Consider the following 51,658-nt stretch of genomic DNA (forward strand, 5'->3'; position numbering starts at 1 on the left):
CCCACCGGCGTAGAGCGGGGCTTGCCCCGCTGCCCTTCGCGTACCCGCTGCCCTTCGCGTACCCGCTGCCCTTCGCGGGCCACCACCCAGACACGTCCAGCGGGGCAAGCCCCGCTCTACGCGGCCGCCCGCCGGCTTTGTGCCGCCTCCCGCGGCGGCGGCGCGGGAATCCGTCAAGCCAGCACCCCGGGCCCCGGCGATCATGGCGCGCCTGGCGCCCCGCAAGACCGCCCGCGCCCGCCACGCCGCCCTGCGGCCGTCGCCGGGCGCCCCGGGCGTTCGATCCAGAGCCGACCCCCGCCCATGAACGCCTCGCCCGAACCGCATTCCCCCGTCCCGCCGCACGCCGCCATCCCGGTCGCGCCCGCCGCCGCGCCGCCATCGGCGCTGCGCGCGGCGATCACCGCCGCCTGGCTGCGCGACGAGGCCACCCACGTCCGCGAACTGCTGCTGCAGGCCCGCCAGGAACCGCTGGTCCAGGCCGAGATCGACGCACTGGCGGCCGACCTGGTCCGGCGCGTGCGCGCCCGCGCGCAGGACCAGGGCGCGATCGAGGCGTTCATGCGCCAGTACGACCTCGGCAGCGAGGAGGGCGTGCTGCTGATGTGCGTGGCCGAGGCGCTGCTGCGCATCCCCGACCAGGAGACCGCCGACAAGCTGATCCGCGACAAGTTCGGCGACGCCGACTGGGAAAAGCACCTGGGCCAGAGCGAGTCGGTGCTGGTCAACGCCTCGACCTGGGGACTGATGCTCACCGGCAAGCTGGTCAACCTCAACGACCTCACCCGCCACGACGTGCCCGGCGCGTTCAAGCGCCTGGTCGGCCGGGTCGGCGAACCCGTCGTGCGCCTGGCCGTTCGCCAGGCGATGCGGATCATGGGCCACCAGTTCGTCATGGGCCGCACCATCGCCGAGGCGCTGGCGCGCTCGAAGAAGGGCGACAACGCCGCCTACCGCTATTCGTTCGACATGCTCGGCGAAGGCGCGCTGACCATGAAGGACGCCCAGCGCTACCTGCAGGCCTACCGCGATGCGATCCACGCGATCGGCCGCAGCGGCAACTACGTGGGTGGCGACCCCGCTTCTAACAATGTCTTCGCCGCGCCGAGCATCTCGATCAAGCTGTCGGCGCTGTTCCCGCGCTACGAGCACGCCAACCGCGAGCGGGTGATGGCCGAGCTGGCGCCGGCGGTGCTGGAACTGGCGCGGCTGGCGAAGTCCTACGGCATCGGCTACACCGTCGACGCCGAGGAAAGCGACCGCCTGGAGCTGTCGCTGGACCTGATCGAGGCGACCTTCTCCGACCCCTCGCTGGAAGGCTGGGAAGGCTACGGCCTGGCGGTGCAGGCGTACCAGAAGCGCGCGCCGTTCGTGATCGACTTCCTCGCCGACCTGGCCCGCCGCGTCGGCCGCCGCATCCCGGTGCGCCTGGTCAAGGGCGCGTACTGGGACGCGGAGATCAAGCGCGCCCAGGTCGAAGGCCAGGCCGGCTATCCGGTGTTCACCCGCAAGCAGAACACCGACGTGTCCTACCTGGCGTGCGCCAGGCGCATGTTCGGCCATGCCGACGCGCTCTACCCGATGTTCGCCACGCACAATGCGCAGACCATCGCCGCGGTCCGCGCGATCGCCAACGGCCGCGACTACGAGCACCAGAAGCTGCACGGCATGGGCGACGACCTCTACGCCGAAGTCGTGCCGGCCGACCGCCTGGGCGTGCCGTGCCGGGTGTATGCGCCGGTCGGCAGCCACGAGGACCTGCTGCCGTACCTGGTGCGGCGCCTGCTCGAGAACGGCGCCAACTCCAGCTTCGTCAACCGCATCACCGACGAGGACGTGCCGGTGGCCGACCTCATCCAGGACCCGGTCACCACCGTGGCCGGCTTCGAATCGATTCCGCATCCGCGCATTCCGCTGCCGCGCGACCTCTACACCCAGCAAGGCTTCGACAGGGACAACTCCATGGGCGCCAACTTCGCCGACGACAACGAACTACAGGCCCTGGCCACGCGCCTCAACGAACACGCCGGCCCCTGGCGCGCCGCGCCGCTGGTGCCGGGCGCCACCCCTGCCGGCGAGGCCATCACCGTGACCAGCCCGGCCGATCGCCGCCAGGTCGTGGGCCAGTGGCAGCCGGCCGATGCGGCCACCGTGCAGCGCGCGCTGGCCAATGCCGTGGCCGCGCAGCCGGCTTGGGACCGCACCCCGGCCGCCAGCCGCGCGGCGATCCTCGAACACGCCGCCACCCTGCTCGAGCAGCGCATGCCGCAGTTCATGGCGCTGTGCGTGCGCGAGGCCGGCAAGACCCTGCCCGACTCGGTCGCCGAGGTCCGCGAGGCGGTCGACTTCCTGCGCTACTACGCCGCCCAGGCGCGCCGCCAGTTCGGCGCCCCCGAGCAGCTGCCGGGCCCGACCGGCGAATCGAACGCGCTGCAGCTGCAGGGCCGCGGCGTGTTCGTGTGCATCAGCCCGTGGAATTTCCCGCTGGCGATCTTCCTGGGCCAGGTCTGCGCCGCGCTGGCCGCCGGCAACAGCGTGATCGCCAAGCCGGCCGAGCAGACCTCGCTGGTCGGCCATGCGGCGGTGAAACTGCTGCACGAGGCCGGCGTACCGGCCGACGTAGTGCAGTTCGTGCCCGGCGACGGTGCCACCGTCGGTGCCGCACTGACCGCCGACGCGCGCGTGGCCGGCGTGGCCTTCACCGGCTCGACCGAGACCGCCCGTGCGATCAACCGCGCCCTGGCCGCGCGCGAGGACGCGGCCATCGCCGTGCTGATCGCCGAGACCGGCGGCCAGAACGCGCTGATCGCCGACTCCTCGGCGCTGCCCGAACAGCTGGTCAAGGACGCGATCGCCTCGGCGTTCACCTCGGCCGGCCAGCGCTGCTCGGCCGCGCGCGTGCTGTTCGTGCAGGACGACATCGCCGACAAGGTGATGACGATGCTTGCTGGAGCGATGGTCGAGCTGAAGGTCGGCGATCCCGGCCTGCTGGCCACCGACGTCGGCCCGGTGATCGACGCCGACGCGCTGGAACTGCTCGATGCCCATGCGCAGCGCATGGATCGCGAGGCCCGCCACATCGCCACCGTGGCCCTCGGCGAAGCGGCCGCGCATGGCACCTTCTTCGCCCCGCGCGCCTACGAGCTGCAGTCACTGTCGCAGCTGCAGCGCGAGGTGTTCGGCCCGGTGCTGCACGTGATCCGCTGGAAGGCCGACCAGCTCGACGCGGTGATCGCGCAGGTCAACGCCACCGGCTACGGCCTGACCCTGGGCGTGCATTCGCGCATCGACGAGACCGTCGAGCGGATCGTGTCGCGGGTGAAGGTCGGCAACGTCTACGTCAACCGCAACCAGATCGGCGCGGTGGTCGGGGTGCAGCCGTTCGGCGGCCAGGGCCTGTCCGGCACCGGCCCCAAGGCCGGCGGCCCGCACTACCTGCCGCGCTTCGCCACCGAGAAGACGGTGACGGTCAACACCACCGCCGCCGGCGGCAACGCCTCGCTGCTGACCCTGGGCGACTGAACCCGCTGCCGCCGCGCGGCGCCCCATCGGGCGCCCGCGCGCGCCGCCGACGGCCACCCCGACCATCGGGGCTTGCCGGCCGCCGCCGCCATCGGCGACCCTTGCCGCCGAGGTAGGAGAACCCGCAGGACGCGGGGGCAGCCGGCGCTCCGTGCCGGGACGGAGGCGGATGACCACCGATTTCTACAACCTGCTGCTGACCGACTGCGCGTTGGCGGCGATCCTGCTGGGCCTGTTCTGGTACGTATCGCGCGTGTCGCGCGGCGTGCGTGGCATCGCCTCCTGGGGGTTGGGTCACTTCTTCTATTCCGTGGGCGCGGCGATGCTCGATGGCGCCGCCACCGGGCTGGAGCGCGCCGGCTCGACCACGGCCACGGCGGTGGTGGCCGCGACCGGCGGCGTGCTGGCCTGCGGCGGCCTGGCGGTGATGACCGGCGCGGCGATCAAGTTCGGCCAGCAGCGGCCACTCACGCGTGCGGAATGGATGGTGGTGCCCGGCTTCGTGGCGATGTCGCTGGCCGCGTGGCTGGCCGGCGACGCGGTCGACGGACAGGGCGCGGCGATGAGCGTGGCCGAACTGGCGATGCTGGCGGTGGTGCTGTGGCAGCTGCGCGGGCTGGACGTGCCGCCGCTGCGGGTGCCCGCGCGCCTGGTGATGCTGGGTTGCGCGGTGCTGGCCTACCTCTACGGCCGCGACCTGCTGCAGGCCCTGACCGGCCGGTACGGGCCCAACGACGCCTGGGTCAACGTCGACCTGTCGACCTGGTACCTGATCAACTTCTGCATGCTGATGCTGGCCAGCTTCCGCGCCGCCGAGTCGCTGCGGCAGACCGCGATGCTCGATCCGCTGACCGGCACGCTCAACCGCCGCGGCCTGTTCGCGCGGCTGGACCCGGAGCTGGAGCAGTTGACCCGGGAGGCGCACCTGGCGGTGATCGCGCTGGACCTGGACCACTTCAAGCGGGTCAACGACCGCTACGGCCACGAGATCGGCGACCTCGTGCTGCAGAAGCTCAGCGACACCATCCGCGGCCAGACCCGCGAGCACGATGTGTTCGCCCGCACCGGGGGCGAGGAGTTCGTGATCGTGGTGACCGGCCCGGACGCGCCCAACGCCCAGCACCTGGCCGAACGGATCCGCCAGGCGCTGGCGACGATGCGGCTCGACGCGCCCGCGCCGCCGGTGCGGGTCACCGCGAGCCTGGGCGTGGCGGTTTCGAACCGTCCGATGCCGCTGTCGATGCTGATGCGGGGCGCCGACGAGGCGCTGTACACGGCCAAGCGGGTGGGTCGCGACTGCGTGGTGACGCACTCGCTCTGAAGCGCGCGGCTGGCGGAGTCGTATCGCCTTTTAGGCCTTCATACCTCGAAGCATCGAGCGTTGAAGCATTGAAGCGGTAAAGCGTTGAAGCGGGGGTGCCGGCTCCGGAAGGGGCCGTCGCCGCCCCGGGGGTTGGCCCATCCCTCGGGCGGACGTCCTGTCCGTACTCGGGTCGTGGCACATCCATGTGCCACTTGTGCCAACCCCCGGGGCGACGACGTCCCTGCAGGCGTTGGGGCCGTGGCGTGGATTGAGGCTGCGGAAGCCACAGCAAGACTCTGGGCTGCTGTACTCCGCGATCACGATCGCACCGGTCGCCGTTGCACGAGAACAACCACCACCCGAGTGCCGCCGCATCGGCATCGGCATCGGCGTTGCCATCCACCACGCGGAACAAAGCCACGACCATCCCGGTCACCGAGGACGTCGTCCTGTCGCATGGGGGTGCGAGCAGCCATGGATGGCTGCGGCCGCGAGGTGAGGCATGGATGCCGGTCCGAGCGGCGCACCCCCATGCGGCAGGACGGCGGCCCCTTCCGGAGCCGCGCACCCGGAGCTCCGCTCCCGCATTCTCGCTTTCGCCGTGCCGTGCCGTACCGTGGCCGTGCCGAAACCGCCGCCGGCTCCCTCGCTCAGCCGGCCACCAGCCGCACCCGGGCGAAGTTGCGCTTGCCCACCTGCAGCACGCCCTCGAAGCCCGGCGCGAACGACAGCTGCGCATCCTCGACCACCGCGCCTTCGACCTTCACCGCACGCTCCTTGAGCTTGCGGTTGGCTTCCGAGTTGGACGGCGTGATCCCGGCGGCGGTGAGCAGCGCGGCGATGCGGATGCCTTCGGCCGGCACCACCACGTCCTGCAGCGGCAGCGAGGACGTGTCGCCCTGTCCGGTGACCACCGCGTGCCAGCCGGCAATCGCCTGCTCGGCCGCGGCGGCGTCGTGGAAGCGCGTGGCCAGCTCGCGCGCCAGCCGCAGCTTGACCTCGCGCGGGTTGAGCGCGCCCGATTCGACCTCGGCCTTCAGCTTCGCCGCCTCGGCCACCGAGATGTCGAAGCTGAGCAGGTCGATCCAGCGCCAGGTGAGCTCGTCGCCGATCTTCATCGTCTTGGTCACGATGTCGATCGCCGGCTCGCTGATGCCGATGTAGTTGCCCAGCGACTTGCTCATCTTGTTGACGCCGTCCAGGCCTTCCAGCAGCGGCATGGTCAGCACGATCTGCGGCTTCTGCCCGTGGTGCTCCTGCAGGCCGCGGCCCATCAGCAGGTTGAACTTCTGGTCGGTGCCGCCGAGTTCGACGTCCGCCTCCAGCGCCACCGAGTCGTAGCCCTGCACCAGCGGGTAGAGGAACTCGTGGATGGCGATCGACTGCTGCGCCGCATAGCGCTTGGCGAAATCGTCGCGCTCGAGCATGCGCGCTACGGTGTGCTGGCCGGCCAGGCGGATCATGTCGGCCGCGCTCATCTTCCCGAACCACTCGCTGTTGAAGCGGACCTCGGTGCGCTCGCGGTCCAGCACCTTGAACACCTGCTCCTCGTAGGTGCGGGCATTGGCCAGCACGTCCTCGCGGGTGAGCGGCTTGCGGGTGGCGTTCTTGCCGGTCGGGTCGCCGATCATCCCGGTGAAGTCGCCGATCAGGAAGATCACCTGGTGCCCCAGGTCCTGGAACTGGCGCATCTTGTTGAGCAGCACCGTGTGGCCGATATGCAGGTCCGGCGCGGTCGGGTCGAAGCCGGCCTTGACCCGCAGCGGCCGGCCGCCGGCCTGCAGCGACGCCGCCAGACGGGCCTCCAGCTCCTCGCGCTTGAGCAGCTCGTCGGCACCACGGCCGATCAGGGCTAGGGAATCTTCCACGGACGGGGACTTGTTCTGGGGGGAAAACACGACCGGCTCCACAGTTCGGGCGACGACAAACTTGAACGAAATGTTACGTGCGGGTTAACCGGAAAGCCAGCGAAAAGTTCAGCTTCTTCAATGGTTTGACGCACTAGTTTCAGGTGTTTAAGGTACCGCCGGAATGGGCCGCACCCCGGGGTCCCGTGAAGGAAGTTAAGCGATGTCCCTGACCGATCACGGCCGCGTCCGCAAGCAGCAGTTCCACGACCGCCTCGGCATCCTTCACCACCGACACCTGCACCGCAAGTTGAAGGAGCGCTTTCCCGCCGCCTTCAACACCCGCTGGACCCGCCGGCATTGGCTGCACGCCAGCCTGTTCGCGACCCTCGGCGCACTGCTGGCCACGATCGTCCCCGGATTCTCCTCGCAGCTGCAGCCCGCGGCGCAGCTGCACGCGACCCTGCCGCTGCAGCTGCCGCCGCTCACCGTGCGTGCGCCCGGCGAGGGCGCCGGGCGGCTGTGGGACGTGGTCCAGGTCGAGCGTGGCCAGACCCTCGGCGGCGTGTTCGACCGGATGGGCGTGCCCGCGGCGACCATGCACCGCATCCTCGACAACCCGGCCAACCGCGAGGCGCTGGTGCGCCTGCGCCCCGGTGCCGAGCTGGCGTTCGAACTGGACGAGCACGGCGACCTGCGCGGGTTCCGCTTCGACCGCAGCCCGACCCAGCGCGTCGAGCTCGACCTGCGCGGCGAGAAGATCCACGAGAAGGTGCTCGAGCGCGCCACCACCACCCGCCTGGCGGTGACCAGCGCCGAGATCGACCACTCGCTGTACGCGGCCGGCCGCAAGGCCGGGCTGAGCCCCGCCGCCATCGCGGTCATGACCGACGACATCTTCAAGTACGACATCGACTTCAAGGACGTGCAGCCGGGCGACCGCTTCAGCGCGGTGGTCGAGGAGACCTGGCGCGAGGGCGAGCGGATCGGCACCGGCCGGATCCTCGCCGCGACCTTCTCCACCGACGGCAAGACCTATACCGGCTTCCGCTTCGAGCGCAACGGCAAGGCCGAGTACTTCACCGCAGACGGCCGGCCGCTGAAGAAGAGCTTCATCCGCATGCCGATCCCGTACGCGCGGCTGTCCTCCAAGTTCGGCGCGCGCCGGCACCCGGTGCTGGGCAAGATGCGCATGCACAAGGGCGTGGACTACGCCGCCGGCACCGGGACCCCGATCATGGCCGCCGGCGATGCGCGGGTGCAGTTCGTCGGCACCCAGCGCGGCTACGGCAACGTGGTGATCCTTGACCACGGCCGCGGCCACACCACGCTGTACGCGCACATGTCGCGCTTCGGCAAGGTGCGCAAGGGCCAGCAGGTCGCGCAGGGCACGGTGATCGGCTACGTCGGCTCCACCGGCCTGGCCACCGGCCCGCACCTGCACTACGAATTCCGCGTCAACGGCGTGCACCGCAACCCGCTGTCGGTGACCATGCCGCCGCCGGAGCCGCTCAAGGGCGCCGACCTGGCGGCGTTCAAGGCGGCGACCGCCCCGACCCTGGCGCGGATGGAATCGATGGAACAGCTGATGTTCGCCCACGCCGACCAGGCCAAGCCGAAGAAGAACAAGCGCGGCTGAGGCCGCCCTTGTAGGAGCCGATTCATCGGCGACCCGACGCCATCGTCACAGGTGACTCCCTCCTCATCCCGAAGCCCGGGTCGCCCATGAGGATGGGCTCCTACAAGATGCGGCGCCGCGGCCGTCTATTGCCAAATCACTGGTGCCTGCTCCCTCCATCGCCGCCGCGGCGCGTTCCGGCTACGCTTCGCGCATGTCGCACCTCTTCCTTGGCCTGATCTCCGGCACCAGCGCCGACGGCATCGACGCCGCGCTGGTCGAATTCCCCGATCGCACCGGCACGGCCGGCCTGCGGCTGCGCGCGGCGCGTACCCACACCTGGGCACCGGCGCTGCGCGAGCGCCTGGTCGCGCTCGGCCAGGGCGGCGAGCTGACCTCGCTGGACGAACTGGGGCGCCTCGACGTGCAGGTCGCTAGCGCGTTTGCCGATGCGGCGCTGGCCCTGCTCGACGAAGCCGGCGTGGCGGCCGCGCAGGTCGCGGCGATCGGTTCGCACGGGCAGACCCTGCGCCACCGCCCGCACGGCGACGCGCCGTTCACCATGCAGGTCGGCGACGGCAACGTGATCGCCGAGCGCACCGGAATCGCCACCGTGGCCGACTTCCGCCGCCGCGATGTCGCCGCCGGCGGCCACGGCGCACCGCTGGTACCGGCCTTCCACGCCGCGCTGCTGCATTCGGCCGACGAGGATCGGGCCGTGCTCAACCTCGGCGGGATTGGCAACTACACCCTGCTGCCGAGACAGGGCGACGTGCGCGGCTTCGACACCGGCCCGGCCAACGCGCTGCTCGACGCCTGGTGCCTGCGCCACACCGGCCAGCCATTCGATGCCGACGGCGCGTTCGCCGCCAGCGGCCAGGTCGACGGCGGACTGCTGGACCGGCTGCTCGACGAGGCCTGGTTCGCGCTGCCGCCGCCCAAGAGCACCGGCCGCGAGCAGTTCCACCTGGACTGGGTCGACCGGCGGCTGCTCGGCGGCGAGTCGCCGGCCGACGTGCAGGCAACCTTGCTGGAGCTAAGCGCGGTAACGGTCGCCCGCGCGCTGGATGTGCACCAGCCGGGGACCGCGCGGGTAATCGCCTGCGGCGGCGGCGTGCGCAATCCCCAGCTGCTGGCGCGCATCGCCGCGCACCTGCCGGGCGCGCGCATCGAGTCCACCGATGTCCACGGGCTGGATCCGGACTTCGTCGAGGCGATGGCGTTCGCCTGGCTGGCGCGCGAGACCCTCGCCGGGCGACCCGGCAACCTGGCCGCGGTGACCGGCGCACGCGGACCGCGCGTGCTCGGTGTGGTGCACCCGCCCTGACCCGACCGCCACGAGCTCCCTTGTCGAGGACCCGCATGAACCCCGTACACGCCCTTGCTCGCTATCCGCTGCGACTGTCCGCCTGCTTGCTGCTCGTGGCCGCACCGCTCCTGGCGCTGGCGCAGGCCGTGACCAGCGGCAGCGGTGCATCGCCGGTCCCACGGCCCGCATCACCGTTGCTGGTGATCCACGGCGGCGCGGGCGTGGTCCGCACGGGCCTCTCGGCGCAGGACGAGGCCGACGCGCGCAAGGCGCTGGCGGCCGCGCTGCTGGCCGGCCACGCGCGCTTGCAGGCGGGCGAGCCGGCACTCGACGCGGTGACCGCGGCCATCACCGTGCTGGAGGACGCGCCGCAGTTCAACGCCGCCCGCGGCGCGGTGTTCACCCACGACGGCCGCAACGAACTGGATGCCTCGATCATGGACGGCGCCAGCGGCCGCGCCGGCGCGATCGCCGGCGTGCACCGGGTGCGCAACCCGATCGTGCTGGCGCGTGCGGTGATGGAGCATTCGAAGCACGTGATGATGGTGGGCGACGGCGCCGAGGCGTTCGCGGCCGAACAGGGCGTCGAACTGGTCGACCCGTCGTACTTCCGCACCGAGAAGCGCTGGCAGCAGCTGCAGCACGCGCTGGCCGCGGAAGCCAAGGCGCAGGCGTCGAACACGCCGCTGGAACTGCCGGGCAAGGCCTACTTCGGCACGGTCGGCGCGCTGGCGCTGGATGCGCAAGGCAAGCTGGCCGCCGGCACCTCCACCGGCGGCATGACCAACAAGCGCTACGGCCGCGTCGGCGATTCGCCGATCATCGGCGCCGGCACCTGGGCCGACGGGCGCTGCGCGGTATCGGGTACCGGCTGGGGCGAGTTCTACATCCGCGCCGCCGCCGCGCACGAGATCTGCGCGCGCGTGCGCCTGGCCGGGCAGCCGCTGGCCCGCGCCGCCGACGGCGTGATCAACCGCGACGTTCCCGCGGCCGGCGGCGACGGCGGCGCGATCGCGCTGGGCGCCGACGGCAGCGTCGCGTTCCCGTTCAACACCGAGGGCATGTACCGCGGCTGGATCGGCGCCGACGGCGTGCCGCACGTGGCGGTGTTCCGCGACGAGGCGCTGCCCCTGCCGTAAGGCGGCGGCTACGTGACGGCATGGCGCTGCCCCGCTGCGCCTACGCATCGTGTTTTGCGACGTCAGGCTTCGAGCGCACGACGGCTGGCAAGAGCAGCGGAGCGAGCCCCGCTCTACGGGAGCAGGGACCGGTAACGCTCGAGGTCGTTGGTCGAGAAGCAGCAGAACACCACCTCGCGTACCCGCCGTGCCGGGAATGCGGCGACCGTGTGCACCGCCAGCGGCGCGGCCAGGTCGGCCGGATAGCCGTACACGCCGGTGCTGATCGAAGGAAACGCCACGCTCGTGCAGCCGGCTTCCTCGGCCAGCGCCAGGCTGTTGCGGTAGCAGCCGGCAAGCAGTTCCGGCTCGCCATCGCCGCCGCCGCGCCAGATCGGGCCGACGGCGTGGATCACATGACGCGCCGGCAGGCGGAAGCCGGGCGTGATCCGCGCCTGCCCGGCCGGGCATCCACCCAGCGTCCGGCAGGCTCGGAGCAGTTGCGGACCGGCGGCCCGATGGATCGCGCCGTCCACCCCGCCGCCGCCCAGCAGCGACGCGTTGGCCGCATTGACGATCGCATCCACCGCCAGGGTGGTGATGTCGGCCTGCAACGCGCGCAACCGCAAACCGGCCATGGCGGCTGCGTCAGAAGCCCTTGCCGGCCGGCACTTCCTTGAGCGCGGCGATGGCCTCGGCGAGGGCGTCGACCTCGCTCTCCTCGAAGCCGCCCCGGACTTCGTGCTCGGAGGCGAACAGCCCCTGCTCGAGCAGCCGCAGGATGGTCTCGTGCTGGGTCCAGCCGCGCGCCACCGAGACCCGGCGGATGCGGTCGGCGAGGATCGGATCGATGTCGCGCAGCAGCAGGTCGGTCATGCAGCCCCCTGTTCGGCCCCTTGCCCGCCAAGACTGCCACGAATCCAACGCGGGCTGGAGCCGGCGCCGGCCGCCCTGTTCATCCGGATGCCGGGGCTGGCGCGGCCTCGCGGATGCGCGGCCACAGCCACGCCAGCAGCAGCAGGGTCGGCACCACGGTCATGGCGCTGAGGGTGAAGAAGGTGGCGTAGGAGCTGGCCTCGACCAGGTAGCCGGACAGCCCGCCGGCGAACTTGCCGGGCAGGTTGGCCAGCGACACCATCAGCGCGAACTGGGTGGCGGTGAAGTTGCGGTCGGTCAGCGACGACATGAACGCCACCAGGGTGGTCCCGGCGAACCCCTGGGCGACGTTGTCGGCGGTGATCGCCGCGTAGAACGCCCAGATCTGCGATGGATACTGCGCCATCAGCAGGAAGGCGAGGTTCGACAGCGCCACGCCCAGCGCGGCCACCAGCAGCATCCGCCGGAAGCCGAACGCGGCCACGCACACCCCGCCCAGGAACGCGCCGCCGATGCCGGCCCAGATCCCGTACAGCTTCGACACCGTGGCGATGTCGGCCTTCGTATAGCCCGAATCCAGGTAGAACGGCCCGGCCATCACCCCGATCACCTGGTCGGGGAACTTGAACAGGCCCACGAACAGCAGCAGGGCGATGCCGAAGGTCACGCCATTGTTGCGGAAGAAGCTGGCGAACGGCTGCCAGAACGCGCCGATGAAATCGATCCGGCGCTGCACGCTCAGCTCCGGGGTAGCCGGCTCGCGGCTGAGCAGGGTCGCCAGCAGCGGCAACGCCATCAGCGCGGCCATGCCCAGGTACGCCACCTTCCAGCCGGCGAAGTCGGCCAGGTAGAGCGCACCGGCGCCGCCCAGGATCAGGCCGATGCGGTAGCCCAGGGTGTAGGTCGCCGCCAGCGCCGCCTGCGCGTCGGCGGGCGCGATCTCGATGCGGTAGGCATCGACCACCGAATCCTGGGTGGCGCCGGCGAAGGAGCAGAACAGCACCCAGCCCACCAGCGGGGCCACCCCCAGTTCCGGGCGGGTGAACGCCAGCGCCGCCAGGCCCAGGCCCACGCCCAGCTGCGCCCCGACCAGCCACGAACGGCGGCGGCCGAGGAATCCGAGCGGCCTGAACACGTAGCGGTCCAGCAACGGCGCCCACAGGAACTTGAACAGGTAGAAGAAGCTGGCCAGGCTGATCAGGCCGATGTCGTGCAGCTCCAGGCCCGAATCGCGCAGGCGCGTGGACAGCGTCATCGAGGCGATCGGCAGGAACGGCAACCCGCAGCCGAAACCCAGGACCGCCATCGTCAGCGCCGAGGGCGTTCCGAACGCACGGCGGATGCCGGCCCAGCCCTTGTACGCCGGCTTCGTCGGCGGCGCCGGGCTCGCCTGCGCCGGCTCCGGGACGCCCGCGCTCACTTGCCGCCGTCCGCGTAGTCGACGGTGAACGGCGCGTGGTCGGAGAAGCGCTCGTCGCGGTAGATCGAGCAGGCGCGCAGGCGATCACGCAGCGACGGGGTGACGAACTGGTAGTCGATCCGCCATCCGACGTTGTTGGCGCGCGCCGCGCCGCGGTTGCTCCACCAGGTGTAGTCCTGCCCTTCCGGATGCAGCACGCGGTAGGCGTCGACCCAGCCCCGGCCCTGCTTCGCATCGACCTCGTCGGCCTGGTCGGCGCACAAGCCGTTGAGCCAGTCGCGCTCCGGCGGCAGGCAGCCGGAATTCTTCTGGTTGGAGGTCCAGTTCCGGATGTCCAGGCGCGAGCGGACGATGTTCCAATCGCCGCACAGCACGTAATCGCGGCCGCTGGCCAGCCACTGGTCGAGGATCGGCTTGAGCCATTCCATGACCTGGAACTTGTAGCCCTGGCGCAGCTCGCCCGACGAGCCGGACGGGATGTAGAACGAGACCACGCTCAGGTTGCCGAAGCGGGCCTCGATGTAGCGGCCCTCCTCGTCGAAGTCCGGCCGGCCCAGCGCGGTGCGCACTTCGTCCGGCTCGCGCCTGGCGTAGATCGCCACGCCGCTGTAGCCCTTCTTGGTGCTCGCGTCGCGGTAGAAGCAGTGGTGGCCGTCGGGGCGGAAGCGCGGATCGGAGAGCTGGTCCTCCTGCGACTTGGTCTCCTGCAGGCAGACCACGTCGGCCTGCTGCGCCTGGAGCCAGTCGAAGAAGCCCTTGCTGGCGGCGGAACGGATGCCGTTGGCGTTGAAGCTGATGATGCGCATGCGGGAAACCGGGACAGGCCAGCGGCTAGCCTAGCGAATCGCGGCACCGCCGTGGCGGGCCCCGTCTCGTGACGCCACGCTTCTTGTAGGAGCCCAGCTTGCTGGCGACACGGGCGTCGGACTCATGAGGGCGTCACCTGTGCCGCTGCCGTCGCGTCGCGGGCGCTTTTCCACGGACGCACGTCCGGTCTCCCCGGCTCCTGCACAGGGCGGCCCCGCCCTACTTCGCCGGCTTCAGCAACTCCAGCACGGCCTGGCGCCGCTTCGGCGGCAACGCCCGGTAACGGACCAGCAGGGTCTTCTCGTCCACATTGCCGATATACAGCTCCGGCGCTTCCCGGACCGACTCCCGGCCCGCATGCGCCGTCGCCGGGCCGCAGATCAGCTCGTCCAGCGACGATCCCAGGGCGGTGCGAAGTGCAGGCAACAGCCTGAAGCCCGGCGTCTCCCGGTCGTTCTCCCAGGCCGACACCGAAGACTTGGTCACGCCCAGGGCGAAGCCCAGCTGCTCCTGGGTCATCCCGGCGGCGATGCGCGCGGCGCGCAGCCTGTCGCCAAAGCTCTTCATGTGTACGGCCCGCCGGATTGCCAGGCCATACAAAATATGGAGCTTCCCTACCGGTGTCGTCCGGCGCTGCTTGACTCTTGAAGTTTGGAATATCCATACTCCGGCCGGATTCGTACGGAATGCCTATACGCAGGGGAAGGCACTCATGGGGCGGATATCAACAGCCGTTGGAATGGCCGGCGCCTTGGCGCTATTGGCCATGACCGGTCCCGCCCGAGCGGAAATGTATGTCGTCGAGGTCCGGCGCATCGACCAGGACCTTTACAAGACAGATGAAGGTGTCTACATCCAGACCCGGTACTGCTACGTCTACGCCTACGGCGAGAGGGCAGTGCTCAGGTACGAACCGTACAGCTACGACAACAAGCTCATCTTCGAGAACGACGACACGTGCGAAGTCGTGAAGGTGTTCAAGTGAGGTGCGCGGGTGCCGCCTTCCCGGCGAGGTTCCTGTCCCTGCTGACGCTGGCAGCGTTCCAGGCCAGTGCCCAGGATCTTTCCCCACAGGAGATATTTCGACGGGTCGCTCCGAGCGTGGTGATTGTCGAGGTGTGGGAAGCGGATAAGCCGGACAAGACGATCCTTTCGGGCAGCGGAATAGTGATCCCCAGCAGCGAGAAAGACATCACCGCTGTGGTCACCAACTGTCATGTGGTGGACAAGGCGCCGTATGGCGCAGTCACTCTGACCGCTGGCGAAACCCGCGGATTGGGCTGGATCGCCGGGAAAGACTCTGCACGCGACCTGTGCATCATCCATGCACTGTTTTATGACGTAGACGCGAAGGGGGTCCCGCTGAAGAGAAGCGACGGGGAACCTGCATACAGGAAGCTCACTGCTGTCCAGATCGGATCGTCACAATGGCTGGAAGTCGGCGATCCAGTCTATGCCGTCGGTGCACCGCAAGGACTGGAAATGAGCCTCTCCAACGGACTCGTCTCCGGATTCCGCGAGTACAAGAGCAGCGAGTACATCCAGACCACCGCGCCGATCTCCAGCGGCTCCAGTGGCGGCGGGCTGTTCGACGCGCAGGGCCGGCTTGTGGGCATCACTACCCTGTACCACAAGGACGGCCAAGCCCTGAACTTCGCCGTTCCGGCTGAACTGATCACATCGGTGCCGAAGGCTCGCAATACGCCAACGACAGCGAATGATAGCAACACTGAGACATCCGCTGTCCGAGAAGCAGCCGACTCTGCAGCCGCCGCGGCCGCGGCCGCGGCGACAGCACAGGCAGCAGCCGAAGCTGTAGCTGCGGCAGTTGCAGAAGCAGAAGCAGAAGCAGATCCAGCGCCTTCGCATGGCAACAGACACGGCAGAACAACGGATAGATGGTGGACGTTCTACAGGAGTGGCAAGAGGGAAATCGCCTTCGACCTGGAAACGGTCAATAAGACCGGGACTTCCGTGACCGTCTGGGAACGAACCAAGTTCGTAACGCCTCAACGCTCCACCTCCGGAGAGACCTATGTCGAAGAGGTGGCCCGATCCACCTACTACTGTGGATCAAGGAAGCATTCATCCGACCAGTTCACCTGGCGCGATGCCAATGGTGAGGTTGTCTACAGCAGGACTCTGGAGATCTGGGAAATTGAGCGTCTGGACGTGATGCCAGAAACCGTCGGCGAGGCAATGTACGAGGCAGCATGCAACCCATGAGCCAGTGCATATATAACCGGCACCTGATGGATGCCCGCTACGTCCGCTGGCAAGGCATCGCCATGGCGCAGTTCACCATTGCGATCGCGCTCCTTTCCGCCTTGTCGGTTTCAATGCTCGGCGCGAGCCTCGTACTCATCCTGCACGAGAAATTCCCAAGCCCGGGGGCCCATGGACTTGCTCTGGGCCTGTCCATGTTGCTTCTGATGGCAGTCGTACTTTTATGCCTTTTCGCCACCGTAAGTCGGACACTCGACTTCCGCCTCACCGCACGCAAGGTCCGCGGGAAGCGTTGCCTTCTCATGTTCGGCATCAGCAGTGAGCAGTTCGGCAGGATCTCCTGGCTCTGCTTCTGGACCGCCATTCTCCTGTTTCTCGGCGGAGGGCTGCTGTTCGCCACCTCCTGCGGCCTTCTGCTCCTTCCGAAGCTCCTGTGCGGGACATGAACCCATCCGGATCGCACGAATCCAAATCTGCCCTCTCCGGCCCGACCACGGGCTATCCAAGGATACCCACATGAAGCTGCTCAAGTCCGCCATCATCTACAGCCTTGCCGTCATCCTTTGTGCGTGCGCCTCCTCCAGCGTCCTGGTCGGTACTGCACGCGAGCCCATCGACGAGGACCAGGTCCGGGTCCTGATCGAACCACCTGCCAAGTACGAGACCGTCGCATTGCTGGAAGCATCGGACCTTGGAGCCAACGGCTTCTCGGCCCAGAGCCGTATGAACAAAGTGATCGGTCGACTCAAGGCGGAAGCGGCCGAACTTGGTGCCAACGCGATCCTGTTGCAGGGCTTCGACAGCCAGGTAATCGGCGCAATGGGCAGCGGCTACGCCAACACCCAGCTGAGCGGGAACTCCGCGTACACAACGGGAACAGGCTACACGGGCGTGCAGACCAGCAAGGTCGGCAAGGCCATCGCAATCCACATCCCCGCCGAGTAGGGCGTGATGACCGGCCCACGTTGCTACCGGTCCGCGGCTGGTTGAGCCAACCTTGACCAAGCTTCGCACCCATTACGACAACCTCAAGGTCTCGCGCGACGCGCCGGACTTCGTCATTCGTGCGGCCTACAAGACGCTTACCCAGAAGTACCACCCGGACAAGAATCCCAGTGCCGACGCGGCTCGGATCATGCAGTTGATCAACCGTTCCTATGCCGTTCTTTCCGACCCGGAGCTTCGCACCGAACACGATGCCTGGATTCGGGCGCAGGAGGCCAATGCGGGCCATCGACCCGAGCCGGCTCCGGCCAGTGCGCAAGAGGATCGTGAACGTACTGAGACTCCACACCGGACCCATAGCCCCGGCAAGCGCCCAGTCGTCTTCCCCGTGGGAGGGTCCGCACCGGCCAGCTCCTTGTCCGTGAACGTGCTGAAGGTTGTCTCGGACCGCAGCCGCGGTCGTTGCGGTGATCAGGCGCATCTCGCCCTTGGCCCCACCGTCTCGGGCACTTTTGCCAGAGCAAGCATCTCCATCGTCTGGCTGCTCATTCTTTATGGGTTGGCTATGGATTCGCGCTGGACAGTCGACGCCAAGATGTGGCTTGGGGGAGCTTCTGCTCTGTTTGGCATCTACTTCGGTGCGCAACTATACAAGTTGCACCTTTTTCGCAATCGGCCGTTCCGGCCATCCCTCAACATCACGCCCCTGTATGTCGTGGAGACGACTTGGGACCGTGTCAGCTACTGGCCGATTTCGCTTGTGCGGGGCATACAGGCCATCAACCATCACCGTAACGGCGGCTATACGCATACTGGCTTCGATCTCGAATTTTCCGACGACGAGCGTGGCTACGTGACGAACTGCAGGCACACGTACGCCAGCATCGTCAACAGCCTGAATGGCGCGCGCGAACGCTATCTCGTGGCGGAACAGCATGGCAACCAGGCCATCCTCGACTCGGTCGACGAGCTCAAGGACAGTCAACTGCCGGACGCTCCGGGACATTTGCCGAAAAGGTACGGTTTTCTCACCGGCTGGCTGGGCGGCTGCCTCGCTTTTCTGCTCGTGTTTTTCATTCTGGCGCTGCTCAACCAGGAGCAGCCGGCGGATAAAACAAGATCGACTTATGCCGTCGCGCCACCCAGCCCGCCGGAATACCAATCCCAGCCGCCCATTGCCGAGAAGACGAAAGTTCCACTCGAACCGGCGCGCCCGCCGACGGATCATATCGCCGACCGGATAGGTGCCGACAGGATCCCAGAACGCCCGGCATACATCCGCGGCGAACCCATGGTCCGCACCGACGGCCTCTCATCCGTGACGGTGGATAACGCAAGGACCTCGGACGACGTTCTGGTAAAGCTGGTAGCGGTGAACGGCGCGCGCGCATGGCCAGCGAGGACGTTTTTCATTCCCGCAGGCCGCCAGTTCACGGTCGAGGACATCAGCCCGGGCACCTACGAAATCCGCTACATGGACCGTTACTCCGGCGCAGTGTCCAAGTCCGAGGCCTTCACGCTGGAAGAGACCGAAACAGCCGACGGTACCGAATACAGCAACATGACCCTGACGCTGTACAAAGTCGCGAACGGGAACATGCATATGCAGAGCATCGATCCATCCGAATTCTAGAAACCGCCTGGTATGGAAGCATCCATAATTAAGGGCAGACATGGTCGAACCCACAACGACCTTCGCCGAGATCCTGCGCCGGGATCTCGGTCCGGACTTCCCCGTGGTGTCCGGCACCAGCAAGGCCGACTCGCCCCTGGTCATTTCCGAAACACGCGACTACGTCGCGGTCGAGTACGCGATCGCCCGCCAGTTCATGCGTGCGATCGGCGAGGAATGGAAGTTGGCCGAGCAACGCCTCCTGCATCGCGACGGCCGCGCGATCGACGAGCTTGTGGTCAACGTGAAGGATGAGGGTGCGCCGGATTGGCAGGGCCGGAGACGGTTCTACTTCGACATCACGGCGGGTTGGCGCGCCACCTACGGCGACGCACCCGACCATTGAGGAGAGTGGCAGCATGCGCAGGACACTGATTGCGGCGATCCTCTCGTATGGCGCGACGTCCGCCGCGTTCGCCCAGGAGCACCCTCCCGCGGATGTCCGGACCCGCGTTGTGGCGCCACGTGTGGAAACATCCCCTGGAGTCGCGGAGAAGGAAAAGGAAGACTCGACGTTTGCCGTCGTGTACGAACGCCTGCAGGCGACACAACACGGCGAGGCCCCGGGGCGGAATCCGCCGGTGACATGGGTCGGGCAAGAGCCGCCCAAAGCCATAAGCTCCGACCTCAACTCGTTCCATCCCTGGGTGAGCCATGACCGGCCGGTGAATTTGAGGGCAAAGCCGGCCCCGAAGGCCAACCGATAAGCAGGAGACGGATACCGATCCTTGTGGTCCGCCCGGCCGGGACCGCCACACCTGCTTGTCCAGCCCAAGCGGTATCCTGTTCGCCTCTCCACAGCCATACACGGGCGATGTCCGACCACCGCACCCGCTTCCTGCAGCTGGCCCTGGACGCCGACGCCCTGCGCTTCGGCGAGTTCACCCTCAAGTCCGGCCGGGTTTCGCCCTACTTCTTCAACGCCGGCCGCTTCGACAGCGGCGCCACGCTGGCCGGGCTGGCCGCCAGCTATGCCGATGCGATCGACGCATCCGGGCTGCAGTTCGACCTGCTGTTCGGCCCCGCCTACAAGGGCATCCCGCTGGCCACGGCGCTGGCCTGCGAGTACGCCCGCCGCGGCCGCGACCTGCCGCTGGCTTTCAACCGCAAGGAAGCCAAGGCCCACGGCGAGGGCGGCAGCCTGATCGGCGCGCCGCTGGCCGGGCGCCGGGTGCTGGTGGTCGATGACGTCATCACCGCCGGCACCGCGATCCGCGAGGCGCTGGCGACCATCGCCGCCGGCGGCGGCATGGTCGCCGGGATTGCCGTGGCGCTGGACCGCCAGGAGATCGCCGCCGACGGCGACCGCCGCTCCGCCGCGCAGGCCGTGGCCACCGAGGCCGGGGTGCCGGTGCTGGCCGTGGCCGGGCTCGGCGACCTGCTTGCATTCGCCGACGGAAACGAGAAACTGGCCGCATTCCGCGCACCGCTGCTGGCCTACCGTGCCCGCTACGGTTGCGATCCGACGGGCTGACTGACAGCAGGGGGCTGCCGCGATGCCGATCAAGACGATCCCTCCAACGATGCTCGGCCTCCTCGCAGCGGGAATCCTGCTGCCGACGGCGGCACTCGCCCAGGCCAACAAGGACGCCGCGCCGAAGAAGCTGTACTGCTGGAACGAGAATGGGCAGCGCAAGTGCGCCGACTCGCTGCCGCCGGAGGCGATGGCCGCCGCGCGCGAGGAGATCAACGTGCGCAGCGGCATGCGCACCGGCGAGGTGCAGCGCGCGCTGACCGACGAGGAGCGCGCGGCCCAGGCCGAAGAGGAAGCCAAGCGCAAGACCGAGGCGCTGGCCGCCGAGACCCGCCGCCGCACCGACCAGGCCATGCTCACCTCGTTCCAGACCGAGGACGAGCTGCGCCGCGTGTTCGCCGAACGGGTCAACCTGGTCGACAACAGCATCAACACCGCGCGCTACAACGTGGCCAGCCTGCGCGAGGGGCTGGTGACCCTGCTGCGCACGGCCGGCGAGCGCGAACTGTCGGGCAAGCCGGTCCCGGACAAACTCGCCGGTGACATCCGCGTGCGCCACGCGCAGCTGCTCTACCACACGGCGCTGCAGGCCAGCTTCGAGCGGCAGCGCGCCGAGCTGGACGTGGAGATCGAACAGATCATGCAGCGCTACCGCGAACTGAAGGCCAGCGACGCCCCCGGCGCGCGCGTGGCCCTGGACCTGCCACCGGCGCCGAAGCAGTAGAGCGGGGCTCTGCCCCGCTGCTCCGCCGGGCGGCCCGGCGCCCGTCGGCGTGCCAACGCGGCCTCGCGGGGCGATGCATCCCTGCCACTCCCCGTCACGGCGCCCGGAAGCGCAGCCTCGTTGTTTGTAGGAGCCCATCCTCATGGGCGACCCGACGCCATCAACCGTCCTCGGGAGCCGATTCATCGGCGACCCGGCGCCGTCGGCACAAGCGGTGCTCCATCATTCGGACGCCCGTGTCGCCCATGAAGATGGGCTCCTACAGGGGATCCCGCACTGGCGCAGGAGACCGGCGTACCTCAGAACTCCAGCGGCGTGTCCGGCAGCAGGCGGGCGAGCTGCCCGCGATAGAGGTCCTTGATCCGGGCCAGGGCGGCGGCATCGTCGGCCTCGAAGCGCAGCACCAGCACCGGCGTGGTGTTGGACGCGCGCACCAGGCCCCAGCCGTCGTTCCAGTCCGCGCGCAGGCCGTCGATCGTGGTCAGGCGCGCGCCGCCGAAGGTCGCCTCGTCGGCCTGCGCCGCGCTGGCGAACTGCGCCACCACCACGTGCGGATCGCCCTGCACCGGCACCTTGATCTCCGGCGTGGACACGCTGTCGGGCAACTCGGCCAGCACCTCCGACGGCGTTTCGAAACGCCCGGCCAGGATCTCCAGCAGGCGCGCGGCCGAGTACAGGCCGTCGTCGAATCCGTACCAGCGCTCCTTGAAGAAGAAATGGCCGCTCATCTCGCCGGCCAGCTCGGCCTCGGTCTCGCGCATCTTGGCCTTGATCAGCGAATGCCCGGTCTTCCACATCATCGGGCTGCCGCCGTGGCGCAGGATGTAGTCGGACAGCTTGCCGGTGCACTTGACGTCGTAAATGACCAGGGCGCCGGGATTGCGCAGCAGCACGTCGGCCGCGTACAGCATCAGCAGGCGGTCGGGGAAGATGATCTGGCCTTCCTTGGTGACCACGCCCAGGCGGTCGCCGTCGCCGTCGAAGGCCAGGCCCAGGTCGGCGTCGAAGCGCTTGACCGTGGCGATGAGGTCCTCGAGGTTGTGCGGCTCGCTGGGGTCGGGATGGTGGTTGGGGAAGCTGCCGTCCACGTCGCAGTACAGCGGGATGACCTCGGCGCCGATCGCCTCCAGCAGGCGCGGGGCGATCTCGCCGGCGACGCCGTTGCCGGCGTCGGCCACCACCTTGAGCGGACGCTCCAGCTGCACGTCGTCGGCGATGCGGCGGATGTAGTCCTCGTCCACCGCCTGCTGCTGCAGCGAGCCGGCGCTGTCAGCCTGTTGCAGGCGGCCATCGCGGATCCGCGCGTACAGGTCCTGGATCGCCGCCCCGGACAGGGTCTCGCCGCCGACCACGACCTTGAAGCCGTTGTAGTCGGGCGGGTTGTGGCTGCCGGTGACCGCCACGCCGCTGCCGGCGCGCAGGTGGTAGGCGGCGAAGTAGACCACCGGGGTCGGCACCATGCCCACGTCGATCACGTTGCGGCCGGCCTTGCGCAGGCCCTCGATCAGGCCGCCGGCCAGCTCCGGGCCGGACAGGCGCCCGTCGCGGCCGACCACGATGTCGGTCAGGCCCTGCTCGGCCATGACCGTGCCGATGGCCTGGCCGATCCAGGCCGCGACCTGCGGGGTCAGTTCGCGGCCGACCACGCCGCGGATGTCGTAGGCGCGGAAGATGCCCGGCTCCAGCTGCACTTCCACCGCGACCGGGGCGACCCGCACCGGCGCCGGCGCGGATTCCAGGTCGCGCTGGATGGTCTGGCCCAGCGTCGGCGTCTCCTCTTCGACCGCGGCCGCCGCGGCCTTGCGGCGCAGCTGCGGCAGCTTGCCGTAGGCCAGCAGCATGACCACGACCGCGCCCAGCGCGAGCAGCGCCGCCGCGACAATGCAGGGGATCGCGCCCAGCCCGAACGGCCCGCGGGCCACGTCCGGCACCGCCGCGGCCGCGCGCAGGCCGGTCTTGCCGATCTCGCGGGAAAGGGCGTCGGCACCGCCGGCCAGCGCGGTGTCGCCGCGCTCGGCCACGTTGTAGTTGCCCTGGCGCAAGGCCAGGTAGGCGCCACCGGGAACCTCGGCCGCCTCCAGCCCGGCGGTCAGCGACGCCAGCGGCATCCGTACGTACGCCACCGCCGGTGCGCCGGCCAGCACCACCGGCGCGGCCAGGCCCAGCTGCGGCTTGCCGTCGTCGCGCACCACCGCGGCCACCGCGGCGCCGTCGGTCATGGCTTTTTCCAGCAGGCCGAGGCGCGCGTAGCCGAAGTTGGCGGCATCGGCATAGGCGGTGGCCAGGTCGGCACGCAGGACCTGCGCGTGCGCCGCGCCATTCCAGCCGGCGGTCAGCGCGGCGGCGGCCGCGGCCGGGTCGCCGGCGGCCAGCGCGGCCTGCACCGGCTCGCCCGCGAGCCGCTCGGCCAGCGCGCGGGTCTGCGCGGCCATGGCGGACGAGGCCGCGGCCACCAGGCCATCGCGGGCCGACGCCAGCGCCGACTCGCGCGCATCGGCGCGCCACTGGACGACACCGCTCCATGCGAACCAGGCCGCCAGCAGTGCCAGCAGCAGTGCCAGCAGCGGCGCCCGCCTCCTCAACTGCCCTGCCGACAGCGGACCAGCATCCATCTGCGCCATGCGTTCCTTTCCCCTGTTCAACGTACGCCGGTGTGGCCGAACCCGCCTTCGCCGCGCGCGCTGCCGGCAAAAGTATCCACCACCTTCAGCTTCGCTCGCACGATTGGTGCCAACACCAGCTGTGCGATCCGGTCCCCCGGCTGGATCGTGAAGGTTTCCCGGCCGCGGTTCCAGAGGCTGATCAGCAGCGGGCCCTGGTAATCGGCGTCGATCAGGCCGGTGCCGTTGCCCAGCACGATGCCGTGGCGGTGGCCCAGGCCCGAGCGCGGCAGCACCAGCGCGCACAACCCGGGATCGCCGATGTGGATGGACAGGCCACTGGGTACCAACGCCGCGTCGCCCGGCGCCAGGACAAGCTCGGTCTCCAGCGCCGCGCGCAGGTCCATGCCGGCGCTGGCGGCGGTGGCGTACTCGGGCATCGGCCAGCTGTCGCCGAAACGCGGGTCGAGAAGGCGGACTTCCAGTTCGTGCGCAGCCATCGGATTCATGCCCCCAGCCGCTCGGCGACCAGCTCGACCAGGCCATCGGCCAGTCGCACCTTCGGCGCGGCCGGGAAATCGCGCTCGCCGCCGGGCCAGTACGCGGTCATGGCGTTGTCGTCGCTTTCGAAGCCGGCGCCGGGCACGCCCACCCGGTTGGCGACGATCAGGTCCAGGCGCTTGGCTTCCAGCTTCTGCCGCGCGTAGTCGGCCACGTTGGTGGTCTCGGCGGCGAAGCCGACCACCAGCTTCAGGCCGGCGTCCTCTTGGCGGGCGACCTCGGCCAGGATGTCGGGGGTGCGGACCAGGTCCAGCGCCAGGGTCTCGCCGGTGCCGGTCTTCTTGATCTTGTCCGGCGAGAACGCGCGCGGGGTGTAATCGGCCACCGCGGCGGCGCCGATGTAGACGTCCGCCGGCAGCGCCGCGGCGACCGCCTCGCGCATCTGCGCGGCCGAGCGCACGTCGACGCGCTGCACGCCCGGCGGCGTCTCCAGCTGCACCGGGCCGGCGACCAGCACCACCTGCGCGCCCTGGCGGGCGGCGCTGGCGGCGACCGCGAAGCCCATCTTGCCGCTGCTGCGGTTGCCCAGGTAGCGCACCGGATCCAGGTCCTCGTAAGTGGGACCGGCACTGACCACGACCTTCAGCCCCTGCAGCAGGCCGGTCGCCGGGGTCCGGCCGGCGGCAGGCGCGCCGGCCAGCCCGTCGACGATCGCGTCGGGCTCGCTCAGTCGCCCGGGGCCGGATTCGCCCTCGGCCAGGGGGCCATCGTCCGGCCCGATCACCTGCACCCCGCGCGAGCGCAGCAGGGCCACGTTGGCGACCGTGGCCGGGTGCCGCCACATGCGGTGGTTCATGGCCGGCGCCACGCTCAGCGGCGCCTCGGTGGCCAGGCACAGGGTGGTGACCAGGTCGTCGGCCAGGCCATGCGCCAGTCGCGCCAGCAGGTCGGCGGTGGCGGGCGCGACCACCACCCGGTCGGCCCAGCGCGCCAGCTCCAGGTGCCCCATCGCCTGCTCGGCGGCGCTGTCCCACAACGTGGTCCGGGCCGGGTGCCCGGACAGGGCCTGGAAGCTGAGCGGGGTGACGAACTGCTGCGCACCGGCGGTCATCGCCACCTGCACCGACGCACCGGCGTCGCGCAGGCGCCGCACCAGTTCCAGCGCCTTGTAGGCGGCAATGCCGCCGCCCACGCACAACAGGATCCGCTGCCCGCCAAGCGGGCCGGTGGCCGTAGCACTCACCTGGTTGTTTCCTACGCTGAACAGGCCACCAAGCTTACTCCAAGCACTGCGACGGACCGATCCCGCCGGCCGCGCGACCCGGGCACGCTGGCCGCATGCACATCCGCGACTGGCCCGAAGCCGAACGTCCCCGCGAGAAGTTGCTGGCCCACGGCGCCGGCGCACTCTCCGATGCCGAGCTGCTGGCGATCTTCCTCGGCTCGGGGCTGCCCGGGCGCGATGCGGTGCAGACCGCACGCGACCTGCTGGCGCGGCACGGCCCGCTGCGCAGCCTGCTCGACCGCAGCCCGCGCGAGCTGGCGCGCCTGCCCGGCCTGGGCCCGGCCCGCGCCTGCCAGCTGGCCGCCGCGCTGGAGCTGGGCAACCGGCACCTGGCCGCGGCGCTGGAGCGCGGCGACGCGCTGACCGACCCGGCCGCGGCCGGCCGCTACTTCGCCCGACGCCTGCGGCCCCACCGGCACGAGGTGTTCGCCGCGCTGTTCCTCGACACCCGGCACCGGGCGCTGGCCTTCGAGGAGCTGTTCGCCGGCACCATCGACGGCGCCGAGGTCCATCCGCGGGAGGTGGCGCGGCGGGCGCTGGCGCACAACGCCGCGGCGGTCATCGTCGGCCACAACCACCCGTCCGGCTGTCCCGACCCCTCGGCCGCCGACCGCGCGGTCACCGCCCGGCTCAAGCAGGCGCTGGCGCTGGTGGAGGTGCGGCTGCTCGACCACTTCGTCGTCGGCGATGGCGAGCCGGTCTCGCTGGCCGCGCGCGGGATGGTCTGATGGCCACGGCAGGAGTGCCATGCCTCACGGGCTTCGTTGGGAGCCGCGGCAGGTGGGGGATGCCGCTGCCCCCTCGAGCGGACATCCCTGTCCGTACTCGGGGCCGCAGCACATCCCTGTGCTGCTGCAACGGCATCCCCCACCTGCCGCGTCTTTCGCGATCGTGCAGGTCGCCGCTTCGTACTTTGTAGGAGCCGATTCATCGGCGACCCGACGTCGTCTGCACGGGGCGACGCCGCCCTGATTCCGACGCCCGGTCGCCATGACCTCGCGCGCCCGCCGCGGGGTAGATTGGACGCCCCGATCCCGCCGGACATGCCGATGCCCGCCTATGCCGCCCTGCTGCGCGCAGTCAACGTCGGCGGCACCGGCAAGCTACCGATGTCCGAGCTGCAGGCGATGTGCGAAGCCGAGGGCTACGCCGGCGTGCGGACCTATATCGCCAGCGGCAACGTCGTGTTCCACACCGGGCGCGACGCCGCGCAGGTGAAGGCCGCGCTGGAACGGCGCCTGCACGAGTACGCGGGCAAGCCGGTCCGGGTGCTGGTCCGCACCGCCGCGGAACTGGCGCGGATCCTGGCCGCCAATCCGTTCCCGGAACAGGCACCCAACCGCACCGTAGTCATCTTCCTCGACGACGCCCCGGCCGCGGATGCCCTGGCCACGGTGAGCCGGCAACGCGAGGAGCGGGTCGCGCTGGGCGAACGGGAGATCTACGTGGACTACGGCACCGGCATGGCCGATTCGAAGCTGCGGATCCCGGCCGGGGAGGCCGGCACCGGCCGCAACATGAACACCGTAGCCCGGCTGGCGGCGATGGCCGCCGCCCTGGATGCGCAGCCGCCGGCCGCGCCCACGGCCCGTCCCAAGCCGGCCCGGATCCGGCCAAGCGGGTAAAATGCCCGGCCAGACCGCACGAATCCGCCTCCCGCGTGAAAACCCTCCTCAACGCCCTGGTGAACCAGGGCATCGACGCGCTGCGTGCCTCCGGCACCCTGCCCGCCGACGCCGCGACTCCCGATTTCGTCATCGAGCGGCCCAAGACCCGCGAACACGGCGACTTCGCCACCAACGCGGCGATGCTGCTGGCCAAGGCCGCGCGCAGCAACCCGCGCGCGATCGCGCAGGCACTGGTCGCGGCGCTGCCGGCCAGCGACGACGTCGCCCGCGTCGAGATCGCCGGCCCGGGCTTCATCAACTTCCACCTCGCCCCGGGCGCGTGGCAGCGCGAAGTCGCCGCCGCGCTGCGCCACGGCGTGGAGTACGGCCGCAACACCTCCGGCCAGGGCCATACCGCCGGCGTGGAATACGTCTCGGCCAACCCCACCGGCCCGCTGCACGTGGGCCACGCCCGCGCCGCCGCCATCGGCGATTGCATCGCGCGCGTGCTCGACGCCAACGGCTGGACGGTCAAGCGCGAGTTCTACTACAACGACGCCGGCGTGCAGATCGAGAACCTGGCGCGCTCCACCCAGGCGCGCCTGCGCGGGCTCAAGCCCGGCGACGCCGACTGGCCGGCCGACGCCTACAACGGCGACTACATCCAGGACGTGGCCGACGGCTACCTGCGCGGCGACATCGTGCGCATCGAAGGCCATGAAGTCGCCGGCAGCGGCGACGCCGAGGACCTCGACGCGATCCGCCGCTTCGCCGTGGCCTGGCTGCGCAACGAGCAGAACCAGGACCTGGCCGCGTTCGGCGTGGACTTCGACATCTATTTCCTCGAGAGCTCGCTGTACACCGGCGGCAAGGTCGAGGAGACCGTGCGCGAACTGGTCGCCAAGGGCCACACCTACGAGGAGGGCGGCGCGCTGTGGCTGCGCACCACCGACTTCGGCGACGACAAGGACCGCGTCATGCGCAAGTCCGACGGCACCTACACCTACTTCGTGCCGGACGTGGCCTACCACCTGAGCAAGTGGCAGCGCGGCTACGAGCGCGCGATCACCGAACTGGGCGCCGACCACCACGGCTCGCTGGCCCGCGTGCGCGCCGGCCTGCAGGCGCTGGACGTCGGCATCCCCAGGGGCTGGCCGGAATACGTGCTGCACCAGATGGTCACGGTGATGCGCGGCGGCGAGGAGGTGAAGCTGTCCAAGCGCGCCGGTTCCTACCTGACCCTGCGCGATCTGATCGAGGAAGCCGGGCGCGACGCCACGCGCTGGTTCCTGATCGCGCGCAAGCCCGATTCGCAGCTGGTGTTCGACATCGACCTGGCGCGCCAGCAGAGCAACGACAACCCGGTGTTCTACGTGCAGTACGCGCACGCCCGCGTCGCCGCGCTGCTGCGCCAGTGCACCGAGAAGGGCTACGCGTACGACCAGGCCAATGCGCTGGCCAGGCTGGAAAGGCTCGACGACGAGGGTTCGCTTTCGCTGATGGTCGAGCTCTCGCGCTGGCCGGAGACGGTGGAAGCGGCGGGCCAGTCGCTGGAACCGCACCTGGTCGCCCAGTACCTGCGCGAACTGGCCTATGCTTTCCACACCTGGTACGCGAACACGCCGGTGCTGGTGGAGGACGCGGACCTGCGCGACGCGCGCCTGGCCCTGGCCCTGGCCGTGCGCCAGGCCCTGGCCAACGGCCTGGACCTGCTCGGCGTCAGCGCGCCGGAGCGGATGTGAGGCGCCCGACCCGCGCGCCGGATAGAAACGGAGACATGCAGTAATGGCGGCAAGACGTGGCAAGAACCAGGCCCGGCGGACGAGTGGCAATGGTCGCAGCAGCGGCCGCCCGGCGTGGGTCTGGGTGGTGGCGGGCGTGGCGATCGGCGCGGTGGTCTTCCTGGCCGTGCCCGACCTGCTGAAGAAGGACGGCGACGGCTTCGCCCGCTTCGGCCCGCGCGCCAATCCCGACGCGCAGCCGGCGCCGATCGCCGACAGCGAGGCCATCGCCGACACCCCCGCCGGCGGCGCGGCGACCGCGCCGGCCGATGCGGCGCCGCAGTACGACTTCTACACCGTGCTGCCCGGCAACGAAGTGCGCATGTCCGACGCCGAGCTGGCCGCCAGCGCGCGCGAGGAGGAGGCACGGCGCGCCCAGGACGAGGCGCGGCGCGCCCGCGAGGCACTGGAAGGCCGCGCGCCGCCCCCGGCGCCGACCGCCGCGCCCGCAGCCGTCGCCGAAGCACCGGTGACGGTGGCCAGCGCACAGCCGTCACCCGCACCCGCGGCGCCGACCGGCGATGGCGCCCGCTACATCCTCCAGGCCGGCGCCTTCGGCGCCTCCGGCGACGCGGAGGAAGTGAAGGCCAAGATCGCCATGCTTGGCCTCGGCGCCCGGGTCGAATCGGGCCAGGCGGGCGGCAAGACCGTCTACCGCGTGCGCATGGGGCCCTACGGCAGTGCCAGCGAACTGGCCGAAGCCAAGCGCAAGCTCGCCGACAGCGGCCTGCCGGCGATGGCCATAAAAGCCCAGTAGAGCGGGGCTCGCCCCGCTGCCCACGCCTGGGGGCAGCTGCCAACGCTGTCGTCGGGGATTACAGCGGGCCAAGGCCCGCTCTACGAGAAGCCGAGGACACCCCATGACCCACACCGCCTTCATCACTGGCGCCACCTCCGGCTTCGGCCTGGCCGCAGCGCGCCGTTTCACCGGTGCCGGCTGGAAGGTCGTCGCCACCGGCCGACGCGGCGACCGCCTGCAGGCGCTGGTGGACGAACTGGGCGCGGCGAACGTGCACCCGGCGCGATTCGACGTTCGCGATGCGGCGGCGATGGAGGCGGCGCTCGGTGCCCTGCCCGAAGGCTTCCGCGACATCGACGTGCTGGTCAACAACGCCGGCCTGGCGCTGGGGACGGCGCCGGCGCAGCAGGCCAGCCTCGAGGACTGGCGGGTGATGATCGACACCAACATCACCGCGCTGGTGACGCTGACCCACCGGCTGCTGCCGGCGCTGGTCGCGCGCAAGGGCGTGGTCATCAATATCAGTTCGGTGGCCGGTGTGTATCCGTACCCGGGCGGCAACGTCTACGGCGGCACCAAGGCCTTCGTCAGCCAGTTCTCGCTGAACCTGCGCACCGACCTGCACGGCACCGGCGTGCGCGTGACCACGATCGAGCCGGGCATGGCCGAAACCGAGTTCACCCTGGTGCGCACGCACGGCAACCAGGCCGCTTCGGACACGCTGTACAAGGGCGCGCAGCCGATGACCGCCGAGGACATCGCCGAGCAGATCTTCCATGTCGCCACCCTGCCGGCCCACCTCAACATCAACCGGCTGGAGATCATGCCGGTGACCCAGTCCTTCGCCGGGTTCCAGGTCCACCGCGGCTGACGCCGCCAGGCGAACACGCTCGTCGTAGGAGCCGATCCTTATCGGCGACCGGGCGTCGGGCTGACCGGGGCGTCGCCCGTGCCGTCGGGTCGCCGATAAGGATCGGCTCCTACAGGCGCAGCAGCGCCGCCACTTCCTCGGCGATCTCGTAGATCCCGTTGACCACGAACTGCACGCCGATGCAGACCAGCAGGAAGCCCATCAGCCGCGAGAACGCCTCCACGCCGCTGTTGCCGAGCTTGCGCATGATGGTGCCGGCGCTGCGCAGGCACAGCAGCAGGATCAGGCTGGCCAGGAAGAACACCAGCGGCGGCGTGGCGTGCATGACCCACTCGGCATACGGCCGCTCGTCCTGCACCGCCGCGGCGGTGCTGATGATCAGGGCGATGGTGCCCGGGCCGGCGGTGCTGGGCATCGCCAGCGGGATGAAGGCGATGTCATCGGTGCGGTGCTGGCGCAGCTCCTCGCTGCGGCGCTCGACTTCGGGCGTCTCGTCCAGCTTCTGCTGCGGGAACAGCATGCGGAAGCCGATGAACGCCACGATCAGGCCGCCGGCGATGCGCAGGCCCGTGATCGAAATGCCGAACACGTTCATCACCAGCTGGCCGGCGTAGTACGCGGTGGCCATGATCACGAACACGTAGATCGAGGCCTTGAGCGCCTGGCGGTCGCGCTCCTCCTCGCTCATGCCGCGCGACAGGCCCATCAGCAGCGCGACGGTGGTAAGCGGATTGGCCAGCGGCAACAGGGTCGCCAGGCCGATGCTGACCGCCTTCAACAGTTCCAGCACTCCGTGCACTCCCGCCGGGCCCGGGATTCACCATACACGGCCGGCGGTTGCATGCGCGACCGCCGTGCCGGTGCCCTGCATGACGGCGGTCGCCGCTGCGTCCGGCGCAATGCGCGCCGCACCGGCGGCGCGGCCATGCCCTACTGCCGGCGGTGCGCGCCCCCGCCGGACGAGGCGCCCGTCAGGCCAGCGGCTCGTCCGACAAGTAGGTGTAGCCGGTCAGCCCGGCTTCCAGCGCCGCGGCCAGCGCCAGCGACTCGGCTTCCGGCAGGCCCGCGTCGTGCACCCGCTGCGCGTACGCCTGGCGCAGGTCGTCCAGGCGGTAGCCGACGTAGTCGAGCATGACGTCGGTGGTGTCGCCGCGACGCTGCTGGGTCAGTTCGTAGCCGCCGTCGGCCGTGAGGCGCACTTCCACCGCGTCGGTGTCGCCGAACAGGTTGTGGATGTCGCCGAGGATTTCCTGGTAGGCGCCGACCAGGAAGAACGCGAGCCGGTAGCCCTCGCCGTGCCGCACCGGGTGCAGCGGCAGCGAGGTGTCCAGGCCGCCGTTCTCGACGTAGGTCTTGACCGTGCCGTCCGAGTCGCAGGTCATGTCGGCGATCACGCCGCGGCGCGTGGGCGCTTCGTCGAGCCGGTCGATCGGCACGATAGGGAACACCTGGTCGATCGCCCAGGCGTCGGGGATCGACTCGAACACGCTGAAGTTGACGAAGTACTTATCGACCAGGCGGTCGTTGAGTTCGTCCAGCACCGGGCGGTGGCTGCGCTCGCCGCCGTCCAGCTGCGCGCGCACGCCGTGGGCGACGGCGTAGAACAGGTCGTCCACGCGCGCGCGCTGCGGCAGGTCGATCTGGCCCAGCGCGTAGGCGGACAGGCCTTCGGCATGGAAATGCTGGGCCTCGTGGAACAGCTCCAGCGGCGGCCGCTGCTGCAGGTCGGCGTGCAGCTCGCGCAGGTGGCGGATCACCGCCGGCTCGTCGTCGTGCGCGTCGGGCACGCGGCCCTCCGGCGCGGTCTCCACCTCGGTGGTGTTGGCCACCAGCACCGCGTGGTGCGCGGTCATCGCGCGGCCGCATTCGGTGACGATGCGCGGAGGCACCAGGCCCTGCTCGGCGCAGGCCTCGGCCAGCGGCTGGACGATGTTGGCCGCGTACTGGTTCAGGCCGTAGTTGATCGAGCACTCGCTGCGCGAGCGGGTGCCTTCGTAGTCGATGCCCAGGCCGCCGCCCACGTCCATGTAGCGCACCTTCGCGCCCAGGCGCGAGAGCTCGCTGAAGTAGCGGGTCGCCTCGCGCATGCCGTTGGCGATGTCGCGCACGTTGGAGATCTGCGAGCCCATGTGGAAGTGCAGCAGCTGCAGGCAGTCGCTCATGCCCGAGTCGCGCAGCGACTTCCACAGGTCCAGCAGCTGGCGCGGGGACAGGCCGAACTTGGCCTTGTCGCCGCCGCTGTTCTGCCACTTGCCCGCGCCCAGGCTGGCCAGGCGCATGCGCACGCCCAGCCCGGGGCGTACGTCCAGGTTGCGCGCCTCCTCCATCACCAGCGCCAGCTCGGAGGGCTTCTCGATGACGATGAAGGTCTCCAGGCCCAGCTTGCGGCCGATCAGGGCCAGGCGGATGTACTCGCGGTCCTTGTAGCCGTTGCAGACGATCAGCCCGCCCGGCCGCGACAGCGCCAGCACCGCCATCAGCTCCGGCTTGCTGCCGGCCTCCAGGCCGAAACCCTCGCCCTGGTGGCTGGCCAGGGTGCCGGCCACGCCGCGGTGCTGGTTGACCTTGATCGGGTACACGGCCGTGTAGCCGCCGCTGTAGTCCGCCTCGGCCATGGCCCGGGCGAAGGCGGCCTGCAGCCGGCCGAGGCGGTCGCCGAGGATGTCCGGGAAGCGCAGCAGCAGCGGCAGCTGCATGCCCTGGCCGCGCGCGGCCTCTACCAGCGCGGGCAGCGCCAAGGCCGGGCCGCCTTCGCCGCGCGGCAGCACCTGCATGGCGCCACCGGCCACGTCGAAGTAACCGCCGGACCAGTGCGGGATGGACCAGGTCTTGCGGGCGTGGTCGGCGGACCAGTCGCTCATCGGCGTGCGGCTCGGGCTGCAATGAAGGACGCGCATTCTAACCCCGGCGTCCGGGAGGGTCCGTTACAATGCGCGCCCTTCGCCGTCCGGGACGTCCGGGCGGGTTTTCCGCCGCTGCCGGCCGCGCCGGCCCGACCGACCGCGCCCACCGGCGCCCGCGCCATCCACGAGGACCGCCCATGAGCCCCCAGGACAACTGGTACATCGAGCATTTCGAGCCGACCGGCTCGGCTATCGGCTACCGCGTCGAAGCGAAGCTGGACGAGGTGCAGTCGCCGTTCCAGAAGATCGAGATCTACAGGACGACCGACTGGGGCAACCTGATGCTGATCGACGGCGCGGTGATGCTCACCAGCCGCGACAACTTCCTGTACCACGAGATGATCAGCCATCCGGTGCTGTTCACCCACGCGGCCCCGAAGCGCGTGGTGATCATCGGCGGCGGCGACTGCGGCACGCTGCGCGAGGTGCTCAAGCACCCGGGCGTGGAGAGCGCGACCCAGTGCGACATCGACGAGCAGGTCACGCGCATGGCCGAGAAGTATTTCCCGGAACTGTGCGATGCCAACGGCGATCCGCGCGCCGAACTGCTGTTCGATGATGGCGTGGCCTACATGGCCAACTGCCCGGCCGGCAGCGTGGACGTGGTGATCGTGGACTCGACCGACCCGGTCGGCCCGGCCGAGGGCCTGTTCAACAAGGACTTCTACGCCAGCTGCTTCCGCGCGCTGAAGGACGACGGGATCCTGGTGCAGCAGTCCGAATCGCCGCTGGCCCAGCTCGAGCTGATCAAGGCGATGCGCTCGGAGATGGGCAAGGCCGGCTTCAGCACGTTCAAGACCCTGCCGTTCCCGCAGCCGTGCTACCCGACCGGCTGGTGGAGCGTGACCCTGGCGCGCAAGGGCCAGGGCTTCGGCTTCCGCGACGGCGATGCGGCGGCCAAGGGCTTCAAGACGAAGTACTACAACGCGCACCTGCACCAGGGCGTGCTGGTCGCACCGCCGTTCGTGGCCGAGGCGCTGGGCGAAGCGCAAGGCTGAGCGGACAGGCCATGCGCCGGTCGCAGGACGACCGGCGCGACCGCCACGGGAGCCGATGCGGGCCAGCCGCCTCGCGGCCGCACTGGCGCCCCGGATGAAACACAGCTTCGACCGGCGTGGCGTTTATCGCCATGCCTGCGGCGCGCAGAATACCCGCCCCCACGTTGCGATCGCGCCGGCCATGGCCGGACGCGCATTCCTGATGAACTGCCTGATACCGTGCCCGTCGGCGCGTGGCGCCGCCGTGCCAGCGCTTCCCCGTCGCCTGCTCAAGCGTGGCGAGCGCCTGCTCGAACCCGACGTCTACCTCACCCGGGTCGACGATGCGCCCGCGGTCGTCAAGGACTACGGCCGCTACCGGCGCACTCCGCTGGCGCCGCTGGCGCGCGTTCTGGTCCGCCGCGAGGCGCGCCACCTGCGGCGCCTGCGCGGATGGGCGCATGCGCCGATGCTGGTCGGCGTGGTCGGCGGCCTCGCCTTGGCCATGGAGTTCGTCCCCGGGGGGGCCGCTGGGCGGCGAGGCGGCGGCAAACGACGAGACCTTCCGGCGCCTGCGCGGCGCGGTGGCGCAGCTGCATGCCAGCGGCATCACCCACAACGACCTGCACCCGGCCAACGTGATCGTCGATGGCGAACGGGTAGTACTGATCGACTTCGCCTCGGCGCTGCGCACGCCACGCTGGTTGCGCAATCTGCCGGTCCTGCGCGAGCTGCGCCGCAGTGACCTGGCCAACACCTACCGCATCGAGCGGCGCGTGACCGGGCGCGCGCCCGGGGCGCGCGTGGCCGCGACGCTGGCCGCACCGCGCTGGTCGACGGCGCTGCGCGACGCCTGGAAGCGCTTCTACCGTGGCCTGCGCGGCCGCTGAGCGCCGCCGGCTACAGCGCGTCGGCGTCCAGTTCGCCGGTGCGGATCCGCACCACCTGGCCGAGGTCGTAGACGAACACCTTGCCGTCGCCGATCTTGCCGGTGGCGGCGGCGCGCACGATCGCCTCGACCACGGCCTCGACCTGGTCGTCGGTCACCGCGACCTCGACCTTCACCTTGGGCAGGAAGTCGACAACGTACTCGGCGCCGCGGTACAGCTCGGTATGGCCCTTCTGCCGGCCGAAGCCCTTCACCTCGGTGACGGTGATGCCGGCGATGCCGTGGGCCGACAACGCCTCGCGCACGTCGTCGAGCTTGAACGGCTTGATCACGGCCATGATCATCTTCATCGGGCGGCTCCAGGACGCAGGCGGAGCCAGAGGATAACCCGGCGCGCGCTTGCCACGCGGCGGCGCGCTCCGGTCCAATGCTGCAACTGGCGCCGGATTTTTCCCACCGGACGCGGCGCCACAGCCCGATTCCCGCCGTCGCCGCGCCGGCGCACGCTACCTTCAACGCCGGAGACCGCCATGATCGACCTGCACCACATCGACGACCTCGCCCGCCGCCTCAGCGAGCTGGTGCCGCCGGGCCTGCGCGAATCCGGCGAGGAGCTGCAGGCCAGCTTCCGCGGCGCGCTGCAGGCCGGCCTCGGCAAGCTCGACCTGGTCACCCGCGAGGAGTTCGACGTGCAGCGCGCGGTGCTGCTGCGCACGCGGGAGAAGCTGGAGAAGCTCGAGCGCCAGGTCGAGGACCTCGAAGCGCGCCTGCACGCGGCCGGCCAGTCGCCCGCGCGCCCGGAGTGACCCCGCCATGGGCCTGGCGCTGGTGCACAGCCGGGCCCGCGCAGGCATCGCCGCTCCGCCGGTGCAGGTCGAGGTGCACCTGTCCGGCGGCCTGCCCTCGACCCAGATCGTCGGCCTGCCGGCCGCCGCGGTGCGCGAATCGCGCGACCGGGTGCGCGCGGCGATCCTCTGCGCGCAGTTCGAGTACCCGCAGCGGCGCATCACCATCAACCTGGCGCCGGCCGACCTGCCCAAGGATGGCGGCCGCTTCGACCTGCCGATCGCGCTGGGCATCCTCGCCGCCAGCGGCCAGATCGACCGCGACGCGCTGGCCGGCTGCGAGTTCCTCGGCGAGTTGGGCCTGACCGGCGAGCTGCGCGCGGTCGATGGCGTGCTGCCGGCCGTGCTGGCCGCCACCCGCGACGGCCGCCGCCTGGTGGTGCCGGCCGGCAGCGGCGCCGAGGCGGCGCTGGCGCGCGATGCCGAGGCCTACGTCGCCCGCACCCTGCTGGAAACCTGCGCCGGGCTCGGCGGCACCACCGCGTTGCCGCGCGCGCAGGGAGGCAAGGAGCCAGCCGCCGCTCCTGCGTCGGCGCCGGACATGGCCGACGTCCGCGGCCAGGCCCAGGCCCGGCGCGCGCTGGAGATCGCCGCCGCCGGCGGCCATCACCTGCTGATGAGCGGCCCGCCCGGCTGCGGCAAGACCCTGCTGGCGTCGCGCCTGCCCGGCCTGCTGCCGGAGGCGAGCGAGGCCGAGGCGCTGGAAACGGCCGCGGTGGCCTCGATCAGCGGCCGCGGCTTCGACCCGCGGCTGTGGCGGCAGCGGCCGTGGCGCGCGCCGCACCACGGCGCCAGCGCGGCGGCGCTGGCTGGTGGCGGCAGCCCGCCGCGGCCCGGCGAGATCTCGCTGGCGCACAACGGCGTGCTGTTCCTCGACGAGCTGCCCGAATGGCACCGCGCCGTGCTGGAGGTGCTGCGCGAGCCGCTGGAATCGGGGCGGATCACGGTCGCCCGCGCCGGACGCAGCGCCGAGTTCCCGGCCCGCTTCCAGCTGGTCGCGGCGATGAACCCGTGCCCCTGCGGCTGGGCCGGCGACCCGTCCTCGCGCTGCCGCTGCAGCCCGGACCGGATCCGCCAGTACTGGGGCCGGATCTCCGGCCCGCTGCTGGACCGCATCGACCTGCACCTGGCGATGGCGCGCCTGCCGCCGCAGGCGCTGCGCGGGGACGCACCGCCGGGCGAGTCCAGCGCCGCCATCCGTGGGCGCGTGATCGCCGCGCAGGCGCGGCAGCTGGAACGCGCAGGCCGGCTCAACGCGCGCCTGGACAATGCCGGCATCACCCGCGACTGCCGGCTCGGCGACGACGGCCAGCGCCTGCTCGAGCAGGCCTGCGAACGCCTGCAGCTCACCGCCCGCAGCCTGCACCGGGTGCTGCGCGTGGCCCGCACCATCGCCGACCTCGAGGCCGCGTCGGCGATCGCCACAACCCACCTGGCGGAGGCATTGGGGTATCGCGCCCCCCTGTCCACGCCGGCGACATGACCACAGCCCGCGGGCGCACCCGCCGCGCGGCCTCCCACCGCCAACACGAGCGCAGCCGGGCAAGGCGGCACGACACTCGTAGAGCGGGGCTTGCCCCGCTGCCTTCCGGCTAGGCCATCGTCATCCCAGCCGGGCAAGCCCGGCTCTACGACACCCATCGCGCAAGCTCGGGCCACTACCCTCCATCGGCCAAGACGGGCGCCGCCGGGCAGGCTCGCTCCACCGTAGAGCGGGGCTTGCCCCGCTGCCTTCCGGCAAGGCCATCGTCGGTGCAGCCGGGCAAGCCCGGCCCTACGGGGCGTGCCATCGGTCATGGGGGTGGTTTAACGGGACGGGAACGACGGCGGTGGGGCACATCGGCTAGCGTGCGTCTTCCGATGCCGCCGGCATCCCCGGGGAACCCGCCATGCGCCACAGCAAACTGTTCGTCGCCTCCAGCCTCGTCCTTGCCCTGGCCGCCTGCGGCGGCAAGCAGGACGACGCGACCACCGCCACGCCGGCAACCGCCGCGCCCGAGGCACCCAAGGAAGTGGAACTGATCGCGCGCGATGCGCTGTTCGGCAATCCCGAGCGCGCCGGCGTGCAGATCAGCCCCGACGGCAAGTACCTGAGCTGGATCGCGCCCGTCGACGGCGTGATGAACGTCTGGGTCGCACCGTCCAGCGATCCGTCGGCCGGACGCGCGGTGACCGACGACAAGGCGCGCGGCATCCGCAACTACTTCTGGTCCTACCGCCCCGACACGCTGCTGTACCTGCGCGACAACGGCGGCGACGAGGATTTCCACCTGTACGCAGTGGACCTGGCCAGCAACCAGAGCCGCGACCTGACCCCGTTCGAGAAGACCACCGCGCAGGTCGTCGGCGTCAGCCCGACCCAGCCCGACAGCATCCTGGTCGGCATGAACGACCGCGACGCCAAGTGGCACGACCTGTACCGCGTCGACCTGGCCAGCGGCGAGCGCACCCTGGTGGAGAAGAACACCCAGGAGATCGCCGGCTACATCGCCGACGGCGCGTACAACCTGCGCTTCGCCCAGCGCTCGCGCCCGGACGGCGGCATGGACATCCTCAAGCGCGCCGGCAGCGCCTGGGAGAAGGCTGACGACGTGCCGTTCGAGGACGTGCTCACCACGAATGTCCTGGGCCTGACCCACGACGGCAAGACCCTGTACCTGGCCGACTCGCGCAACCGCAACACCTCGGCGGTGTACGCGATCGACAGCGGCACCGGCGAGCGCAGGCTGCTGGCCGAGGACGCGCGCGCCGACATCGGCGGCGGCCTGTCCGATCCGCGCACCGGCGAGCTGCAGGCCGTGTCGGTCGATTACCTGCGCGAGGAATGGAAGCCGCTGGGCGACGCGCTCGCCGCCGACCTGAAGGCGCTGGAGGGCATCGGCCCGGGCGAGGCGGGCGTCAACGCGCGCACGCTCGACGACAGGACCTGGATCGTCACCTACTCGGCCGCCGAATCGCCGGTGGTCTACTACCGCTACGACCGCACCCCCGGCGCCGAGGGCAAGCTGACCAAGCTGTTCTCCGCGCGCCCGGCGCTGGACGGCAAGCCGCTGGCGCCGATGTGGCCGCTGGAGATCAAGTCGCGCGACGGCCTGACCCTGCCCAGCTACCTCACCCTGCCGGTGCAGGCCGACGCCGACGGCGACGGCAAGGCCGACGCGCCGGTGCCGATGGTGCTGCTGGTCCACGGCGGGCCGTGGGCGCGCGACGACTATGGCTACAGCAGCTACGACCAGTGGCTGGCCAACCGCGGCTACGCGGTGCTGTCGGTCAACTACCGTGGCTCCACCGGCTTCGGCAAGGAGTTCACCAACGCCGGCGACGGCGAGTGGGGTCGGAAGATGCACGACGACCTGATCGACGCGGTGCAGTGGGCCGTCGGCCAGGGCATCACCACCGCAGACAAGGTCGCGATCATGGGCGGCAGCTACGGCGGCTACGCCACTCTGGCCGGCCTGACCTTCACCCCCGACACCTTCGCCTGCGGCGTGGACATCGTCGGCCCGTCCAACCTCAACACGCTGCTGGCGACCGTGCCACCCTACTGGGCCAGCTTCTACGAGCAGCTGGCCAGGCGCATGGGCGACCCGCGCACCGAGGAAGGCAGGAAGTGGCTGACCGAGCGCTCGCCACTGACCCACGCCGACAAGATCAGCAAGCCGCTGCTGATCGGCCAGGGCGCCAACGACCCACGCGTGAAGCAGGCCGAGAGCGACCAGATCGTCGAGGCGATGAAGGCCAAGAACATCCCGGTCACCTACGTGCTGTTTCCCGACGAGGGCCACGGCTTCGCCCGCCCGGAGAACAACAAGGCCTTCAACGCGATCACCGAGAACTTCCTGGCCAAGTGCCTGGGCGGCCGCGCCCAGCCGATCGGCGAGGACCTCAAGGGCTCCAGCGTCACCGTGCCCACCGGCGCCGACGGCGTGGAAGGGCTGAGCGCGGCGCTGCAGGCGCATACGCAGGACGTGCGCAAGTAAGTCGCTGCTACGAGAGCGGGCGCCGGATTCCGGCGCCCGACCACCTCCACAGGCCGGTCAAGTCCGCCACACGTGGCCGGCGGGATCGAACTCGGCGTTGTTCATCAGATCGCCGCGCCAGCCGAAGCCGCCCAACGCCATCACGCCCTCCTCGAGCGGATCCAGGCCCAGGGCTTCCTCGATGTCGGCTTCGTTTATCGCGCAGGTGACGAACGCGCCCAGTCCGAGATCGGTAGCCGCCAGATACAGCGTCTGCGACAGGTGGCCCACGTCCATGGTGACCGCCCGGTAGGCCTTCGGGTGACGCCGGTACTTCCAGAAGCAGCGCCCGAAGCGCGTTGCCATGGCCACCATGACCGGGGCGTTGGCGAACCAGTACTGGCCGGCCACCGTGCGCAAGGCCAGCTCCTCCAGCGAGTCCTCCGGCGCCGGCATCGGCTCGAGTGCGTGCTCGATCGCATGGTAGTGATACAGCCCCGGCGCCAGCCCCTCGACGTTCTGCACGATCAGGTAGGCCTCGGTGGGGTGCAGCCCACCGCCCGACGGACTGCCCTTCTTCAGGAATACCGTGTCGTCCTCTACCTGCCAGATCTCCTGCGCGGAGAATACCCGCTGCATCATTGCCCCGAGGACTTCGGCGGACAGGGGACGCGATGCGAAGTTGCGGCACGTGGCGCGGCGCTTCAGGAGTTCATCGAATCCGGCTCCTGCGGCGCGCGGCAGTGGCACCCGATCGTCCGGGGAGGCGCGCGCGACGACAGCGGGAGGTGGGCTGCCAAGATTCGAGCGCAAGCCCTCCGCGGTGGCCAGGCCCGCAGCCTCGGTGGCAGCCGCCGCATCGCAACCGCGCCAGCGGCTGGCCCGGTGCAACATGGCCGCCGGTGGCCACCAATGGCTGTCGCGCAGCTTCGCCTCGCCGCCGCCCGCCCCGTCTTCGGCAAGCACCAGGCCGCACTCCAGCAGCTTCGGCAGTGCGGTCGACGCCGCTCCGAGGATCCCGGGCTCGACCCACTCACGGGGCGACAGGCGTCCAAGGCACTCGACCTCGGCGATGTCCAGCACCACCTCTCCGGGAAGATGTGGCGCATGCGCGATCCACTCCTGGCGTCGGACCGCGCCGCCACCGCCAGCCAGGAGCGAACCCAGGTCGAACTCCGCGTGTTCCCGCGGTTCGATGTATGTAACGGCGCAGCGGCGGACCCGCATCCTGTCTCCCCCTTGAAAGCAAGCCCGGCCAGTATGACGATGTCGGGCCGCACAAGCCGTGCGGCGCAGCGCGAGGGGGCATTGAATGAGTACCGAGCAGACCAGGCAACCGATGGATCCGGCCGTCGTCGACAAGCTTCTCGACCGGCTGTCCAGTGATGACGAATACCGGGAGCTTTTCGCCAAGGACCCGCGGGCGGCACTGGAGCAGGTCGGCCACAAGGTGCCGTCCGACGACGCGATGGCATGTGCGCGGACCGAAACACTGGCCTCGAAGGAAGAAATCGCGCAGGCCCGCAAGCTGCTCGCCGACCACCTGACCGACCAGGCCGCCATGGCCATGACCGTGATCTTCAATTTCGAAGCCGGGCGGATCAGGACCAAGCTGTCGAAGTCCTGACTCCCCACCCGCGCCCGTCCCGGGCGCGGGTGCGATTCCCGGGGTGCCGGCTATCTAGCGTGCCCCTGCTGCCATGTCGGCGCTGCCGGGCGCGGCACCGCTGCCATCGCATTGAGCGGAAGCAGCAACTGGGCCAGTGCCGGCTCCGCCCATGCCCTGCCCCGCCGGGCATGGAGCCATGCATCCTGCGCAGCGGCCTCGTCCGCTCGTACCCCGTCCCGGTACAGGTCGCGCATGACCAGGCGGGCCTGCACTAGTTCGCTGCCATCCAGCTGGGGAGTCAGCCGGGCGATGCCTTCCTCGACTTTCCCGTCCAGCCGGAGCTGGTTCGCGCGCGCGATCGCCAGCATCTTCTCGGCCATCGGATTACCCGACCCGGCGACCTGCGGCTCCAGCCAGTCCATCCATCGGCGCGCCAGGGCGGTCTCGCCGCTCCGCTGGGCGATATAGCTGAGGGCCGCCATCCGGAACAGGTCCTCGTGGCGCGAGACGCGCCCGGGGTCGGCCAGCGCGGCTGCCAGCAGCCGCTCGGTCGTTTCCAGTTCCGATCTCGGAATGCTCCGCCCGGCTGCCGAAAGCACGGCCAGATGGGCCACCTGGAAATGCCTGGGGAAGGGGTCGGGCAGGTTCCGCGCCTCGTCGCGCACCATGGAGGACAGCTGGACCGCCTGGCCCACATCCCCGTCTTCGAGCGCCATGGTGGCAAGCAGCCGTTGCGCCAGCAGCCACATCACCTTGCCTGACTCGGGCCCCACCTGGGCCAGCAGCTTCCTGGCTTCGTCGCGTCGCCCCAGCAACATCAAGGACTCCGCCCGGGTGCCCATCGAGGACAGCGCTGCCCCGGGGCCCGCGTCATCAAGCGCCTTGAGTGCTTCCTCGGGCTGCCCCAGGGCGTTGTGGGCACGGGCGACGTGGGCCAGCGTCGTCGCCCTGCGCGGAGCCTGCGGCACGGTGGCCGCCCAGGCGTGTCGAAGCGCTTCTTCGAAGCGGCTGTCCACGAGCAGGTACCAGGAGGCATTGGACTGCGCCGCGAAGTCGTCCGGATACATCTTCGCCAGGGCGAGCCATTGCGCCAGCGAATCGCCGCGCGGCGAGACCTCCGCCTCCCACACATCCACGAACAGCTGGTCGCGCGGCATGAGCTGGTCGCGCACCTTCTTCGCATCCTGCACGTGGAGCACGGCCGCCTGCTGTTCACTCCTCGCCCAGGCGATGCTGGCCATGCCGAGGTGCGCGCGAGCGAACGTGGGGTCGATCCTGATGGCGCTGGCGTAAAGCGGACCGGCCTCGTCGAACTTCATCCTCGCCATCGCCGACTCGGCCAGCGCGTAGGCACGCAGGGCGTTGAGGTCGGAGGTCGTCGCCTGCGGCAGCGGCGTCGCGCTCGCACTGATGCTTGCGATCGCCTCGCCCAGGTTGCCTCGCAGTTTTCCGGACACCTCGTCGATCGAGCCGAGTACCGAGTTCAACCCGCGCCCGGTGGCGTGATCCGCATATACGGTCGCCTGAGTGGCGGGATCGACCAGTTCGATGGAGAACTGCAGCCTGTCGTCGACCTCGCTGACCGTCGGAATGATGACGGCGCGGGCTCCGTCGCGCAGTGCCACCTGGGAAGCGAGGTTGCGGTCCAGCACCGCCTTGTCCGGGTCCAGGCGCATCTGCTGCAGCGTCTGCTGAACCTTGAGCTCGCTCAGGACATTCACGTAACGCGACTGGCCGATGCTGATCCGGAACGCCTGCTCCAGAGAATCGTCCAGTACCGTCTGGCCGGTGAGATTGCGCAGGTCGCCCACCACCACCCAGTCGCGCTCGGAGAAGGCGATCGCCGGCTCCGGGCGGGTCATGAACCAGCCGCCGACGACCAGGCCGACGACCACCACCACCTCGGCGGCGATCGCCACCGGGCGCCGCCACACCGGCATCTCGCGCCGCGCCTTGGCGTCGCCGCGCGGCGCGCGCAGCGGCGCCAGGCCGGACTCGCCGACCTCGTGCACTTCCTGCACCTCGGGCACGCCCTTGAACAGCCAGCGGCCGTGGCTGCGCCATTGCAGCTCGTTGCCACGCTCGCCCAGCTCGCGCACCGAGCGCCGCACCAGCGGCTCGACCACCGACGACAGCAGGATCTGGCCGGGCCGGGCCAGCTGCATCAGCCGCGCGGTGAACGGCTTGGCCAGGCCTTCGATCTCGACCGGCTTGGCCCCGGCGTTCACCGCCTCCTCGCTGTTGCGCCAGATCAGCACCTCGCCCACGTGCAGGCCGGCGCGCGCCAGCAGCGGGTCGGTGCGGTGGGCGTTGCCCAGCGCTTCCAGGCCGCGGCGGTAGTCCAGGGCGAAACCGAGCCCGTCCAGCGGGCGCTCGAACAGCAGCAACAGGCCATCGGAGCGGTCGATCAGGCGGCCGCGCCAGCGCTGCTGCAGCTCCAGCACCAGCCGGTCATGGTCGCGGAACAGGGCCGCGGCCGGGCCGTCGCCGAGCTTCTCGACCAGGACGGTCGAGTCGCAGAGGTCGGTCAGCAGCAGGGTCCGCAGTTGCGGCGCCTGGCTGTCGTGCGGCATGCCGTCCATCGTCGCAGCCTCATCCGCCCGGGAGCGGCGGCAGGCCGTCGATCCAGAACGCGCGGTTGCCGCCCAGGCGCTTGGACTCGTACAGGGCCGCATCGGCGCGCGCGTACCAGTCGTTCCAGTCCTGCTCCGGTTCGACCAGGCAGGCGCCCACGCTCACCGGGCAGATGGTCGGCACCGCCTGCTGCAGCAGCAGCAGGTTGCGGGTGGTGGCCACCACGAACTCGGCGTAGCGCATCACGTCTTCGCGCTTCTGCGCCGAGACCAGCAGGCAGAATTCGTCGCCGCCCAGACGGCAGGGCACGTCGTCCGGGCCGGCGACCGAGCGCAGGATGCCGGCGATGTTCTGCAGCACGCGGTCGCCGATCAGGTGGCCATGGTCGTCGTTGACCTGCTTGAAGCGGTCGCAGTCCACCAGCACCAGGCCCATGGCCTCCTTCATCCCCAGCCGGCGGCATTCCTGCAGGTGCAGGGTCAGGCCGCGGCGGTTGTACAGGCCGGTGAGCTCGTCGGTGCGGATCAGCTCCTCGGTCTGGTTGAGCTGGTGGGTGGTGGCGTAGAGGTTGTCCAGCGCCGTCTCCAGGTCCTGGTTGCGGCGGCGCAGCTGGCGGATCAGGCTCTGCTCGTTGAGCACCACCCGAGTAATGGAGCGGCGCAGGAACTGCGCTACCAGGTGCGGATCGCGTGCCACAAGCTGCTGGAACTCATCCTCCCCCAGCTCGACCAGGGCGCCGTCGCTGGCGGCGACCGCGTCGGCGCTACGGGTGTGCTCGCCGATCAGCAGGCCCAGCTCGCCGAAGAATTCCTGCGGCCCCAGCTGCTTGGTGGCCAGGTCGTTGCCGAAGTCCAGCTCGACCCGGCCATGGGAGATCACGTACATGACCTCGCCGGTGTCGCCGCGGCGGAACAGGCGCTCGCCGGCGCGCATCGGCCGTTCGCGACCGACGGCCGCGAACAGGTTGAACTCGCACGACGACAGGGCGGCGTTTCCACCACCGCTGGCTTCCTGGTCGTTCCTGTCCCGGACGCTGCGCGTCACGCCGTCGCTCGACATCCCACGGCTCCCGTACCCGGCCCCCTCCGGATGAGCACGGAGCATACCATCGGCCCGCGTACGGCATAGCGCGCGGCGCGCGGCCCGGCCACCGGCCGTCGGGCCGGAACCGCCGCCCGGGAGCCCCGGAACGTAGCCGCTGGACCGGCCGCACTCGTGGCCAGGCCGGCGGCGGCCGTGCGGCGCGGGCCCCTTCCTGCGCGGACCGGGGGGTAGCCGCCCACCCGGCGGGGTCGACCCCAGCGTGCAGCCCGCTTCCCGCCATGGTCCAGCTCCCGGCATGCCTGCCGCCGGCGGATGCCGGCCCCTGACCGGGCTAACGCCGGAACCGGACCAAGGGGGCCGCGTCCTCCGGCAACAGGGTGGCCTTGGCCTCCATGCCGGAAACGGTATAGCCCCGCCCCCGCATGTAGGAGCCCATCTTCATGGGCGACACGAGCGCCGGAGCGAACGGGGCGGCGCCCTGGGCAAGGGGCGTCGGGTCGCCGATGAATCGGCTCCTACAGATCGAGCGCCGCCGCGCGGGAAAAAAAGGGGTGCGCCCCCTCCCGGGGCGCACCCGCACGACCTGTCACGGCCTGGAGGCCGGTTGCGGCATAGCCCTGGCCTCAGGCCGCCGCGCGGTCGTGGAACTGCTCTTCCTCGGTCGAGCCCTTCAGCGCGGTGGTCGAGGACTGGCCCTGCTGGATCGCCTGGGTCACCTGGTCGAAGTAGCCGGTGCCGACCTCGCGCTGGTGCTTGACCGCGGTGAAGCCCTTCTCGGCGGCGGCGAACTCGGCCTCCTGCAGCTCCACGAATGCGCTCATCTGCCGGCGGGCGTAGCCGTGGGCCAGGTTGAACATCGAGTAGTTCAGCGCATGGAAGCCGGCCAGGGTGATGAACTGGAACTTGTAGCCGTAGCTGGCGATCTCCTTCTGGAATTTCGCGATGGTGGCGTCGTCCAGGTTCTTCTTCCAGTTGAACGAGGGCGAGCAGTTGTAGGCCAGCAGCTTGCCCGGGTACTTCGCGTGGATCGCCTCGGCGAACCTGCGCGCGAACTCCAGGTCCGGCTTGCCGGTCTCGCACCAGACCAGGTCGGCGTAAGGCGCGTAGGCCAGGCCACGGCTGATCGACTGCTCCAGGCCGTTGCGCACCTTGTAGAAGCCCTCGACCGTGCGCTCGCCGGTGCAGAACGGCTTGTCGTTGTCGTCGACGTCGGAGGTCAGCAGGTCGGCGGCCTCCGCGTCGGTGCGCGCGACCAGCAGCGTCGGCACGCCCATCACGTCGGCGGCCAGGCGCGCGGCGTTGAGCTTCTCCACCGCCTCGCGGGTCGGCACCAGCACCTTGCCGCCCATGTGCCCGCACTTCTTCACCGAGGCCAGCTGGTCCTCGAAGTGCACGCCCGCCGCGCCGGCCTCGATCATCGCCTTCATCAGCTCGAACGCGTTGAGCACGCCGCCGAAGCCGGCTTCGGCGTCGGCCACGATCGGCTGCAGGAAGTCGATGCTGTCGTCGCCCTCGGCATGGTGCAGCTGGTCGGCCCGCAGCAGCGCGTTGTTGATCCGGCGCACCACCGCCGGCACCGAGTCGGCCGGGTACAGCGACTGGTCCGGATACATCTGCCCGGCCAGGTTGGCGTCGGCGGCGACCTGCCAGCCGGACAGGTAGATCGCGTTCAAACCCGCCTTGACCTGCTGCATGGCCTGGTTGCCGGTCAGCGCACCGAGCGCGTTGACGAAATCCTTCTCGTGCAGGTAGCGCCACAGCTTCTCCGCGCCGATCTTCGCGATCGAATGCTCGACCGGGATCGTGCCGCGCAACCGGACCACGTCGGCGGCGGTGTAGTTGCGGGTGATGCCGGCCCAGCGCGGGTCGGTGTTCCATTCGTGCTGGATCTGTTCGGCGGTCTTCAGCGTGGTCATGGTGTTCTCCGTGGGACGGCTTGCGGCGGCTTGGCGTGGTGCCGGACTGTCCGGCGAGGTGGCAACGGGGGCGGGGCGAGCCGCGCTTGGTGCCTCGTAGAGCCGGGCTTGCCCGGCTTGGGGGGTGGCGGGTGCTTCAGCGGGGCGGGCCCCGCTCTACGGTCAGTCGATCCGGGCGTACGCCGGCAGGGTCAGGAACTCGACCAGCTGGCAGGCACGGGTCAGTTCGTCGAGCAGGGCGATGGCTTCGGGAATGCGCGAGCCGCCCGGCAGCGCGGCGGTATCGCCCAGCCGGCCCGGCAATGCGGCCAGGGCCCGCTCGAACAGGGCGAAGTCGATCACCGTGCCGTCGGCCAGGTGCACCGGGCTGCCGTCGGCGTGGCGGCCGCGCGGATCGGAGTGGTGCAGCCACTGCCACAGCTGGGCGCGGGCGATCTCGGCGGTGGCCGCGTCCTCCATCAGCCAGTGGATCGGCACGCAGCCGTTGCCGTCGAGCCAGGCGGCCATGTAGCGCACGCAGACTTCGATGTTGTTCTCGAAGCCCTCGCGGGTGATGGTGCCTTCGCTGGGGCGGATCAGGTCGTCGCGGGTGGCGTGCACGTCCTCGCGCAGCACGTGGTGCTGGTGGGGCGTGGGCATGTGCGCGTCGAAGATCGCGCGCGCCACCGGGATCAGCGCCGGGTGCGCGACCCAGGTGCCGTCGTGGCCGGCGGTGACCTCGCGCAACTTGTCGGCGCGCACCCGCGCCATCGCCTGCTCGTTGGCCGCTTCGTCGCCCGCGATCGGGATCTGCGCGGCCATGCCGCCCATCGCGTGCGCGCCGCGGCGGTGGCAGGTGCGGATCAGCAGCTCCGAATAGGCCCTCAGGAACGGCTGGGTCATGGTCACCTGGCCGCGCTCGGGAAGCACCTTGTCGGCGTGGGCGCGGAAGGTCTTCAGGTACGAGAAGATGTAGTCCCAGCGCCCGCAGTTGAGGCCGACGATGCGGTCCTTCAGCGCATGCAGGATCTCGTCCATCTCGAACACCGCCGGCAGGGTCTCGATCAGCACCGTCACCTTCATCTGCCCATGCGGCAGGCCGAGCATCGCTTCCACGTGCGACAGCGCCGCCTCCCACAGCGCGGCCTCCTCCATCGACTGCAGCTTGGGCAGGTAGAAGAAGGGGCCGCGGTCGTTGGCCATCAGGGTGCGCGCGTTGTGCCAGGCGAACACGGCCATGTCGAACAGGCCGCCGGCGATCGCCTCGCCGTCGATCCGCACGTGCTTCTCGTCCAGGTGCCAGCCGCGCGGGCGCACGATCAGCACCGCGCGTTCCTCGTACGGGCGCAGCCGGTACTGCTTGCCGTTGTCGGCCTCGAAGGTGAGCGTGCCGTCGACCGCGGCGGCCAGCGCGCGCTGGCCGGCCAGCAGGTTGCGCCAGGTCGGCGCGGTCGAATCCTCGAAGTCGGCCATGTAGCACTGCGCGCCGGAATTGAGCGCATTGATCACCATCTTCGGGTCGGTCGGCCCGGTGATCTCCACGCGCCGGTCCTGCAGCGCGCGCGGAATCGGGGCGACCTTCCAGTTGGCTTCACGGATGGCGACGGTGTCGGCGCGGAAGTCCGGCAGGGCGCCGGCATCGAACGCGGCCTGGCGCTCGCGGCGCGCGGCCAGGCGGGCGCGCCGCTCCGGCTCGATCGCCCGGTGCAACGACACCAGCAGGCCCAGCAGCGGCGCCGGCAGCAGCTGCTCCTGGCCGGCGACGCGCTCGGTCAGCGCCAGGCCGGCGGCGGCGCGGGGAGCGGCGGCGACGCTGGCGGGGCGGCTGGACGCGGGACGGGTCGGCGGAATCGTGGCGGCAGTGGCGGTGGCGGACATGGCAGGCTCCAGGGCTGCTCGGGTCGGGAGTCCACGCTGCGCTGCGGCAAACTATTTGACAAAACAGTTTTGTCAATGTACTTCATAAGCTCAACTAATATGTAGTCACAACCATCCCGTGGCTGGCAGCGCAAACCCCCGTTTTTCCTACAAATCCGACCGGCTCAAGCCGCTGCGCGCGTTCTGCCAGACGGTGCGCCTGGGCTCGGTGTCGCGTGCCGCCGATGCCCTGTTCGTCAGCCAGCCGGCCATCACCCTGCAACTGCAGGCGCTGGAACGGGACCTGGGCATGCCCCTGCTCGAGCGCAACGGCCGCCGCCTGGCCCCGACCCGGGAGGGCGAGATCCTGTACGAGATGGCCCTGCCGCTGGTCGAGCAGCTCGACGGCCTGGAGGCCGCGTTCCGCGAACGGGTCCAGGGCCTGGATGCCGGCGAGCTGAAGATCGCCGCCAACAGCTCGACCATCCTCTACCTGCTGCCGCGGATCGTGGAGGCGTTCCGGGCGCACCATCCCGAGGTCCGCCTGACCCTGCACAACGTGGTCGCCAGCGAGGGCACCGACCTGCTGCGCGAGGACGCGGTGGACCTGGTGGTCGGCACCCTGCTCGACGTACCGGCGGACCTGAGCTACGAGGGCGCGTACCGCTTCGAGCAGCGGCTGATCGCCCCGCCCGGGCACCCGCTGCTGCGCAAGGCGCGGCTGGAGCTGGCCGACCTGGCGGCGCACCCGCTGATCCTGCCGCCCAAGCGGCAGATCACCTGGCGCCTGGTCGACCTGGTGCTGCAGCAGAACCGGGTGCCGTACACCGTGGCGCTGGAGGTCAGCGGCTGGGACGTGATCAAGCAGTACGTGGCGATGGGCATGGGCGTGTCGATCGTGCCCTCGATCTGCCTGGGCGAGAACGATGGCGATCGCCTGGCGTCGCGCTCGCTGGCCGCATTCTTCCCGTCGCGCAGCTACGGCGTGGTGGTGCGCAAGGGCCGCGTGCTGTCGCCGCAGGCGCGTGCGTTCATCGCGCTGATCAAGCCGGACCTGATGTCGCCGCGCGAGTACGACGAGGCGGGGCACTCGGAGCGATAGGGCCGGCTCCTGGAACGGAAGCAGCAACCCGGCGACGGCGCCCGCACCGGCGACCGGTGCACGTCACGCCTTCTTCCCCGGATCCGCCGGCGGCTTCCTCTTCGGGGGCTCCGGCAGCTCGCCGCCCTTGAGGCGCAGGCCGTACTGGTGCTCGTATTCGTGCGCCCGGCGGCCGGATGCGGGTTTCGCGGGCGCTTTGTCCGTCTCGCGCCGGTCTGGCATGTGACTTCCTCGCCCGGTGGAAAGCATCGTCGATGCCAGCAATAACGCCAGCCATGACGGCAATGGGCCGTCGTCGACACGGGTACCACTGCGACCAGGCCGGCGCGAGGCAGGGTCCGGAGAAACAGGCGCCCATGACCGTGCGAACGTTCCCGCCAGGGCGGCCCGCCTACAGTCGCTGCCACTCCAGGCCCTCGCCGCGGCGCCAGTACACGGCCACGGCCCGCGCGTAGATCGCGTCGGCCTCGACGAAGCCGAACCAGCGTCCGTCGGCGCTGCGGCCACGATGGTCGCCGAGCACCAGCACGCGCCCCTCCGGCACCTCGATGCCGGCGATGTCCGGGCCGCCGCCATCGGCCAGGTCCAGCTGCGCCACGCGCAGGCCGAAGCGCTCGGCCGACGGCGCGCCCGGGTCGGCCATCGGCACGCTGTTGACCACCAGCCGGCCATCGCGCAGTTCGACCCGGTCGCCGGCCACCGCGACCACGCGCTTGATCAGGCGGGTGCCGTCGACCGGCGAATCGAACACGACCACGTCGCCACGCCGGGGCTGGCCGCGTTCGACCAGCACGTGGCGGGTGAACGGCACGCGTACCCCGTAGGCGCTCATGTCCACCGCGACGCGGTCGCCGGGCTGCAGGGTCGGCTGCATCGAGCCGCTGGGCACGTGGTAGTGGTTGGCGAACGAGGCGCGCGCGGCACCGAGCAGCAACAACAGGGCCAGCATCGGCAGCACTTCGCGGCGCAGCCAGTGGCCGGCGCTGCGGATGCGCGCGAGCGGTGGCGCGGGCGGGGACATCGACGGTTCCATCGGCGGCGGCTCCGGCGGTTCGGGATCCCCACGCTAGCGCCGCCGGCCGGCTGGCACCACATGACCGATGGCACGGCGCGGCCGGTCACGCGCCGCGACGCGCGGCCGCGCTATCGTGGGCGCGGCTGCACGGAGGTGGCGGATGCGCGGTTTCCTCGATTTCAGTTCCTGGTCCGGCCTGCTCACCACCCTGTTCGGACTGGTGCTGGTGTCGCTGGTGGCGGTCGGCATCCGCCTGGTGTTCATGCAGACCCTGCAGCGCCGGCGCGAGCGCGAGAACCGCCAGGTCAACGAGCGTTTGAAGACGCTGATCGCCGCTTACAAGACCCTCGGCGGTTCCTTCACCGGTGAGCTGGGCGTGGACCCGAGCCACCTGCGCGACCTGCGCCGCGACCCGGCCCGTGCGGGCAGCGAGGCTGCGGACACGCCCGGCGCCGAGCGCCGGCGCCGGATCCGCGACGCGGTCGAGGCAGCACTGTCGGACGTGATCCTGCTGGGGACCGAGGAGCAGGTGCGGCTGGCCGCGCAGGCCGCCCAGGACATGGTCGCCGGACGGCGGGTCGAGACCGCGGCGCTGGTTGCCTCGCTGCGCGCGTTCATCCGCCAGGCGCTGGACCTGGCGCCGATCCCCCCGGGCGTGGCCATCCCCAGCCAGGGCCCGCTGCGCGTCACGGCCGGAGGCGGTGGCGGCAAGCGTGATGGCGCTGGCGAGGGACGGGGCGGAGG

The 51,658-nt window shown here is 70.4% G+C and carries 44 protein-coding genes and 1 pseudogene; 27 read left to right on the forward strand and 18 right to left on the reverse strand.

All coding sequences use genetic code 11. The features are described 5' to 3' along the window. Window positions 1-303: 303 nt before the first annotated feature. Window positions 304-3,522: a bifunctional proline dehydrogenase/L-glutamate gamma-semialdehyde dehydrogenase PutA gene (gene putA, locus CSC66_RS15665; RefSeq protein ID WP_162378354.1), complete on the forward strand. Its 3,219-nt coding sequence runs from the start codon at window positions 304-306 to the stop codon at window positions 3,520-3,522. 169 nt (window positions 3,523-3,691) lie between these two features. Next, window positions 3,692-4,843, forward strand: a complete 1,152-nt coding sequence (locus tag CSC66_RS15670; RefSeq protein ID WP_162378355.1) for a GGDEF domain-containing protein — start codon at window positions 3,692-3,694, stop codon at window positions 4,841-4,843. 632 nt (window positions 4,844-5,475) lie between these two features. On the opposite strand, the gene tyrS is transcribed toward CSC66_RS15670, so the two are convergent. Then, window positions 5,476-6,723 (reverse strand): tyrosine--tRNA ligase, encoded by a 1,248-nt coding sequence (tyrS, locus tag CSC66_RS15675; RefSeq protein ID WP_162378356.1) that lies wholly within the window; start codon window positions 6,721-6,723, stop codon window positions 5,476-5,478. 172 nt (window positions 6,724-6,895) lie between these two features. On the opposite strand from tyrS, the gene CSC66_RS15680 reads away from it, so the two are divergent. From CSC66_RS15680 to CSC66_RS15690, 3 genes are all read left to right on the forward strand, one after another. Beyond that, entirely contained in the window at window positions 6,896-8,311 is a 1,416-nt protein-coding gene (locus CSC66_RS15680) for a M23 family metallopeptidase (protein WP_162378357.1), read from the forward strand. 193 nt (window positions 8,312-8,504) lie between these two features. Then, a complete protein-coding gene (locus tag CSC66_RS15685) occupies window positions 8,505-9,617 on the forward strand; it encodes an anhydro-N-acetylmuramic acid kinase (protein WP_162378358.1) in 1,113 nt (370 codons plus the stop codon). A gap of 35 nt (window positions 9,618-9,652) precedes the next feature. Beyond that, the gene (locus CSC66_RS15690; protein WP_162378359.1) at window positions 9,653-10,738 is read left to right on the forward strand and encodes an isoaspartyl peptidase/L-asparaginase family protein; all 1,086 of its coding nucleotides are present in this window, start codon (window positions 9,653-9,655) and stop codon (window positions 10,736-10,738) included. Between the two features lie 113 nt (window positions 10,739-10,851). Here the strand turns inward: CSC66_RS15690 and CSC66_RS15695 are convergent, their stop codons facing one another. The 5 genes from CSC66_RS15695 to CSC66_RS15715 form a co-directional block, all read right to left on the reverse strand. Further along, window positions 10,852-11,346: an O-acetyl-ADP-ribose deacetylase gene (locus CSC66_RS15695; protein ID WP_425501064.1), complete on the reverse strand. Its 495-nt coding sequence runs from the start codon at window positions 11,344-11,346 to the stop codon at window positions 10,852-10,854. A gap of 19 nt (window positions 11,347-11,365) precedes the next feature. Next, window positions 11,366-11,593: a hypothetical protein gene (locus CSC66_RS15700; RefSeq protein ID WP_162378361.1), complete on the reverse strand. Its 228-nt coding sequence runs from the start codon at window positions 11,591-11,593 to the stop codon at window positions 11,366-11,368. Window positions 11,594-11,672: 79 nt separating this feature from the next. After that, window positions 11,673-13,013, reverse strand: coding sequence for an AmpG family muropeptide MFS transporter (locus CSC66_RS15705; protein ID WP_202935673.1), 1,341 nt, complete (start codon window positions 13,011-13,013; stop codon window positions 11,673-11,675). Further along, on the reverse strand, window positions 13,010-13,819 hold the full coding sequence (locus CSC66_RS15710) for an exodeoxyribonuclease III (RefSeq protein ID WP_162378362.1): 810 nt from the start codon (window positions 13,817-13,819) through the stop codon (window positions 13,010-13,012). The genes CSC66_RS15705 and CSC66_RS15710 overlap by 4 nt, the downstream gene beginning before the upstream one ends. Before the next feature lie 220 nt (window positions 13,820-14,039). Continuing rightward, a complete protein-coding gene (locus tag CSC66_RS15715) occupies window positions 14,040-14,387 on the reverse strand; it encodes a helix-turn-helix domain-containing protein (RefSeq protein ID WP_162378363.1) in 348 nt (115 codons plus the stop codon). A gap of 199 nt (window positions 14,388-14,586) precedes the next feature. Between CSC66_RS15715 and CSC66_RS15720 the strand changes: the two genes are divergently transcribed. From CSC66_RS15720 to CSC66_RS15760, 9 genes are all read left to right on the forward strand, one after another. Further along, window positions 14,587-14,805 (forward strand): hypothetical protein, encoded by a 219-nt coding sequence (locus tag CSC66_RS15720; protein WP_202935674.1) that lies wholly within the window; start codon window positions 14,587-14,589, stop codon window positions 14,803-14,805. Next, on the forward strand, window positions 14,778-16,046 hold the full coding sequence (locus CSC66_RS15725; RefSeq protein WP_162378364.1) for a S1C family serine protease: 1,269 nt from the start codon (window positions 14,778-14,780) through the stop codon (window positions 16,044-16,046). Before CSC66_RS15720 ends, CSC66_RS15725 begins: the two co-directional genes overlap by 28 nt. A gap of 26 nt (window positions 16,047-16,072) precedes the next feature. Continuing rightward, window positions 16,073-16,492 (forward strand): hypothetical protein, encoded by a 420-nt coding sequence (locus CSC66_RS15730; protein ID WP_162378365.1) that lies wholly within the window; start codon window positions 16,073-16,075, stop codon window positions 16,490-16,492. A gap of 70 nt (window positions 16,493-16,562) precedes the next feature. Continuing rightward, window positions 16,563-16,991 carry a YbjQ family protein gene (locus CSC66_RS15735; protein ID WP_162378366.1) on the forward strand — a complete coding sequence of 143 codons (429 nt, stop codon included), beginning with the start codon at window positions 16,563-16,565 and terminating at the stop codon, window positions 16,989-16,991. A 52-nt stretch (window positions 16,992-17,043) separates the two neighbouring features. Then, window positions 17,044-18,624 carry a J domain-containing protein gene (locus CSC66_RS15740; RefSeq protein WP_162378367.1) on the forward strand — a complete coding sequence of 527 codons (1,581 nt, stop codon included), beginning with the start codon at window positions 17,044-17,046 and terminating at the stop codon, window positions 18,622-18,624. Window positions 18,625-18,664: 40 nt separating this feature from the next. After that, on the forward strand, window positions 18,665-19,009 hold the full coding sequence (locus CSC66_RS15745) for a hypothetical protein (protein ID WP_162378368.1): 345 nt from the start codon (window positions 18,665-18,667) through the stop codon (window positions 19,007-19,009). 13 nt (window positions 19,010-19,022) lie between these two features. Then, window positions 19,023-19,370 (forward strand): hypothetical protein, encoded by a 348-nt coding sequence (locus CSC66_RS15750; protein ID WP_162378369.1) that lies wholly within the window; start codon window positions 19,023-19,025, stop codon window positions 19,368-19,370. Between the two features lie 107 nt (window positions 19,371-19,477). Continuing rightward, on the forward strand, window positions 19,478-20,137 hold the full coding sequence (gene pyrE / locus CSC66_RS15755) for an orotate phosphoribosyltransferase (protein WP_162378370.1): 660 nt from the start codon (window positions 19,478-19,480) through the stop codon (window positions 20,135-20,137). A 49-nt stretch (window positions 20,138-20,186) separates the two neighbouring features. Continuing rightward, a complete protein-coding gene (locus tag CSC66_RS15760) occupies window positions 20,187-20,861 on the forward strand; it encodes a hypothetical protein (protein ID WP_238394426.1) in 675 nt (224 codons plus the stop codon). 299 nt (window positions 20,862-21,160) lie between these two features. On the opposite strand, the gene CSC66_RS15765 is transcribed toward CSC66_RS15760, so the two are convergent. Genes CSC66_RS15765 through coaBC form a run of 3 tightly spaced genes read right to left on the reverse strand, consistent with a single transcriptional unit; the run spans window position 21,161 to window position 25,205 of the window. Next, window positions 21,161-23,482, reverse strand: coding sequence for a phosphomannomutase/phosphoglucomutase (locus CSC66_RS15765; RefSeq protein WP_162378371.1), 2,322 nt, complete (start codon window positions 23,480-23,482; stop codon window positions 21,161-21,163). A 17-nt stretch (window positions 23,483-23,499) separates the two neighbouring features. Then, window positions 23,500-23,961 carry a dUTP diphosphatase gene (gene dut, locus CSC66_RS15770; protein WP_162378397.1) on the reverse strand — a complete coding sequence of 154 codons (462 nt, stop codon included), beginning with the start codon at window positions 23,959-23,961 and terminating at the stop codon, window positions 23,500-23,502. Between the two features lie 5 nt (window positions 23,962-23,966). Beyond that, window positions 23,967-25,205 (reverse strand): bifunctional phosphopantothenoylcysteine decarboxylase/phosphopantothenate--cysteine ligase CoaBC, encoded by a 1,239-nt coding sequence (coaBC, locus tag CSC66_RS15775; RefSeq protein ID WP_162378372.1) that lies wholly within the window; start codon window positions 25,203-25,205, stop codon window positions 23,967-23,969. A gap of 95 nt (window positions 25,206-25,300) precedes the next feature. Between coaBC and radC the strand changes: the two genes are divergently transcribed. The 5 genes from radC to CSC66_RS15800 all read left to right on the forward strand — a co-directional run bounded on the left by radC (window position 25,301) and on the right by CSC66_RS15800 (window position 30,245). After that, on the forward strand, window positions 25,301-25,975 hold the full coding sequence (gene radC, locus CSC66_RS15780; protein WP_162378373.1) for a RadC family protein: 675 nt from the start codon (window positions 25,301-25,303) through the stop codon (window positions 25,973-25,975). A gap of 321 nt (window positions 25,976-26,296) precedes the next feature. Then, window positions 26,297-26,872, forward strand: a complete 576-nt coding sequence (locus CSC66_RS15785; RefSeq protein WP_162378374.1) for a DUF1697 domain-containing protein — start codon at window positions 26,297-26,299, stop codon at window positions 26,870-26,872. Window positions 26,873-26,907: 35 nt separating this feature from the next. Then, complete coding sequence (gene argS / locus CSC66_RS15790) at window positions 26,908-28,596, forward strand: arginine--tRNA ligase (RefSeq protein ID WP_162378375.1); 1,689 nt, start codon at window positions 26,908-26,910, stop codon at window positions 28,594-28,596. Between the two features lie 43 nt (window positions 28,597-28,639). Beyond that, window positions 28,640-29,392, forward strand: coding sequence for an SPOR domain-containing protein (locus CSC66_RS15795; RefSeq protein ID WP_162378376.1), 753 nt, complete (start codon window positions 28,640-28,642; stop codon window positions 29,390-29,392). Window positions 29,393-29,495: 103 nt separating this feature from the next. Beyond that, on the forward strand, window positions 29,496-30,245 hold the full coding sequence (locus CSC66_RS15800; protein WP_162378377.1) for an SDR family NAD(P)-dependent oxidoreductase: 750 nt from the start codon (window positions 29,496-29,498) through the stop codon (window positions 30,243-30,245). A gap of 109 nt (window positions 30,246-30,354) precedes the next feature. Here the strand turns inward: CSC66_RS15800 and CSC66_RS15805 are convergent, their stop codons facing one another. Both CSC66_RS15805 and speA read right to left on the reverse strand, forming a co-directional pair. After that, window positions 30,355-31,035, reverse strand: a complete 681-nt coding sequence (locus CSC66_RS15805; RefSeq protein WP_162378378.1) for a MarC family NAAT transporter — start codon at window positions 31,033-31,035, stop codon at window positions 30,355-30,357. Window positions 31,036-31,216: 181 nt separating this feature from the next. Next, complete coding sequence (gene speA / locus CSC66_RS15810) at window positions 31,217-33,106, reverse strand: arginine decarboxylase (RefSeq protein WP_162378379.1); 1,890 nt, start codon at window positions 33,104-33,106, stop codon at window positions 31,217-31,219. A 179-nt stretch (window positions 33,107-33,285) separates the two neighbouring features. Between speA and speE the strand changes: the two genes are divergently transcribed. Both speE and CSC66_RS15820 read left to right on the forward strand, forming a co-directional pair. Continuing rightward, window positions 33,286-34,146, forward strand: a complete 861-nt coding sequence (gene speE / locus CSC66_RS15815) for a polyamine aminopropyltransferase (protein ID WP_162378380.1) — start codon at window positions 33,286-33,288, stop codon at window positions 34,144-34,146. A 202-nt stretch (window positions 34,147-34,348) separates the two neighbouring features. Beyond that, a pseudogene (locus CSC66_RS15820) lies at window positions 34,349-35,015 on the forward strand (phosphotransferase). Between the two features lie 10 nt (window positions 35,016-35,025). Here CSC66_RS15820 and CSC66_RS15825 read toward each other — a convergent pair. Continuing rightward, on the reverse strand, window positions 35,026-35,364 hold the full coding sequence (locus CSC66_RS15825; RefSeq protein ID WP_162378381.1) for a P-II family nitrogen regulator: 339 nt from the start codon (window positions 35,362-35,364) through the stop codon (window positions 35,026-35,028). Window positions 35,365-35,544: 180 nt separating this feature from the next. Here CSC66_RS15825 and ubiK point away from each other — a divergent pair, with 180 nt between their 5' ends. The 3 genes from ubiK to CSC66_RS15840 all read left to right on the forward strand — a co-directional run bounded on the left by ubiK (window position 35,545) and on the right by CSC66_RS15840 (window position 39,839). Next, on the forward strand, window positions 35,545-35,820 hold the full coding sequence (gene ubiK / locus CSC66_RS15830) for a ubiquinone biosynthesis accessory factor UbiK (RefSeq protein WP_162378382.1): 276 nt from the start codon (window positions 35,545-35,547) through the stop codon (window positions 35,818-35,820). Between the two features lie 7 nt (window positions 35,821-35,827). Then, window positions 35,828-37,342: a YifB family Mg chelatase-like AAA ATPase gene (locus CSC66_RS15835; RefSeq protein WP_162378383.1), complete on the forward strand. Its 1,515-nt coding sequence runs from the start codon at window positions 35,828-35,830 to the stop codon at window positions 37,340-37,342. A 406-nt stretch (window positions 37,343-37,748) separates the two neighbouring features. After that, entirely contained in the window at window positions 37,749-39,839 is a 2,091-nt protein-coding gene (locus CSC66_RS15840; RefSeq protein ID WP_162378384.1) for a S9 family peptidase, read from the forward strand. Window positions 39,840-39,896: 57 nt separating this feature from the next. On the opposite strand, the gene CSC66_RS15845 is transcribed toward CSC66_RS15840, so the two are convergent. Beyond that, window positions 39,897-41,045 (reverse strand): putative peptide maturation dehydrogenase, encoded by a 1,149-nt coding sequence (locus tag CSC66_RS15845; RefSeq protein ID WP_162378385.1) that lies wholly within the window; start codon window positions 41,043-41,045, stop codon window positions 39,897-39,899. A gap of 85 nt (window positions 41,046-41,130) precedes the next feature. On the opposite strand from CSC66_RS15845, the gene CSC66_RS15850 reads away from it, so the two are divergent. Further along, window positions 41,131-41,445 carry an NHLP-related RiPP peptide gene (locus CSC66_RS15850; RefSeq protein WP_162378386.1) on the forward strand — a complete coding sequence of 105 codons (315 nt, stop codon included), beginning with the start codon at window positions 41,131-41,133 and terminating at the stop codon, window positions 41,443-41,445. Window positions 41,446-41,495: 50 nt separating this feature from the next. On the opposite strand, the gene CSC66_RS15855 is transcribed toward CSC66_RS15850, so the two are convergent. The 4 genes from CSC66_RS15855 to aceB all read right to left on the reverse strand — a co-directional run bounded on the left by CSC66_RS15855 (window position 41,496) and on the right by aceB (window position 48,818). Beyond that, the gene (locus CSC66_RS15855; RefSeq protein WP_162378387.1) at window positions 41,496-44,000 is read right to left on the reverse strand and encodes a putative peptide modification system cyclase; all 2,505 of its coding nucleotides are present in this window, start codon (window positions 43,998-44,000) and stop codon (window positions 41,496-41,498) included. 19 nt (window positions 44,001-44,019) lie between these two features. Further along, window positions 44,020-45,060 carry a GGDEF domain-containing protein gene (locus tag CSC66_RS15860; protein ID WP_162378388.1) on the reverse strand — a complete coding sequence of 347 codons (1,041 nt, stop codon included), beginning with the start codon at window positions 45,058-45,060 and terminating at the stop codon, window positions 44,020-44,022. Between the two features lie 608 nt (window positions 45,061-45,668). Continuing rightward, entirely contained in the window at window positions 45,669-46,961 is a 1,293-nt protein-coding gene (gene aceA, locus CSC66_RS15865) for an isocitrate lyase (protein WP_162378389.1), read from the reverse strand. 162 nt (window positions 46,962-47,123) lie between these two features. Continuing rightward, window positions 47,124-48,818: a malate synthase A gene (gene aceB / locus CSC66_RS15870; RefSeq protein WP_162378390.1), complete on the reverse strand. Its 1,695-nt coding sequence runs from the start codon at window positions 48,816-48,818 to the stop codon at window positions 47,124-47,126. A gap of 118 nt (window positions 48,819-48,936) precedes the next feature. Between aceB and CSC66_RS15875 the strand changes: the two genes are divergently transcribed. Beyond that, a complete protein-coding gene (locus CSC66_RS15875) occupies window positions 48,937-49,899 on the forward strand; it encodes a LysR family transcriptional regulator (protein WP_162378391.1) in 963 nt (320 codons plus the stop codon). A 391-nt stretch (window positions 49,900-50,290) separates the two neighbouring features. Here the strand turns inward: CSC66_RS15875 and lepB are convergent, their stop codons facing one another. Continuing rightward, window positions 50,291-50,920, reverse strand: coding sequence for a signal peptidase I (lepB, locus tag CSC66_RS15880; protein ID WP_162378392.1), 630 nt, complete (start codon window positions 50,918-50,920; stop codon window positions 50,291-50,293). Between the two features lie 154 nt (window positions 50,921-51,074). Between lepB and CSC66_RS15885 the strand changes: the two genes are divergently transcribed. Further along, the coding region (locus CSC66_RS15885) for a hypothetical protein (RefSeq protein WP_162378393.1) at window positions 51,075-51,658 on the forward strand (584 nt) is incomplete at its 3' end.

It is taken from the genome of Pseudoxanthomonas kaohsiungensis (assembly GCF_010211765.1).
In the GTDB taxonomy this organism is placed as follows: domain Bacteria; phylum Pseudomonadota; class Gammaproteobacteria; order Xanthomonadales; family Xanthomonadaceae; genus Pseudoxanthomonas; species Pseudoxanthomonas kaohsiungensis.

Excerpts from the sequence above, each read along its gene's own strand:
- CSC66_RS15745 (WP_162378368.1), top strand. The coding sequence starts at position 18,665 with ATGGTCGAACCCACAACGACCTTCGCCGAGATCCTGCGCCGGGATCTC.
- CSC66_RS15730 (WP_162378365.1), top strand. The coding sequence starts at position 16,073 with ATGGATGCCCGCTACGTCCGCTGGCAAGGCATCGCCATGGCGCAGTTC.
- CSC66_RS15680 (WP_162378357.1), top strand. The coding sequence starts at position 6,896 with ATGTCCCTGACCGATCACGGCCGCGTCCGCAAGCAGCAGTTCCACGAC.
- CSC66_RS15785 (WP_162378374.1), top strand. The coding sequence starts at position 26,297 with ATGCCCGCCTATGCCGCCCTGCTGCGCGCAGTCAACGTCGGCGGCACC.
- lepB (WP_162378392.1), bottom strand. The coding sequence starts at position 50,920 with ATGTCCCCGCCCGCGCCACCGCTCGCGCGCATCCGCAGCGCCGGCCAC.
- CSC66_RS15700 (WP_162378361.1), bottom strand. The coding sequence starts at position 11,593 with ATGACCGACCTGCTGCTGCGCGACATCGATCCGATCCTCGCCGACCGC.
- CSC66_RS15710 (WP_162378362.1), bottom strand. The coding sequence starts at position 13,819 with ATGCGCATCATCAGCTTCAACGCCAACGGCATCCGTTCCGCCGCCAGC.
- CSC66_RS15685 (WP_162378358.1), top strand. The coding sequence starts at position 8,505 with ATGTCGCACCTCTTCCTTGGCCTGATCTCCGGCACCAGCGCCGACGGC.
- CSC66_RS15840 (WP_162378384.1), top strand. The coding sequence starts at position 37,749 with ATGCGCCACAGCAAACTGTTCGTCGCCTCCAGCCTCGTCCTTGCCCTG.
- CSC66_RS15670 (WP_162378355.1), top strand. The coding sequence starts at position 3,692 with ATGACCACCGATTTCTACAACCTGCTGCTGACCGACTGCGCGTTGGCG.
- CSC66_RS15715 (WP_162378363.1), bottom strand. The coding sequence starts at position 14,387 with ATGAAGAGCTTTGGCGACAGGCTGCGCGCCGCGCGCATCGCCGCCGGG.
- aceA (WP_162378389.1), bottom strand. The coding sequence starts at position 46,961 with ATGACCACGCTGAAGACCGCCGAACAGATCCAGCACGAATGGAACACC.
- aceB (WP_162378390.1), bottom strand. The coding sequence starts at position 48,818 with ATGTCCGCCACCGCCACTGCCGCCACGATTCCGCCGACCCGTCCCGCG.
- speA (WP_162378379.1), bottom strand. The coding sequence starts at position 33,106 with ATGAGCGACTGGTCCGCCGACCACGCCCGCAAGACCTGGTCCATCCCG.
- radC (WP_162378373.1), top strand. The coding sequence starts at position 25,301 with ATGCACATCCGCGACTGGCCCGAAGCCGAACGTCCCCGCGAGAAGTTG.
- CSC66_RS15825 (WP_162378381.1), bottom strand. The coding sequence starts at position 35,364 with ATGAAGATGATCATGGCCGTGATCAAGCCGTTCAAGCTCGACGACGTG.
- CSC66_RS15735 (WP_162378366.1), top strand. The coding sequence starts at position 16,563 with ATGAAGCTGCTCAAGTCCGCCATCATCTACAGCCTTGCCGTCATCCTT.
- CSC66_RS15835 (WP_162378383.1), top strand. The coding sequence starts at position 35,828 with ATGGGCCTGGCGCTGGTGCACAGCCGGGCCCGCGCAGGCATCGCCGCT.
- CSC66_RS15750 (WP_162378369.1), top strand. The coding sequence starts at position 19,023 with ATGCGCAGGACACTGATTGCGGCGATCCTCTCGTATGGCGCGACGTCC.
- CSC66_RS15845 (WP_162378385.1), bottom strand. The coding sequence starts at position 41,045 with ATGCGGGTCCGCCGCTGCGCCGTTACATACATCGAACCGCGGGAACAC.
- CSC66_RS15800 (WP_162378377.1), top strand. The coding sequence starts at position 29,496 with ATGACCCACACCGCCTTCATCACTGGCGCCACCTCCGGCTTCGGCCTG.
- CSC66_RS15690 (WP_162378359.1), top strand. The coding sequence starts at position 9,653 with ATGAACCCCGTACACGCCCTTGCTCGCTATCCGCTGCGACTGTCCGCC.
- CSC66_RS15850 (WP_162378386.1), top strand. The coding sequence starts at position 41,131 with ATGAGTACCGAGCAGACCAGGCAACCGATGGATCCGGCCGTCGTCGAC.
- CSC66_RS15765 (WP_162378371.1), bottom strand. The coding sequence starts at position 23,482 with ATGGCGCAGATGGATGCTGGTCCGCTGTCGGCAGGGCAGTTGAGGAGG.
- ubiK (WP_162378382.1), top strand. The coding sequence starts at position 35,545 with ATGATCGACCTGCACCACATCGACGACCTCGCCCGCCGCCTCAGCGAG.
- dut (WP_162378397.1), bottom strand. The coding sequence starts at position 23,961 with ATGGCTGCGCACGAACTGGAAGTCCGCCTTCTCGACCCGCGTTTCGGC.
- CSC66_RS15760 (WP_238394426.1), top strand. The coding sequence starts at position 20,187 with ATGCTCGGCCTCCTCGCAGCGGGAATCCTGCTGCCGACGGCGGCACTC.
- speE (WP_162378380.1), top strand. The coding sequence starts at position 33,286 with ATGAGCCCCCAGGACAACTGGTACATCGAGCATTTCGAGCCGACCGGC.
- CSC66_RS15860 (WP_162378388.1), bottom strand. The coding sequence starts at position 45,060 with ATGTCGAGCGACGGCGTGACGCGCAGCGTCCGGGACAGGAACGACCAG.
- pyrE (WP_162378370.1), top strand. The coding sequence starts at position 19,478 with ATGTCCGACCACCGCACCCGCTTCCTGCAGCTGGCCCTGGACGCCGAC.
- CSC66_RS15795 (WP_162378376.1), top strand. The coding sequence starts at position 28,640 with ATGGCGGCAAGACGTGGCAAGAACCAGGCCCGGCGGACGAGTGGCAAT.
- CSC66_RS15855 (WP_162378387.1), bottom strand. The coding sequence starts at position 44,000 with ATGCCGCACGACAGCCAGGCGCCGCAACTGCGGACCCTGCTGCTGACC.
- CSC66_RS15720 (WP_202935674.1), top strand. The coding sequence starts at position 14,587 with ATGACCGGTCCCGCCCGAGCGGAAATGTATGTCGTCGAGGTCCGGCGC.
- putA (WP_162378354.1), top strand. The coding sequence starts at position 304 with ATGAACGCCTCGCCCGAACCGCATTCCCCCGTCCCGCCGCACGCCGCC.